This window comes from Pseudomonas sp. 02C 26 (assembly GCF_002843585.1).
GTDB lineage: Bacteria > Pseudomonadota > Gammaproteobacteria > Pseudomonadales > Pseudomonadaceae > Aquipseudomonas > Aquipseudomonas shirazensis.
In genome coordinates, this window is sequence record NZ_CP025262.1 from 1136309 (window position 1) to 1192181 (window position 55873).

General features: G+C 63.0%; 52 protein-coding genes (2 of these 52 cut by a window edge). 32 read left to right on the forward strand and 20 right to left on the reverse strand.

All coding sequences use genetic code 11. The features are described 5' to 3' along the window. The 11 genes from CXQ80_RS05160 to CXQ80_RS05210 form a co-directional block, all read left to right on the forward strand. A protein-coding gene (locus CXQ80_RS05160; protein ID WP_101317142.1) for a chemotaxis protein CheW crosses the window boundary here: on the forward strand, positions 1-358 show its 3' portion. The gene continues 308 nt to the left of window position 1, outside the view; only the last 358 of its 666 coding nucleotides appear in the window; its start codon lies beyond the left edge, outside the window; it ends in the stop codon at positions 356-358. Beyond that, on the forward strand, positions 355-2652 hold the full coding sequence (locus tag CXQ80_RS05165; protein ID WP_101317144.1) for a hybrid sensor histidine kinase/response regulator: 2298 nt from the start codon (positions 355-357) through the stop codon (positions 2650-2652). Before CXQ80_RS05160 ends, CXQ80_RS05165 begins: the two co-directional genes overlap by 4 nt. Next, positions 2649-3662: a chemotaxis response regulator protein-glutamate methylesterase gene (locus CXQ80_RS05170; protein WP_101317146.1), complete on the forward strand. Its 1014-nt coding sequence runs from the start codon at positions 2649-2651 to the stop codon at positions 3660-3662. Before CXQ80_RS05165 ends, CXQ80_RS05170 begins: the two co-directional genes overlap by 4 nt. Before the next feature lie 51 nt (positions 3663-3713). Further along, the gene (locus CXQ80_RS05175) at positions 3714-4718 is read left to right on the forward strand and encodes a PleD family two-component system response regulator (protein WP_101317149.1); all 1005 of its coding nucleotides are present in this window, start codon (positions 3714-3716) and stop codon (positions 4716-4718) included. 96 nt (positions 4719-4814) lie between these two features. Continuing rightward, positions 4815-5910, forward strand: a protein-coding gene (prfB, locus tag CXQ80_RS05180) for a peptide chain release factor 2 (RefSeq protein ID WP_101317151.1) whose coding sequence is annotated in 2 segments (ribosomal slippage) — positions 4815-4886 and positions 4888-5910 — 1095 coding nt in all. Because the reading frame shifts where the segments join, the coding sequence is not laid out codon by codon here. A gap of 74 nt (positions 5911-5984) precedes the next feature. Then, positions 5985-7487: a lysine--tRNA ligase gene (gene lysS, locus CXQ80_RS05185; protein ID WP_101317154.1), complete on the forward strand. Its 1503-nt coding sequence runs from the start codon at positions 5985-5987 to the stop codon at positions 7485-7487. A gap of 123 nt (positions 7488-7610) precedes the next feature. After that, entirely contained in the window at positions 7611-8315 is a 705-nt protein-coding gene (locus tag CXQ80_RS05190; RefSeq protein ID WP_101322957.1) for a TetR/AcrR family transcriptional regulator, read from the forward strand. Positions 8316-8360: 45 nt separating this feature from the next. After that, on the forward strand, positions 8361-8912 hold the full coding sequence (locus CXQ80_RS05195) for a hypothetical protein (protein ID WP_101317156.1): 552 nt from the start codon (positions 8361-8363) through the stop codon (positions 8910-8912). Between the two features lie 22 nt (positions 8913-8934). Next, positions 8935-10212: a flavohemoglobin expression-modulating QEGLA motif protein gene (locus tag CXQ80_RS05200; protein WP_101317158.1), complete on the forward strand. Its 1278-nt coding sequence runs from the start codon at positions 8935-8937 to the stop codon at positions 10210-10212. Further along, positions 10184-11095 carry an alpha/beta hydrolase gene (locus CXQ80_RS05205; protein WP_101317161.1) on the forward strand — a complete coding sequence of 304 codons (912 nt, stop codon included), beginning with the start codon at positions 10184-10186 and terminating at the stop codon, positions 11093-11095. Before CXQ80_RS05200 ends, CXQ80_RS05205 begins: the two co-directional genes overlap by 29 nt. Further along, entirely contained in the window at positions 11092-11418 is a 327-nt protein-coding gene (locus tag CXQ80_RS05210; protein ID WP_101317164.1) for a hypothetical protein, read from the forward strand. Before CXQ80_RS05205 ends, CXQ80_RS05210 begins: the two co-directional genes overlap by 4 nt. Before the next feature lie 140 nt (positions 11419-11558). Here the strand turns inward: CXQ80_RS05210 and CXQ80_RS05215 are convergent, their stop codons facing one another. The 3 genes from CXQ80_RS05215 to CXQ80_RS05225 form a co-directional block, all read right to left on the reverse strand. Continuing rightward, positions 11559-12344: an OmpA family protein gene (locus CXQ80_RS05215; protein ID WP_101317166.1), complete on the reverse strand. Its 786-nt coding sequence runs from the start codon at positions 12342-12344 to the stop codon at positions 11559-11561. A gap of 48 nt (positions 12345-12392) precedes the next feature. Next, positions 12393-12806, reverse strand: coding sequence for a DUF4398 domain-containing protein (locus tag CXQ80_RS05220; RefSeq protein WP_101317168.1), 414 nt, complete (start codon positions 12804-12806; stop codon positions 12393-12395). Positions 12807-13088: 282 nt separating this feature from the next. Continuing rightward, positions 13089-13433 carry a pilin assembly protein gene (locus tag CXQ80_RS05225; RefSeq protein WP_101317170.1) on the reverse strand — a complete coding sequence of 115 codons (345 nt, stop codon included), beginning with the start codon at positions 13431-13433 and terminating at the stop codon, positions 13089-13091. 177 nt (positions 13434-13610) lie between these two features. Here CXQ80_RS05225 and ppc point away from each other — a divergent pair, with 177 nt between their 5' ends. The 7 genes from ppc to CXQ80_RS05260 all read left to right on the forward strand — a co-directional run bounded on the left by ppc (position 13611) and on the right by CXQ80_RS05260 (position 20755). Continuing rightward, entirely contained in the window at positions 13611-16238 is a 2628-nt protein-coding gene (gene ppc, locus CXQ80_RS05230; protein ID WP_101317173.1) for a phosphoenolpyruvate carboxylase, read from the forward strand. A gap of 258 nt (positions 16239-16496) precedes the next feature. Continuing rightward, positions 16497-17144 (forward strand): adenylate kinase, encoded by a 648-nt coding sequence (adk, locus tag CXQ80_RS05235; RefSeq protein ID WP_101317175.1) that lies wholly within the window; start codon positions 16497-16499, stop codon positions 17142-17144. An 87-nt stretch (positions 17145-17231) separates the two neighbouring features. Beyond that, positions 17232-17906 carry a tRNA (adenosine(37)-N6)-threonylcarbamoyltransferase complex dimerization subunit type 1 TsaB gene (tsaB, locus tag CXQ80_RS05240; RefSeq protein WP_101317177.1) on the forward strand — a complete coding sequence of 225 codons (675 nt, stop codon included), beginning with the start codon at positions 17232-17234 and terminating at the stop codon, positions 17904-17906. Positions 17907-18037: 131 nt separating this feature from the next. Beyond that, the gene (locus CXQ80_RS05245) at positions 18038-18325 is read left to right on the forward strand and encodes a hypothetical protein (RefSeq protein WP_101317179.1); all 288 of its coding nucleotides are present in this window, start codon (positions 18038-18040) and stop codon (positions 18323-18325) included. Positions 18326-18328: 3 nt separating this feature from the next. Next, complete coding sequence (locus CXQ80_RS05250; protein ID WP_101317181.1) at positions 18329-19198, forward strand: DUF72 domain-containing protein; 870 nt, start codon at positions 18329-18331, stop codon at positions 19196-19198. A gap of 30 nt (positions 19199-19228) precedes the next feature. Further along, the gene (locus CXQ80_RS05255; protein ID WP_101317183.1) at positions 19229-20059 is read left to right on the forward strand and encodes an oxaloacetate decarboxylase; all 831 of its coding nucleotides are present in this window, start codon (positions 19229-19231) and stop codon (positions 20057-20059) included. Positions 20060-20065: 6 nt separating this feature from the next. Continuing rightward, entirely contained in the window at positions 20066-20755 is a 690-nt protein-coding gene (locus CXQ80_RS05260; RefSeq protein ID WP_101317186.1) for an extensin family protein, read from the forward strand. Here CXQ80_RS05260 and CXQ80_RS05265 read toward each other — a convergent pair. Further along, positions 20752-21372, reverse strand: a complete 621-nt coding sequence (locus CXQ80_RS05265) for an energy transducer TonB (RefSeq protein ID WP_101317188.1) — start codon at positions 21370-21372, stop codon at positions 20752-20754. The genes CXQ80_RS05260 and CXQ80_RS05265 overlap by 4 nt on opposite strands. A 94-nt stretch (positions 21373-21466) precedes the next feature. Between CXQ80_RS05265 and CXQ80_RS05270 the strand changes: the two genes are divergently transcribed. Next, a complete protein-coding gene (locus tag CXQ80_RS05270) occupies positions 21467-22249 on the forward strand; it encodes a class I SAM-dependent methyltransferase (protein ID WP_101317191.1) in 783 nt (260 codons plus the stop codon). On the opposite strand, the gene CXQ80_RS05275 is transcribed toward CXQ80_RS05270, so the two are convergent. Further along, positions 22246-22887: a TetR/AcrR family transcriptional regulator gene (locus CXQ80_RS05275; protein WP_101317193.1), complete on the reverse strand. Its 642-nt coding sequence runs from the start codon at positions 22885-22887 to the stop codon at positions 22246-22248. The genes CXQ80_RS05270 and CXQ80_RS05275 overlap by 4 nt on opposite strands. 360 nt (positions 22888-23247) lie before the next feature. On the opposite strand from CXQ80_RS05275, the gene CXQ80_RS05280 reads away from it, so the two are divergent. Continuing rightward, complete coding sequence (locus CXQ80_RS05280; protein WP_101317195.1) at positions 23248-24348, forward strand: efflux RND transporter periplasmic adaptor subunit; 1101 nt, start codon at positions 23248-23250, stop codon at positions 24346-24348. Between the two features lie 6 nt (positions 24349-24354). Further along, positions 24355-27408 (forward strand): efflux RND transporter permease subunit, encoded by a 3054-nt coding sequence (locus CXQ80_RS05285; protein WP_101317197.1) that lies wholly within the window; start codon positions 24355-24357, stop codon positions 27406-27408. 54 nt (positions 27409-27462) lie between these two features. On the opposite strand, the gene CXQ80_RS05290 is transcribed toward CXQ80_RS05285, so the two are convergent. The 3 genes from CXQ80_RS05290 to plsB all read right to left on the reverse strand — a co-directional run bounded on the left by CXQ80_RS05290 (position 27463) and on the right by plsB (position 31174). Next, on the reverse strand, positions 27463-28152 hold the full coding sequence (locus CXQ80_RS05290) for a DUF4197 domain-containing protein (RefSeq protein WP_101317199.1): 690 nt from the start codon (positions 28150-28152) through the stop codon (positions 27463-27465). 35 nt (positions 28153-28187) lie between these two features. Then, positions 28188-28586, reverse strand: a complete 399-nt coding sequence (locus tag CXQ80_RS05295) for a YbaY family lipoprotein (protein ID WP_101317201.1) — start codon at positions 28584-28586, stop codon at positions 28188-28190. A 98-nt stretch (positions 28587-28684) separates the two neighbouring features. After that, on the reverse strand, positions 28685-31174 hold the full coding sequence (gene plsB, locus CXQ80_RS05300; RefSeq protein WP_101317203.1) for a glycerol-3-phosphate 1-O-acyltransferase PlsB: 2490 nt from the start codon (positions 31172-31174) through the stop codon (positions 28685-28687). Positions 31175-31405: 231 nt separating this feature from the next. Between plsB and CXQ80_RS05305 the strand changes: the two genes are divergently transcribed. Further along, positions 31406-31615, forward strand: a complete 210-nt coding sequence (locus CXQ80_RS05305) for a cold-shock protein (protein WP_101317205.1) — start codon at positions 31406-31408, stop codon at positions 31613-31615. 86 nt (positions 31616-31701) lie between these two features. Here the strand turns inward: CXQ80_RS05305 and CXQ80_RS05310 are convergent, their stop codons facing one another. From CXQ80_RS05310 to CXQ80_RS05325, 4 genes are all read right to left on the reverse strand, one after another. Then, positions 31702-32079, reverse strand: coding sequence for a hypothetical protein (locus CXQ80_RS05310; protein WP_101317207.1), 378 nt, complete (start codon positions 32077-32079; stop codon positions 31702-31704). A gap of 17 nt (positions 32080-32096) precedes the next feature. Beyond that, positions 32097-32909, reverse strand: coding sequence for a putative RNA methyltransferase (locus CXQ80_RS05315; RefSeq protein ID WP_101317209.1), 813 nt, complete (start codon positions 32907-32909; stop codon positions 32097-32099). Continuing rightward, a complete protein-coding gene (dapE, locus tag CXQ80_RS05320; RefSeq protein ID WP_101317211.1) occupies positions 32909-34060 on the reverse strand; it encodes a succinyl-diaminopimelate desuccinylase in 1152 nt (383 codons plus the stop codon). Before dapE ends, CXQ80_RS05315 begins: the two co-directional genes overlap by 1 nt. 103 nt (positions 34061-34163) lie before the next feature. After that, positions 34164-36755 carry a glycosyltransferase gene (locus CXQ80_RS05325; RefSeq protein WP_101317213.1) on the reverse strand — a complete coding sequence of 864 codons (2592 nt, stop codon included), beginning with the start codon at positions 36753-36755 and terminating at the stop codon, positions 34164-34166. 255 nt (positions 36756-37010) lie between these two features. Here CXQ80_RS05325 and tcdA point away from each other — a divergent pair, with 255 nt between their 5' ends. Continuing rightward, positions 37011-37832 (forward strand): tRNA cyclic N6-threonylcarbamoyladenosine(37) synthase TcdA, encoded by an 822-nt coding sequence (gene tcdA / locus CXQ80_RS05330; RefSeq protein WP_101317215.1) that lies wholly within the window; start codon positions 37011-37013, stop codon positions 37830-37832. Positions 37833-37847: 15 nt separating this feature from the next. On the opposite strand, the gene CXQ80_RS05335 is transcribed toward tcdA, so the two are convergent. From CXQ80_RS05335 to CXQ80_RS05350, 4 genes are all read right to left on the reverse strand, one after another. Further along, positions 37848-38258, reverse strand: coding sequence for a SufE family protein (locus tag CXQ80_RS05335; protein ID WP_101317217.1), 411 nt, complete (start codon positions 38256-38258; stop codon positions 37848-37850). Continuing rightward, positions 38255-39460, reverse strand: coding sequence for a cysteine desulfurase (locus tag CXQ80_RS05340; RefSeq protein WP_101317219.1), 1206 nt, complete (start codon positions 39458-39460; stop codon positions 38255-38257). Before CXQ80_RS05340 ends, CXQ80_RS05335 begins: the two co-directional genes overlap by 4 nt. A 76-nt stretch (positions 39461-39536) precedes the next feature. Further along, the gene (gene dapD, locus CXQ80_RS05345; protein WP_101317221.1) at positions 39537-40571 is read right to left on the reverse strand and encodes a 2,3,4,5-tetrahydropyridine-2,6-dicarboxylate N-succinyltransferase; all 1035 of its coding nucleotides are present in this window, start codon (positions 40569-40571) and stop codon (positions 39537-39539) included. A gap of 43 nt (positions 40572-40614) precedes the next feature. Continuing rightward, on the reverse strand, positions 40615-40962 hold the full coding sequence (locus CXQ80_RS05350) for an ArsC family reductase (protein WP_101317223.1): 348 nt from the start codon (positions 40960-40962) through the stop codon (positions 40615-40617). A gap of 270 nt (positions 40963-41232) precedes the next feature. Here CXQ80_RS05350 and CXQ80_RS05355 point away from each other — a divergent pair, with 270 nt between their 5' ends. Further along, on the forward strand, positions 41233-42879 hold the full coding sequence (locus tag CXQ80_RS05355; protein ID WP_101317225.1) for a Na+/H+ antiporter: 1647 nt from the start codon (positions 41233-41235) through the stop codon (positions 42877-42879). Between the two features lie 28 nt (positions 42880-42907). On the opposite strand, the gene CXQ80_RS05360 is transcribed toward CXQ80_RS05355, so the two are convergent. The 4 genes from CXQ80_RS05360 to map form a co-directional block, all read right to left on the reverse strand. Next, positions 42908-43258 (reverse strand): hypothetical protein, encoded by a 351-nt coding sequence (locus tag CXQ80_RS05360; RefSeq protein WP_157831731.1) that lies wholly within the window; start codon positions 43256-43258, stop codon positions 42908-42910. Between the two features lie 263 nt (positions 43259-43521). After that, a complete protein-coding gene (dapC, locus tag CXQ80_RS05365; protein ID WP_101317229.1) occupies positions 43522-44718 on the reverse strand; it encodes a succinyldiaminopimelate transaminase in 1197 nt (398 codons plus the stop codon). A 23-nt stretch (positions 44719-44741) separates the two neighbouring features. Next, positions 44742-47444: a [protein-PII] uridylyltransferase gene (locus tag CXQ80_RS05370; RefSeq protein ID WP_101317232.1), complete on the reverse strand. Its 2703-nt coding sequence runs from the start codon at positions 47442-47444 to the stop codon at positions 44742-44744. Positions 47445-47465: 21 nt separating this feature from the next. Continuing rightward, a complete protein-coding gene (gene map / locus CXQ80_RS05375) occupies positions 47466-48248 on the reverse strand; it encodes a type I methionyl aminopeptidase (RefSeq protein WP_101317234.1) in 783 nt (260 codons plus the stop codon). Between the two features lie 347 nt (positions 48249-48595). On the opposite strand from map, the gene rpsB reads away from it, so the two are divergent. From rpsB to rseP, 8 genes are all read left to right on the forward strand, one after another. Beyond that, on the forward strand, positions 48596-49333 hold the full coding sequence (gene rpsB / locus CXQ80_RS05380; protein WP_101317236.1) for a 30S ribosomal protein S2: 738 nt from the start codon (positions 48596-48598) through the stop codon (positions 49331-49333). Between the two features lie 187 nt (positions 49334-49520). Then, on the forward strand, positions 49521-50384 hold the full coding sequence (gene tsf, locus CXQ80_RS05385) for a translation elongation factor Ts (protein WP_101317239.1): 864 nt from the start codon (positions 49521-49523) through the stop codon (positions 50382-50384). Positions 50385-50564: 180 nt separating this feature from the next. Then, positions 50565-51308, forward strand: coding sequence for a UMP kinase (gene pyrH / locus CXQ80_RS05390; RefSeq protein ID WP_101317241.1), 744 nt, complete (start codon positions 50565-50567; stop codon positions 51306-51308). Then, positions 51305-51862, forward strand: coding sequence for a ribosome recycling factor (gene frr, locus CXQ80_RS05395; protein ID WP_101317243.1), 558 nt, complete (start codon positions 51305-51307; stop codon positions 51860-51862). Before pyrH ends, frr begins: the two co-directional genes overlap by 4 nt. A 16-nt stretch (positions 51863-51878) precedes the next feature. Beyond that, positions 51879-52634, forward strand: a complete 756-nt coding sequence (gene uppS, locus CXQ80_RS05400; RefSeq protein ID WP_101317245.1) for a polyprenyl diphosphate synthase — start codon at positions 51879-51881, stop codon at positions 52632-52634. Then, entirely contained in the window at positions 52634-53449 is an 816-nt protein-coding gene (locus tag CXQ80_RS05405; protein WP_101317247.1) for a phosphatidate cytidylyltransferase, read from the forward strand. Before uppS ends, CXQ80_RS05405 begins: the two co-directional genes overlap by 1 nt. Then, on the forward strand, positions 53446-54636 hold the full coding sequence (gene ispC, locus CXQ80_RS05410) for a 1-deoxy-D-xylulose-5-phosphate reductoisomerase (protein WP_101317249.1): 1191 nt from the start codon (positions 53446-53448) through the stop codon (positions 54634-54636). Before CXQ80_RS05405 ends, ispC begins: the two co-directional genes overlap by 4 nt. Before the next feature lie 46 nt (positions 54637-54682). Further along, positions 54683-55873 carry the 5' portion of a sigma E protease regulator RseP gene (gene rseP, locus CXQ80_RS05415; protein WP_101317250.1) on the forward strand. 162 nt of this gene lie beyond the right edge of the window, so 1191 of the gene's 1353 nt are visible here — the first part of the coding sequence; it begins with the start codon at positions 54683-54685; its stop codon lies off the right edge, out of view.

The window sequence follows — 55873 nt, forward strand, 5'->3', positions numbered from 1 at the left end:
GCAATCCGTGCATTCCCTGCCGCATCAGCGCTCGCGGGTACTGCAAGGTGTGGCCAATGTGCGCGGCGCCCTGGTGCCGTGCCTGTCACTGGCCGCGCTGCTGGGGGCCGACAGCCCGCCGTCCAGCCCCATCAATGGTCGGGTAATGCCACGCATGCTGATTCTGGCCGCTGAAGGCGGGCCGGTAGTTGCTCCAGTGGATGAAGTCGATGGCATCCATCGGCTTGATATCGATGCCTGTGAAGACGGCCAGGACACTGCGCGCTTCACTGCCGCCGTGCTGCAGTGGCGCGGGCGCAGCGTGCGCGTACTGGATTCGACCCACTTGCTGTCGGCTGTCAAGCGGAGCCTGTCATGACCCCTGAGCAAATGCGTGATGCGTCTTTGCTGGAGCTGTTCAGCCTGGAGGCCGAAGCCCAGACCCAGGTGCTCAACACTGGCCTGATCGCGCTCGAGCGCAACCCGACCCAGGCCGATCAGCTCGAAGCCTGCATGCGTGCCGCGCACTCGCTCAAAGGCGCGGCGCGGATCGTCGGCGTCGACGCCGGGGTGAGCGTCGCCCACGTCATGGAAGACTGCCTGGTCGCGGCCCAGGAAGGTCGGCTACGTTTGCGTGGCGAACACATCGATGCCTTGCTGCAAGGCACCGACCTGCTGATGCGCATCGCTACGCCGGGCGATGCCGCCGGTGAGCTGGCAGTGCCGGGCTTTGTCGCGCAGATGACGGCGTTGCTCGACCCCGCTGCTGCTTTCAGCGCGGCGCCGCAGGTGGTTACCCGCGCAGTGAGTGAACCGTTGCTGGCCGCGCCGTCGGTGGCCAGCGCCGAAGTACCCGCGCTGGCCGCCCAGGCGCAAGCCGATGTCGAGCCTGCACCGCGGTCGGGCAAACGCAGCAGCCAGACCGGCGAGCGAGTATTGCGGGTGACGGCGGATCGCTTGAACAGCCTGCTCGACCTGTCCAGCAAGTCGCTGGTGGAAACCCAGCGGCTCAAGCCCTACCTGGCCAGCCTGCAGCGGCTCAAGCGCATGCACGGGCAGGGCATGCGTGCCCTCGACGGGCTGAAGAGCCAGCTTGAGAGCAGCGGCCAGAGCCCTGAAGTACTCGATGCGCTGGCCCAGACCCAACGCCTGCTCGGCGAAACCCAGGCCATCCTGCAACAGCAAGCAGCCGAGCTCGACGAGTTCGGCTGGCAAGCCAGCCAGCGCGCGCAAAACTTGTATGACACGGCGCTGGCCTGCCGCATGCGGCCATTCGCCGACGTGCTTACCGGGCAGAGCCGGATGGTCCGCGATCTGGGCCGCTCGTTGGGCAAACAGGTGCAGTTGCAGATCGAGGGCGAGAAAACCCAGGTCGATCGCGATGTCCTGGAAAAACTCGAAGCCCCGCTGATTCACCTGCTGCGCAACGCCGTCGACCATGGCATCGAACTGCCCGAACGACGCCTGTTGGCGGGCAAGCCCAGCGATGGCGTGATCCGCCTGCGTGCATCCCACCAGGCTGGGATGCTGATTGTCGAGCTGAGTGACGATGGCGCCGGCATCGACCTTGAGCAGCTGCGCTGCAGCATTGCCGAACGGGCCTTGTCACCGGCCGAGACCGTGGCGCAGATGAGCGAAGCCGAGCTGCTGACGTTCCTGTTCCTGCCCGGTTTCAGCATGCGCGATCGGGTCACCGAGGTATCCGGTCGCGGGGTGGGGTTGGACGCAGTGCAGCATATGGTGCGCGAGCTGCGCGGCTCGATCGAGCTGACCCAGGTTGCTGGCCAAGGCTGTTGCTTCCATCTGCAGGTGCCGCTGACCTTGTCGGTGGTGCGCAGCCTGGTGGTTGAGGTCGGCGGCGAGGCGTATGCCTTTCCGCTGGCGCATATCGAGCGCACCCTTGACGTGCCCGCCGAGGCCATCGTCCAGATCGAAGGGCGTCAACACTTCTGGCACGAGCAGCGCCATATCGGCCTGGTCTCGGCCAATCAGTTGCTCAATCGCCCGCAAGGGCAGGGCGATGAGCGCAGCCTGCGGGTTGTGGTCATTCGCGAGCGCGAGCAGCTCTACGGGATTGCCGTCGAGCGCCTGATCGGCGAGCGCGTGCTGGTGGTCATGCCGCTCGATGCGCGCCTGGGCAAGGTTCAGGATATTTCTGCCGGAGCGTTGCTCGACGATGGCTCGGTGGTACTGATCGTCGACGTCGAAGACCTGCTGCGCTCGGTGGAAAAGCTGCTGACTACCGGCCGCCTGGAGCGCATCGAACGCAACGGCGCCAGTGCCAAGGGCGTCAGCCGCAAGCGCGTGCTGGTGGTGGACGACTCGCTGACGGTGCGTGAGCTGCAACGCAAGCTGCTGAGCAATCGCGGCTACGACGTGGCCGTGGCGGTGGACGGTATGGACGGCTGGAACGCCCTGCGCGGCGATGACTTCGACCTGCTGATCACCGACATCGACATGCCGCGCATGGACGGCATCGAGCTGGTCACCCTGGTGCGCCGCGACCAGCGCCTGCAAGGCTTGCCGGTGATGGTGGTGTCGTACAAGGACCGTGAAGAAGACCGCCGGCGTGGCCTGGATGCCGGCGCCGACTACTATTTGGCAAAGGCCAGCTTCCACGATGACGCGTTGCTGGATGCAGTGGTCGAGTTGATCGGAGGTGCACAAGGATGAAAATTGCCATCGTCAACGACATGCCCCTGGCCGTCGAGGCGCTGCGCCGGGCGCTTGCGCTGGAGCCGGCGCATGAGCTGATCTGGGTCGCCGGCAATGGCCAGGAGGCGGTCGAGCGCTGCGCCGCACAGATCCCGGACCTGATCCTCATGGACCTGATCATGCCGGTGATGGACGGCGTCGAGGCAACCCGGCGAATCATGGCGGTAACGCCCTGCGCTATCGTCATCGTCACGGTCGACCGCAAGCAGAACGTGCACCGCGTGTTCGAGGCCATGGGCCACGGCGCGCTGGACGTGGTCGATACGCCGGCGCTGGGCGCGGGTGATCCGCGCGAAGCGGCCGCGCCATTGTTGCGCAAGATCCTCAATATCGGCTGGCTGATCGGTCAGCAGCGCACTTCGGCGCCAAGCAGCGTGCCCACCGCTGTGCGCGAAGTCTCGCAGCGTACCGGCCTGGTGGCGATCGGTTCGTCTGCTGGCGGCCCGGCCGCGCTTGAAGTTTTGCTCAAGGGCCTGCCCAAGCAGTTTCCGGCGGCCATCGTGCTGGTGCAGCATGTTGACCAAGTGTTTGCCGCAGGTATGGCCGACTGGCTCAGCAGTACCTGCGGCCAGGTCGTACGGCTTGCCCGCGAAGGCGAGCCGCCGCAGGCCGGGCAGGTATTGCTGGCAGGCACCAACCACCATATCCGCTTGCTGAAAAACGGCCAGCTCGCCTACACCGCCGAGCCGGTCAATGAAATCTACCGACCCTCGATCGATGTGTTTTTCGAGAGCGTGGCACGCCATTGGAATGCGCCCGGCGTGGGCGTTCTGCTCACCGGGATGGGCCGCGATGGCGCCCAGGGTTTGAAGATGATGCGCCAGCAGGGCTTTTTGACCCTTGCCCAGGACCAGCAGAGCAGTGCTGTATATGGCATGCCCAAGGCCGCTGCGGCGATTGATGCAGCGATGGAGATCCGCCCGCTCGAGCGCATTGCCGGGCGATTGACGGAGTTTTTTACCAAATGACATCAGCAATTGAGTCACACCGCCTGGACGGTCGTGATCAGGTGAACAGGCATGATTGATCTACCAAGCGCAGGTCTTGTGACCGCCAACGAAAACTCGGCGATGGTGCTGCTGGTGGACGATCAGGCAATGATCGGCGAAGCGGTGCGGCGTGGGCTGGCCCATGAAGAGAATATCGACTTCCACTTCTGTGCCGATCCGCATCAGGCCATCGCCCAGGCCATGCGCATCAAGCCGACGGTGATCCTCCAGGACCTGATCATGCCGGGCCTGGATGGCCTCACCTTGGTGCGCGAATACCGCAACCACCCGGCCACCCAGGACATCCCGATCATCGTCCTGTCGACCAAGGAAGACCCGTTGGTCAAGAGCGCCGCGTTTGCCGCCGGGGCCAATGATTACCTGGTCAAGCTGCCGGACACCATCGAACTGGTGGCGCGAATTCGCTACCACTCGCGCTCCTATATGACCCTGTTGCAGCGCGATGAAGCGTATCGCGCACTGCGCGTCAGCCAGCAGCAACTGCTCGACACCAATTTGATGCTGCAGAGCCTGATGAACTCCGATGGCTTGACCGGCTTGTCCAACCGCCGCCACTTCGACGAGTATCTGGAACTGGAGTGGCGCCGGGCCATGCGTGAGCAGCAGCAGCTGTCGCTGTTGATGATCGACGTCGACTACTTCAAGGCCTTCAACGACAGCTTCGGCCACCTGGCCGGTGACGAGGCGCTGCGCCAGGTGGCTGCAGCGATTCGCAATTCATGCTCACGGCCAAGCGACCTGCCGGCGCGCTACGGCGGCGAAGAGTTCGCCCTGGTGCTGCCTAACACCTCGCCGGGCGGCGCCCGCCTGATTGCCGAAAAACTGCGCCAGTCGGTCTACGGCCTGGGCATCGCCCACACCGCACCCGAGGCCGATGCGCGGCTGACCGTGAGCCTGGGCATCGCTACCTTGACCCCGGCCATCGGTAGCCATTGCCGGCAACTGATCTCGGCCGCCGACAAGGGCCTGTACCTGGCCAAGAATAATGGGCGCAATCAGGCCGGTATTGCCTGATAAGCGCCTTGCGCCTGCCCGGCGGGTCTGCCGCCGTGGCTCGGACTGGTTTATACTCACCGGCTTTTCACCGAATTCGCGCGAGTAGCCTGCCCAATGGAAATCCAACCGATCCTCAACACCATCAAAGACCTCACCGAACGTTCCGAATCGATTCGGGGGTATCTTTGACTACGATCTGAAAGCTGAGCGCCTGATCGAAGTCAACCGCGAGCTGGAAGACCCGGCCGTGTGGAACAAACCCGAGTACGCCCAGGAGCTGGGCCGCGAGCGCGCCATGCTGGCGCAGATCGTCGGCACCCTGGACGAGATGTCCAGTGGCCTGGCCGATTCGCGCGAGCTGCTCGACATGGCCGTCGAAGAAAACGACGAGGCGGCGGTCAACGACGTTGTCGAAGTGCTCGAAGGTCTCGAAGAGTCCCTGGCCAAGCTGGAATTCCGTCGCATGTTCAGCGGCGAGATGGACATGAACAACGCCTACCTGGATATCCAGGCCGGTTCCGGCGGTACCGAAGCACAGGACTGGGCCAACATCCTCCTGCGCATGTACCTGCGCTGGGCCTCCAAGCGTGGCTTCGACGCCACCATCATGGAGCTGTCCGAAGGTGAAGTCGCCGGCATCAAAGGCGCCACCGTGCACATCAAGGGCGAGTACGCGTTCGGCTGGTTGCGTACCGAGATTGGCGTTCATCGCCTGGTGCGCAAGAGCCCGTTCGATTCCGGCGCGCGTCGTCATACCTCGTTCTCGGCAGTGTTCGTCTCGCCCGAGATCGACGACAAGGTCGAGATCGACATCAACCCGTCCGACCTGCGTATCGACACCTACCGCTCCTCGGGTGCCGGTGGTCAGCACGTCAACACCACCGACTCGGCGGTCCGGATCACTCACGTGCCGACCAACACCGTGGTCAGCTGCCAGAACGAACGTTCTCAGCACGCCAACAAGGACACCGCCATGAAAATGCTGCGGGCCAAGTTGTACGAGCTGGAAATGCAAAAGCGCAGCGCAGCCTCGCAGGCTCTGGAAGACAGCAAGTCGGACATCGGCTGGGGTCACCAGATTCGCTCGTACGTGCTCGACGCGTCGCGAATCAAAGACCTGCGCACCAACATCGAACGCAGCGACTGTGACAAGGTGCTGGACGGCGATATCGACGAATACCTCGAAGCGAGCCTCAAGCAAGGCCTGTAACTTCTCGGCTGCTGAGCTGCAAGACCCTCGCCTGCGGGCGAGGGCAATGAATCCTTGATGGAAAATCTGACGACATGAGCGATCTCAAACTCGACCCGCAAGACCTGCAACAGGAAGAAAACACCCTGATCGCGCTGCGCAAGGAAAAGCTTGCCGCCGAGCGTGCCAAGGGCCAGGCCTTCCCCAACGACTTCCGTCGCGACAGCTACTGCAGCGATCTGCAGAAGCAGTATGTCGACAAGACCAAGGAAGAGCTGGAAGCTGCAGCGATCCCGGTCAAGGTTGCCGGTCGTATCATGCTCAACCGTGGCTCGTTCATGGTTATCCAGGACATGACCGGGCGCATCCAGGTCTACGTCAACCGCAAGACCCTGCCGGAAGAGACCCTGGCTGCGGTCAAGACCTGGGACCTGGGCGACATCATTGCCGCCGAAGGCACCCTGGCGCGTTCCGGCAAGGGCGACCTGTACGTCGAGATGACCAGCGTGCGTCTGCTGACCAAATCGCTGCGTCCGTTGCCGGACAAGCACCACGGCCTGACCGACACCGAGCAGCGCTATCGCCAGCGCTACGTTGACCTGATGGTCAACGAAGAGACCCGCCACACCTTCCGTGTGCGTTCGCAGGTGATCTCGCACATTCGCAGCTTCCTTGCCAAGCGCGACTTCCTCGAAGTGGAAACGCCGATGCTGCAGACCATCCCAGGCGGCGCGGCGGCCAAGCCCTTCGAAACCCACCACAACGCGCTGGACATGCAGATGTTCCTGCGGATCGCGCCTGAGCTGTACCTCAAGCGTCTGGTCGTGGGTGGCTTCGAGAAGGTCTTCGAGATCAACCGCAACTTCCGTAACGAAGGTGTTTCGACCCGGCACAACCCCGAGTTCACCATGCTCGAGTTCTACCAGGCCTACGCCGACTACGAAGACAACATGGACCTCACCGAAGAGCTGTTCCGCGAGCTGGCGCAGCTGGTGCTAGGCAGCACCGACGTGCCTTACGGCGACAAGGTGTTCCACTTCGGCGAGCCGTTCGTGCGCCTGTCGGTGTTCGACTCGATCCTCAAGTACAACCCCGAGCTGACCGCCGCCGACCTGCAGGACGTCGACAAGGCCCGCGCGATTGCCAAGCAGGCAGGTGCCAAGGTGCTCGGCCACGAAGGCCTGGGCAAGCTGCAGGTGATGATTTTCGAAGAGCTGGTCGAGCACAAGCTGGAGCAGCCGCACTTCATTACCGAGTACCCGTTCGAAGTGTCGCCGCTGGCCCGCCGCAACGACGCCAACCCGAACGTCACCGACCGCTTCGAGCTGTTCATCGGTGGCCGCGAGATCGCCAACGCCTACTCCGAGCTCAATGATGCCGAAGACCAGGCCGAGCGCTTCCTGGCCCAAGTGGCGGAGAAGGACGCCGGTGATGACGAAGCCATGCACTACGACGCCGACTTCGTCCGTGCGCTGGAATACGGCATGCCGCCGACTGCCGGTGAAGGCATCGGTATCGACCGCCTGGTGATGTTGCTGACCAACTCGCCGTCGATCCGTGATGTGATCCTGTTCCCGCATATGCGCCCACAGGCCTGAGTGCTGTGAACAAGCCGCCTTTCGAGGCGGCTTTTTCTTGGCTGTCATCCGCGGCTCGGCCGCTGGGTGACAGCAGTGCTGTACGACGATCAATTCCACGAGGTATTCAGCGTGAACCCAGCAATCGCCGAACAAGGCGCAGCCGGCGTAGCCAGCGCCGTTGCTGAAAGCGTGCAGTACCAAGGGCGCAAGACCAGCCGCCAGGGCAGTGAACAACGCCGCCAGCTGATTCTCGACGCAGCGATGCGCATCGTCGTCCGCGATGGCGTGCGCGGCGTGCGCCACCGCGCCGTAGCCGCCGAGGCCGGTGTGCCGCTGTCGGCCACCACCTACTACTTCAAGGACATCGAAGACCTGCTCACCGATACCTTTGCCCAGTACGTCGAGCGCAGCGCCGACTACATGGCCAAGCTGTGGGCGACCAGTGAAGGGGTGTTGCGCCAGTTGCTCGCGCAGGACGATGGCAGCGCCGCATCACGGACGCGGCTGGTCGATGAAATCGCGCGGATGACCGCCGACTACGTCAGCCGGCAACTGAGCAATCGGCGTGACTTTCTCATGGCCGAGCAGGCCTTCCGCCAGGAGGCCTTGCTCTGCCCGCGGTTGGCCGAGCTGGTGCGCGCGCACGAACGGATCCTCGCGCAAGGCGCGCGGCAGATGCTCCAGGTAATCGGCTCGCATCATCCCGAGCAGGACGCACAGATGTTGACGGCGATTATCGAGCAGATGGAATATCAAGGCCTGCTTGAACAAACGAACGGGCAGGCCGATGGGCAGATGCTCGCTATTCTTACCCGCTACCTGCACCTGGTGCTGGCATCGGTCTGAGCTGCGAGCGGTTTGCGCTGTCACCGATCTATCTAGGAGAGCCTGATGAAAGCCTGGCGTATGGTGTTGTTGACGTTGTCATTCCTGATGCTGGGCGGTTGTCTGGTGACCTTTGGCGACCCGCTGCCGGCCAACCAGACCGCACCCAAGGCGTTGCTGGGCAAGTGGAGCAGCAAGGATGCCTGGGGCGAGCCGCTCAAGCTGAGCATCAGCCGCGCGGCTGGCAACAGCTACAAGGCGCTGGCCACAGCCAAAGGCAAGCCGGCTGAAGACTACGTGTTTACCGTGGCCCGTCATGGCAGCCGCTGGTACCTGTCGGCCGGGGTGCCCAAGCGCCTGGGCGGCAACTTCCTGATTGGCGGCTTCGAGGTCAGCGCCGACGGCAAGGAACTGGTGGTGTACAACCTGGACGTCGATCAGGTGCACGAGGCGCTCACGCGCAAGGAACTCAGCGGGCGCAGTATCGAGGTGCCGGAAGACAACGGTCCGGGCGTGTTGATCGACAGCCCGACCGAGCGAGTGCTGGCCTACTTGGATGACCCGGCCAACTCTGACCTGTTCGTCGAAGTGGCGCGCTTCCAGCGCGTCGGCAAGTAATAGCCGCTACAAGGAATTAGCCGTGGACGAGTATCAGCAGACCATTCGCGCGTTGTCCGACCGCATTGTCGTGGCGCAGACGCCGATCCGCGTGCTCGATGCGGTGAAGTGGGACGACAACATCCGCCAGGCCTTCATCAACGGTAAGGGCAAAGAGCCGCCTGCCGTGGACCGAGCCTATTACCAGTCGCGCCCCCTGGGCTTCGATTCGAGTGCATTGAAGGCCGAGTTTCAGAGCATCGAGCGCGACATCACTCGCCAGCTGGGCCAGTTCAACCCGGTCGGGCAGATCATGCGGCGCATGTGCCGCGAGTACCGCATGGTGGTGCGCATGCTGGAAGCGCGCGGCACCGAGGACTTCGGCCTGATTTCGCAGGAGCTGTATGGTGCAGCTTCCGATGCGTTTCATGCCGGCGACCCGACCCTGGCCGACCTTGGCCTGATGCTTTCTGATTACCTGAACAACATCGATGGCCGCGGCGATCTCAAGGACGAGCCAAAGAACCTCACGGCCAAGCAAGCGGTGGATATCCTCCAGCGCCGGCTGAATACGGTGTTCGGCGAGGCCGAAGGCACCATCCGCGTGTTCGAGTCCGACGGTATCGTCGCCGATGCAGCGGCGGGCGCCGACTACATCAAGGTGCGCGCCGATGCCATGTTCAACAGCCGTGATGTGCGTGCGCTGGAGGTTCATGAAGGGCTGGTGCATGTTGGTACCACGCTCAACGGGCTTAACCAGCCGATCTGCACCTTCCTCGCCAAGGGGCCGCCGTCGTCGACTGTGACCCAGGAAGGCCTGGCCATCCTTATGGAAGTGATCGCCTTTGCCTCGTACCCGAGTCGCCTGCGCAAGCTGACCAACCGCACGCGGGCCATTCACATGGTCGAGCAGGGCGCCGATTTCATGCAGGTGTATGAGTTCTTCCGTGGCCAGGGCTTCGAGATCGGCCAGAGCTACAGCAACGCCAGCCGAGTGTTCCGCGGCTCGGTGCCGAACGGTCTGCCATTCACCAAGGACTTGTCCTACCTCAAGGGCTTCATCATGGTTTACAACTACATTCAGTTGGCCGTGAAGAAGGGCAAACTTGAGCAGATCCCGTTGTTGTTCTGCGGCAAGACCACTCTGGAGGACATGCGCACCCTGCGTCAGTTGGTCGAAGAAGGCCTGGTCGAACCGCCCAAGTACCTGCCCGAGCAGTTTCGCGACCTGAATGCGCTGTCCGCCTGGATGTGCTTCTCCAACTTCCTCAATCACCTGAGCCTTGATCGCATTGAAGCCGATTACGCGAACATTCTGTAAAGGCCTGGCGCTGACTCTGGCGCTGACCCTCGGCGGCTGCAGCAGCTTGCTGTTCTATCCCGAGCCGGGCCAGGCATTCACCCCCGAGCGGGCCAAGCTGGCCTATCGCGATGTGACCCTGACCACCAGTGATGGCGTGCGCTTGCACGGCTGGTGGCTGCCGGCCAAGGATGGCGTCGAGGTCAAGGGTACCGTGCTGCACCTGCACGGCAACGGCGGCAACCTGCCTGGGCACCTCGGCGGCAGCTACTGGCTGCCGGAGCAGGGCTACCAGGTGTTGATGATCGACTATCGCGGTTATGGCCTGTCTGAAGGCAAGCCAAGCCTGCCTGAGGTGTACGAAGACATAGCTGCGGCCATGAGCTGGCTTGAACGGGCGCCTGAGGTGCAGGGCAAACCACTGGTGCTGCTGGGGCAGAGCCTGGGCGGAGCGATGGCGATTCATTACCTGGCGGGCCACCCTGAGCAGCGTCAACGCTTCAGTGCGCTGGTGTTCGATGGCGTGCCGGCCAGTTATCGCTCGGTCGGGCGATACGCGCTGGGTACCGGCTGGCTGACCTGGCCGCTGCAGGTGCCGCTGTCATGGCTGGTGCCCGACGGCGACAGCGCGATCCGCTCGATCGAGCGCCTGGACAGCCCGCCGAAGTTGTTTTTCCACAGCATCGACGATGCCCTGGTGCCGCTGGAAAACGGTCTGGACTTGTACCGTCATGCGCCACCACCACGGGTGTTGCAACTGACCCGCGGCGGCCACGTGCAGACCTTTGCCGACCCGACCTGGCGCCAGGTGATGATCCGCTTCCTGGATGATCCGACTCATTTCAACGGCCTGCGGCGCTTGGCCGAAGTGCCTAATTTCCCTGATGAGAAGAACAAGCAATGAGTGAAGAACGCAACGCCATCCCGCTGATTCTGACCGGCGTCGGTAGCATCATCGTGACGGTAGGGGCCCTCTGGTATTACGGCTACCTGCATTTTGCCAAGCCTGAGGATGCCCTGTTGCTGCAGGACTTCACCATGCTCAAGACGGTGCCGGGCGAGGATTACAAGGTCTCGCTGGAGCCTGCGGCGCAGGTGGCGCAGTGCATGGATGGGGTGTTGGTATTGATCGATATGCAGCAGAAGGGCCTGACCGGTGTGCTGGTCGACAATCGTAAGCGTGCGGTGCGCTGTGTTGGCGAGGAGACGCCGCGGCAAGTGCAGTGAATCGCATCGGGGCCGCTGCTCGGCCCCAGCAATTCTGAAACTCCCGCCAAAGCAGAACACAAAAAACCGCGTGAGCCCAAAGGCTTCACGCGGTTTTTGTTTGCCGCGACGGGGCTGCCAGGCAGCCCCGCTGGCAACCCTTACTGGTTGGCAGCAGTACGCGGTGCAACCGGCTGGTTGTCGTTGGAAATGGTTACTTCCACACGACGGTTCTGGGCACGGCCGGAGTTGCTGGTGTTGTCAGCAACCGGGTATTCCTTGCCATAGCCCTGCGAGACGATACGCGCTGGATCTACACCGGCACGTACCAGGGCCATGCGCACAGCGCCAGCACGACGCTCGGACAGGCTCTGGTTGTAGCTGGCCGAACCGACGCTGTCGGTGTAGCCCTCGACAATCACTTTACGCTCTGGGTTTTCAGCCAGGAACTGCGCCAGCTTGGTCACGTTGGGCAGGGCGCTGCTCTTCAGTTCAGCCTTGTTGAAGTCAAACAGCACGTCGCCGAAGGTCACCAGGGTGCCACGGTCGGTCTGTTTGGCGTTCAGGCTGTCCTGCAGCTTCTTGATCTGGGCGTCACGGGCATCCAGGCGAGCCTGGGCACGTTGGGCCGAAGCGTTCTTCAGCTCGCCTTCAGCAGCGCGCAGGGCGATGGTCTGCTTGGCGACTTCAACGCGCTGGCTGGTCAGGTAGGCCAGCTGGTCGACTTTCTTGGTGTCTTCGCGATCCATGTAGGCCTTGTCGGCCTTGTTCAGCCAATCCTGCGCGTCCTTGGTCTCAAGGGCGGCCAGTTTGGTCGACTGTGGATCGCTCTGCAGCGCCGAGAAGCTGGTGCGAGCAGACTCGAGGTTGGCGTTTGGATCATGCGAGCAAGCAGCAAGGCCAACACTCAGGGCCAGCAGAGCGGGGATCATGACGTAGTTGCGCATAGTGTTCTTCCTTTAATCAGTAACGAAGGCTGGGGGAGGCGGGCAGGCTTATTCAGCGCTGCGCAGGCCTTCCTCACGCAGTTCCTGGACGCCTTGGCGGGAGTCCTGCACGGCTTTTTGCGCTTTGGCAGCCTGTGCCTTGCGCTCTGCTACGCGGGCGTCCCACTCAGCCTGCTCGGCGAGCACCTTGGCTTCTTCGTACTTTTTGTCGTGCATGGCAATTTCAGCTTTCTTGAACTTGTCCTGCGCCGCTTTCATTTCCACTGCAGCGAACTCGGTACCACCGGAGCTCACCGCCGCGTTGACCGCAGATTGGGTCACGGCGTACTGCTCGGTTGGCGGCTTGCCGGCGCAACCAGCGAGGACAAACGTGCTGCCCAGGGCCAGCGCGGCCAGTTTCAGGCCATGCATGCGGGTGGATGATGTTGGCATAGTGCGGCTCTTCATGTTGGTCAGCTCCATTGGATCACTCCTGATGACAATGTCCGTGGCAGTCCATCGCTCGTTCCCTGACAGTGCGCGCTTCAGCTGAACTGTGCACTACCACTGTGTGCAGGGTTTTAGCGTGATGGCTATTGGCTCGGACTGGAGCGTTTTTCGAATAGTTCCGAAAAAAATAGCAAGCCGTTACAAGTATTTTCTGACTGAACGGTCAGCGAGAAACTGCGGAACTTTCAGCTCGCGCAGGGGTAGGGCAGGGTAACTGCGGCGGGGCGCACGGGCCCCCCCGCGGTCGTCAGCACGTTATTTGGCAGGGTCTTGATCGGTGCTTGTGAACGTCTGCAGATGCTGCCGCGACAGCGCCAGAAAGCGCGGCGTAGAGCCTACGTCTTCATACATGGGGTCGCCTTGCTCATCGGTGGCAATCACCTGCCGGCCCTGCACATAGGGGAAGCTCGCTTCCAGCTCTTCGAGGGCCGAGGCGACCAGTTCGCCGAGCAGTTCTTCGGCGGTGCGTTTGGGGAACATATCGATCAGCGCGGCCAAGCGCGCCTCCGATTCCAGGTCCAGATGCAGGATGTGGCTGGTCGGGCTCAGGCTGCCTGCGGCGTTCTGTTCCCAGTGTTGGGCGAGTTCGCGGATTTTCATGATGACCTCTGTGCAGCTTGGATAGGGCGTGATGCCATGCACTGATTGGGAGTGGCTCTGCTCAACTTTAGTTGCTTTGGCGGTGTCAGGCTTGCCTTGAGCGCGCTGCTGTGGGCACTCTTGGGGCTGCTGGTTCCTGAATGGATGCGCGGACGAGCCGCGCTGGAGAAAGGCCTGATGACCGATATCGATGTACGCTTGCGTGAGGATGTCCATCTGTTGGGGGAACTGCTGGGTGAAACCATTCGCCAGCAGCATGGCGATGCGTTTTTGCAGAAGATCGAAGCCATCCGCCACAGCGCCAAGGCCGACCGCCGCGGCGCGGCCGAGCAGCTCAGCTCGACCCTCGACGACCTCGCCGATGACGAGCTGTTGCCGGTGGCGCGGGCATTCAACCAGTTTCTCAACCTGGCCAACATCGCCGAGCAGTATCAGCTCATCCACCGCCGCGCTGCCGACCAGCCCGAGCCGTTCGAGAGCCGGGTTTTGCCCGAGCTGCTGGCCCGCCTGAAGCAGGAAGGGCACAGCGACGATGCCCTCGCTCGGCAGTTGGCCAAGCTCGATATCCAACTGGTGCTGACCGCGCATCCAACCGAGGTCGCGCGGCGCACCCTGATCCAGAAATACGACGCCATCGCCGCGCAATTGGCCGTGCAGGATCACCGCGACCTGACCCCCGCCGAGCGCGAGCAGGTGCGCGACAAGCTGCGCCGATTGATCGCCGAGGCCTGGCACACCGAGGAAATCCGCCGCACCCGGCCGACCCCGGTGGACGAAGCCAAATGGGGCTTCGCAGTCATTGAGCATTCACTGTGGCAGGCCGTGCCCAGCCATCTGCGCAAAGTCGACAAGGCGCTGTTCGAGGCAACCGGCCTGCGCCTGCCGCTAGAGTCGGCGCCGGTCCGTTTCGCCTCGTGGATGGGCGGTGATCGTGATGGCAACCCCAACGTCACCGCCGCCGTGACCCGCGAGGTGCTGCTGCTGGCGCGCTGGATGGCCGCGGACCTGTTCCTGCGTGATATCGATAGCCTGGCCGCCGAACTGTCGATGCAGCAGGCCAGTGCTGAACTGCTCGAACAGGCAGGCGAGGGCGCCGAACCCTATCGCAGTGTGCTCAAGCAGCTGCGCGAGCGCCTGCGTGCGACTCGCAGCTGGGCCCAGGCCGCACTGACCAGCAACCAACCGCCTGGTGCCCAGGTACTCAGCGACAACCGTCAACTGCTCGACCCGCTGGAGCTGTGCTACCGCTCGCTGCACGAGTGCGGCATGGGGGTGATCGCCGATGGCCCGCTGCTCGACTGCCTGCGCCGCGCCGTCACCTTTGGCTTGTTCCTGGTGCGCCTGGACGTGCGCCAGGACGCCGCTCGCCATCGCGATGCGATGAGCGAGATCACCGACTACCTCGGCCTTGGCCGTTATGCCGACTGGGATGAAGAGCAGCGCATCGAATTCCTCCAGGCTGAACTGAAAAATCGCCGGCCGTTGCTCCCGGCCCATTTCAAACCGCAGGCCGAGACCGCCGAGGTCCTCGATACCTGCCGCGAGGTGGCCGCCGCGCCGGCGGCGTCACTTGGCTCATACGTCATCTCCATGGCCGGCGCGGCATCGGATGTGCTGGCCGTGCAACTGCTGCTCAAGGAAGCCGGCCTGACCCGGCCAATGCGCGTGGTGCCGTTGTTCGAGACCCTGGCCGACCTGGACAACGCCGGCCCGGTCATGCAACGGCTGCTCGGCCTGCCGGGGTACCGCAGCGGCCTGCGCGGCCCGCAGGAAGTGATGATCGGTTACTCCGACTCGGCCAAGGACGCCGGCACCACGGCGGCGGCCTGGGCGCAGTATCGCGCCCAGGAAACCCTGGTGCAGATCTGCCGCGAGCATCAGGTCGAACTGCTGCTGTTCCACGGCCGTGGCGGCACCGTCGGCCGCGGCGGTGGCCCGGCCCATGCGGCGATCCTGTCGCAGCCACCCGGCTCGGTCGCTGGGCGCTTCCGTACCACCGAGCAGGGCGAGATGATCCGCTTCAAGTTCGGCTTGCCGGGCATCGCCGAGCAGAACCTCAACCTGTATCTGGCCGCCGTGCTCGAAGCCACCCTGCTGCCGCCACCGCCGCCTGAGCCGGCCTGGCGCGAGGTGATGGACCAACTCGCCGCCGATGGCGTCAAGGCCTATCGCGGGGTGGTGCGCGAGAACCCTGACTTCGTCGAGTACTTCCGCCAGTCGACTCCCGAGCAGGAGCTGGGCCGCCTGCCGTTGGGCAGTCGCCCGGCCAAGCGCCGCGCGGGCGGTATCGAAAGTCTACGGGCAATTCCATGGATCTTCGGCTGGACGCAGACACGGCTGATGCTGCCGGCCTGGCTTGGTTGGGAAAGCGCCCTGAACAATGCCTTGGCGCGCGGCCAGGGTGAGCTGTTGGCGCAGATGCGCGAGCAGTGGCCGTTCTTCCGCACCCGCATCGACATGCTCGAGATGGTCCTGGCCAAGGCCGATGCGCAAATTGCCGAGGCCTACGACCAACGTCTAGTGCAACCCGAGCTGCTGCCATTGGGTGCGCACCTGCGCGACCTATTGTCGCAGTCATGCCAGGTGGTATTGGGCCTGACCGGGCAGCCGGTGCTACTCGCACACAGCCCTGAGACCCTCGAATTCATTAGCCTGCGCAACACCTATCTGGACCCGCTACATCGCCTTCAGGCCGAGCTGCTGGCGCGCTCGCGCAGCCGTGAAGCCGCTCTGGACAGCCCGCTGGAGCAGGCGCTGCTGGTCACTGTGGCAGGGATTGCCGCCGGCCTGCGTAACACCGGCTAGGGTGCCTCCAAAGGAGGCTCAGGTGGGCGGGGGCGGGCTACGATAGTGCACGGCAGAACAGGGTTGCACCGAGGGCAACCCTTGCCACGGCAGGTCGCAAGTGGCGGTTTATCGCAACTTTGGGACGCTTGTCTGGTCGCCGGGCGCTGTGTATCTTGATCAGCCTTTTGACCGATTTTCTGGTCGACACCTGATTTTCCGGACTTGGCCCTGACGCCGACTCCGTTGATTTGCATAAAAAAATATGAGGAGCACAAGATGCGCGTAATTCTGCTGGGAGCTCCCGGGGCCGGTAAAGGTACTCAGGCAAAATTCATCACCGAAAAGTTCTCGATCCCACAGATCTCCACCGGCGACATGTTGCGTGCCGCAGTGAAGGCTGGCACCCCTCTGGGCATCGAAGCCAAGGCGATCATGGACGCTGGCAAGCTGGTCTCCGACGAGCTGATCATCAACCTGGTCAAGGACCGTATCGCCCAGCCAGACTGCGCCAACGGTTTCCTCTTCGACGGCTTCCCGCGCACCATCCCGCAGGCTGAAGCGCTGGTCACTGCCGGCGTCGAGCTGGACGCTGTGGTCGAGATCGCCGTGGAAGACGAAGAGATCGTTCAGCGCATTGCTGGCCGTCGCGTCCACGAAGGCTCGGGTCGCGTCTACCACGTGGTCTACAACCCGCCGAAGGTTGCCGGCAAAGACGACGTGACTGGCGAAGATCTGGTCCAGCGTAAAGACGACACCGAAGAAACCGTGCGTCATCGCCTGTCGGTCTATCACGACCAGACCAAGCCATTGGTCAACTTCTACCAGAAGCTTGGCGCTGCCAACGGCAAGCCGAAATACAGCCACATCGAAGGTGTCGGCTCGGTTGAAGCAATCACTGCCAAGGTCCTCGCAGCCCTGAGCTGATCGTTACCTTGCATACGACAACGGCCCGCTTGCGGGCCGTTGTCGTTTATACTGGCGCTCTTTTTCTTGCGTCTGGAAACCCGTTCGATGACCACCTTGCTGGCCCTGGATACCGCCACCGAAGCCTGTTCCGTTGCATTGCTGCATGACGGCAAGGTCACCAGCCACTATGAGGTCATCCCGCGTCTGCACGCGCAAAAGCTGCTGCCGATGATCAAGCAGTTGCTGGCCGACGCGGGCGTGGCGCTGAGCGCTGTCGACGCCATCGCCTTCGGTCGCGGCCCTGGCGCCTTCACCGGCGTGCGCATTGCCATTGGCGTGGTCCAGGGCCTGGCCTTCGCCCTGGAGCGGCCGGTACTACCGGTTTCCAATCTCGCCGCGCTGGCCCAAGGCGTGTTGCGTGAGCGTGGCATCGCTCAGGTTGCCGCAGCCATCGATGCGCGCATGGATGAAGTCTACTGGGGCTGCTATCAGGCCTCTGCTGGCGAGATGCGCCTGGTTGGCCGCGAAGCGGTGCTGCCGCCGGAGCGGGTAGCGCTGCCGGATGGTAGCAGCGGCGACTGGTTCGGCGCCGGCACTGGCTGGGTTTACCACGAGCGCCTGGCGGTACCTGTCAGCGCCATGGACACCGGCTTGCTGCCCAGCGCGCTCGATGTGCTGAGCCTGGCCGGGTTTGCCTGGGCCCGCGGTGAAGCGGTCGCCGCCGACCAGGCGCAACCGGTTTATCTGCGCGATAACGTGGCCACGCCCAAGGCGGTTTAAGCGGCTGTTCGTCGGCTGCTTACTTTTGCGCTAAACCTTTGGTGAGAACTGTGGTCCAGTTATCACAACGGCATTAGCGATGGATCTCTGATGCTGCTAAATTGCCATCATTGATCCTGAGTGTTCATTTCATGCGTATCGACGGCTTTTCACCGCAGTCCTATCCGATCAAGCGCGCACCGCGCAAGGCACCGGTGCGTGACGAAGCAGTCGAAGATGCCGAGCTGATCGAAGAGTCCGAGGTCGCGCAGGAAACCCGCACTCGCCGCAGCGCGGGAGGCTTGCCCGCCCGCCAGCAGGACATGGTTTTTCCCCGCGCCCGCGACCGGCGCACTGCAACCGCTCTGGCCAGCTACATGGCGACTGCAGGATTCACCGATTGGGATATGGAAGTGTTGGGGCTTGATCTGTACATTTGATGGATGAAGCCATCGCCCCTGCCATACTTTCTCGGTTGCCCGTCCTGGAGCGAAAGCGCCTGGCGCGACTATCTCTACCCCGCCGATGCCCGCGTCACTGACTACCTCGCGCTGTACAGCCAGGTCTTCAACGCCGTCGAAGGCAATACCACCTTTTATGCCAGCCCGGCACCGTCCACGGTAGAACGCTGGGCGCAGATCATGCCGCCCGGCTTTCGCTTCACCGCCAAATTCCCGCGTGAAGTCAGCCATGGCGGTGATCTACGTGAGCAACTTGAGGCAGGGTTGGCCTTTACCCGGCTGATGGCGCCGCTGGGTGGGCGGGTCGCGCCGTACTGGCTGCAGTTGCCGGCCACCTTTGGCCCTTCGCGGTTGCCCGAGCTTGCGTACTTTCTTCAAGAGATCGGCGTGCCGGTTGCAGTCGAGGTGCGTAACGACGCTTTTTTCGCTCGCGGCGAAGAAGAGCGGTCGCTCAATCGTCTGCTGCATGGCATGGGTGTCGAGCGCATCTGTCTGGACTCGCGTGCGTTGTTCAGCTGCACCTCACGCGAGCCTGCCGTGTTGCATGCGCAGAGCAAGAAGCCTCGCGTACCGGCGCGTCCGGCTGCTTTCAGCCAGCACCCACAGGTGCGCTTCATCGGCCAGCCTGAAGTGATTGGCAACGAGCCGTTCCTGACGCCCTGGGTGAGCAAGGTCGCCGAGTGGATCGAAGCCGGCCTGAACCCTTATGTGTTTCTGCATACTTCCGATAACCAGCAGGCGGCGGCCCTGGCTCAGCACTTTCACCAGCGCTTGAGCGAGCGTCTGCCGGGGTTGCCAGCACTGGCGGAATTGCCACGAGCGCCTGAGGTCGAACAGCTGGGTCTACTCTGACCACTCGTCAATCTGCCGGAGCCAGTGATCATGGATGTACAAACCCTGCGAGCTGAGGCCTTCAAGGCGCTGCATGAGCGTGACGGTGCCTTTGTCATGGCCAATCCCTGGGACGCCGGCTCGGCCAAACTCCTGGCCAGCATGGGCTTCGAAGCGCTGGCGACCACCAGTGCCGGCCTTGCATTCAGCCTCGGCCGCGCCGATGCCGAGGGTGCGCTGAGCCTGGACGATACTTTGGACAACGCCCGCGCCATCGTCGATGCGAGCGCCTTGCCAGTCGCCGCCGACCTGGAAAACGGCTTTGGCGACTTGCCTGAAGACTGCGCCCAGGCGATCCTGCGCGCGGCCGAGGCGGGCCTGGTGGGCGGCTCGATCGAGGACGCCACTACCCGCAGCGATGCCCCCATCTATGACATGGGCCTGGCCGTGGAGCGGATCCGTGCCGCCGCCCAGGCCGCGCGTAGCCTGCCGTTCACCTTCACCCTGTGCGCCCGCGCGGAAAACCTGTTGCATGAGCGGATGGACCTCGACGACACCATCCTGCGCTTGCAGGCCTACGCCGAAGCGGGGGCCGATGTGCTCTACGCACCAGGCCTGCGCAGCGCCGACGAAGTGCGCGCGGTGGTGCAGGCGCTGGCACCCAAGCCGGTCAACGTGCTGATGGGCCTGGCTGGCGTGCCATTGAACGTCAACCAGCTGCAGGACCTTGGCGTGCGCCGCATCAGCGTCGGCTCGTCACTGGCCCGCGCTGCCTTTGGCGCGCTGCAGCGGGCAGCGCTGGAAATCCGCGAGCAGGGCACCTTCAGTTACGCCGAGCAGAGCATGCCGTTTGCTCAGCTCAACGATCTGTTCCGTCGCTAAGCCCAGATGCGCTGGCTCGGTTGGCTGCTGTTCATCCTCTCTCTGGCGGCGGCGCAAGCCTGGTACCTGGGCTGGCGCCCGCCTGCCGCCTGGAACCCATGGGCAGCGCTCGACGTACGCCAGCCGCCTAACTGGTTGACCGCGTACAAGCTGTCGCGGCTGCGCCAGGATCCAGCCCTGTGCGAACAAGCCCTGCAAAGCTCCGGCCTGCGTTATCGCGCCCAGGCCGACAGCCCGGCCAGCGCGCGCTGTCCTTTGAGCAATGTGTGGCGGGTCGAGGCAGGCCAGGCCAGCCTGAGTAGCAGTTTCCTCGCCAGCTGCCCGCTGGCGGTGGCCTATGCCTTGTTCGAGACCCATGGCTTGCAGCCGGCCGCGCAGCGCGTGTTTGGCCAGCCGGTGACAAGGGTCGAGCACCTTGGCAGCTTTGCCTGTCGCAATGTGTACAACCGCAAGGAAGGGCGCCTGAGCCAGCATGCGACGGCCAACGCCCTCGATATCAGCGCTTTTCGGCTCAAGGATGGCCAGCGCATCGTGCTGGCGCAGGACTGGCAGGTTGGCGGGCAAAAGGCTGAGTTTCTGCGCGAGGTGCGCAAGGCTGCATGTGCCAGCTTCAGTACGGTGCTAGGCCCGGACTACAACGCTGCTCATCACAATCATTTTCACCTGGACATGGGCGTCTGGCAGGTCTGCCGTTAGGCATGTACGCGCACGTTGTTCAGCACCACCGGGCGCGCCCAGTGCATGTCGAACTCAAGGTCGTGCTGCTGCAGCGTCAGGGTCGGCTGATCGAACGGCTCCGGCGCCGGGTCGAGCAAGTCCATGTCGAATTCGGCAATCGGCAGGTACAGCGGGCGCGGCGCGGGGGCGGCGCCAGGTGTTGGCAGCGGCTGGCCCTGGTGCATGACGACCGGGCGTAACCAGCTGTTGTTAAGGTCCAGATCGCGCTGCTGCTCGATCATCTCGGCGGCGCTGAACGGCTCGGGTGCAGGTTCGAGCAGTGCGGCTTCAAGCTCCGCCTTGGGCAGAAACAGCGGCTCGGGTGGCTTGACCTCGGTGTCGCTGACCTGACAGCTACGCTGTAGGTCGATCAATGCCAGGGCGCGGGCGCCGCCGGTGGGCTCACCACTGACCTGGTCATGCTGCTGCAGCGCCTGGCTGACCGGGTCCACTTCGACAGCACTTTGGTCGGCCATCGCTCGGGCGAAGAAATCCTGCCACAGATGGCTGACGCCACCGAGTGCCTGGGTATTCTGCCGACCGTAGTTGCCGACAGGCGACAGGTAGGTCAAGCCGATGGGAAGAGTGTCTGTCATGGCAGTCGCGGCGGTTCAGCTCTGGCACAATAGCGGATACTGCGTGTATCGGCCGTGGCCGGGGTTTCATTAATTTTTTCGGGTGCAGGATCGGATGGTAGAGCAAGAGCAGGGCACGGGCATCACAGTCGAGGCGTTGGCGCCCGAGTACCAGGCCCAGGCGCAGCAGTGGGCTGTGCAACTGGGTTTGCCGCTGAACGACGACAGCGCCGCCGTGGCGCTGCAGATCGGCGCCGAAGGCCTGCAACTGCAGCAGCTCGGAGCGCAGGCGCCAGGGCCGGTGCGGGTCGACTTCGTTGAAGGTCAAGCCGCGCACCGGCGCCTGTTTGGCGGCGGCAGCGGGCAGATGATCGCCAAGGCGGTCGGCGTGGCTCAGGGTGTGCGCCCGCAGGTACTGGATGCCACTGCCGGCCTGGGCAAGGACGCCTTCGTGCTGGCCAGCCTCGGTTGCCAGATGACCCTGATCGAGCGCCAGCCGCTGGTTGCCGCGTTGCTCGCCGACGGCCTGCAGCGCGCGCGTGACGACCATGAAGTCGGGCCCATCGTCGAGCGCATGCGCTTGCTGGTCGGCAACGCCATCGACACCATGCACGCCTGGCAAGGGGAGCCACCCCAGGTGATCTACCTCGACCCGATGTTCCCCCATCGAGAGAAGACCGCGCTGGTGAAAAAAGAGATGCGTGTGTTCCGCCCGCTGGTGGGCGACGACCTCGATGCTCCGGCGTTATTGGCTGCCGCGCTGGCACTGGCCAGCCATCGCGTAGTGGTCAAGCGCCCGCGCAAGGCGCCGATCATTGACGGGCCCAAGCCCAGCCACAGCCTGGAAGGCAAATCGAGTCGCTACGACATCTACGCGAAAAAAGCCCTCAAGGCCTAAGGCGCGTACGCCCGCACAAACAGCTCGACTACCTCGCACACATGCGCCTCGGCCTCTGCGCCTACCAACGGCGGCGCGCAGCCGAGCAGCAAGCGGTAATCCGGCGCGCCCTTGATCAGGCAGAAGAAGTGTTCGGCCGCTCGCCACGGGCTGTCGACGCGCAACAAGCCACGGTCAGCGGCATTGCGTAGCAGTGCTTCCATTTCGGCAAGAATCCGTTTGGGCCCGGCCTCATAGAAATACCGGCCAAAACTTGGGTCATGGCTGCCTTGGGCCATGATCAGCCGGCTCAGCTTGACCGACTCGTCGCTGCTGATCAGCGCGTGGAAGTTTCGCGCGATGTTCAGCAGCACCTGGTCAATCGGCACACCGTCGGGCAGCTCGAATATCAGCTCCGGCAATTGGCTTTGGCAGGTCGCCATCACCGCCGAGCCGAACAGGGTCTGCTTGTCGGTGAAATGGCTGTAGACCGTCAGTTTTGAAACACCTGCCGCCGTGGCGACCGCATCCATGCTGGTGTTGGCGTAGCCAAGGCTCAGGAATAGCGCTTTGGCAGCTTCAAGGATGGCCTCGCGTTTGGCTAGGTCCTTCGGCCGGCCAGGGCCGATGGGTGCGTCGTTTGGCATCAGGGTCTGCATCTTGGTGAACAGGAAGCCATCTTACCGGTTTCTGCCTGAGGAGCGTGGGCATCGTCGTTTCCCGGCATGCTTCATTGTGGCCGTAGCTGTAGCAGCGCCCGCAGATCAGCTGTAGATCCTGTGCTACTAGTGAGACATCCGTAGCGCAGCGAAGGGGCCGGAGCCATCACTAATGAATCGGCTAAGTCCACCCTCTCATAGCCGCAATCCGGCCCCGCGCAGCCAGATGCCCAGCATCCACATACACTAACCACCACCCAATAATTTCTACCTTTCACCGACTTCCCGCCACCGCACAGCTGATTTAATATACTCGCCAGTATAAATATTAGAAGCGCCTTACACGGACGGTCCCCCATCATGTTGCGTCATGCCTGGTCAATCGCTTTGCCCGCCGCTGCAGCCTTGCTGCTGGCCGCCTGTGGTCAGGAGACCGCGCCGCCCGCCGCGCCGCGTCCGGCCCTGGTGGTGCAGCCGCAGCCGGCCAGCGCCGCCGCCGACAGCTACCCCGGCGAAGTGCGCGCCCGCTTCGAGCCTGAGCTGGCCTTCCGCATTGGCGGCAAAGTCAGCAAGCGCCTGGTGGAAGAGGGCCAGCGGGTCAAGGCCGATCAGCCACTGGCCGAGCTCGACCCACAGGATGTACGCCTGCAATTGCAAGCCAACCGTGCCCAGCTTGCCGCCGCGCAGGCCAACCTGGCGCTGGTGCAGACCGAACGTGAGCGTTATCAGAAATTGCTCGACCGGCAGATGGTCAGCCGCTCGCAGTTCGACAACGCCGAAAACCTCTACCGCGCAGGCCTCGCCCGCCTCAAGCAAGCTCAGGCCGAAGCTGATGTGGCCGGTAACCAGGCCGACTATGCAGTGCTGCGTGCGCCGCAGGCGGGGGTGATTTCCAAGCGTCAGGTCGAGGTCGGCCAGGTCGTCGCAGCAGGGCAGACGGTGTTTACCCTGGCCGCAGATGGCGAACGTGAAGTGGTCATCGGCCTGCCTGAGCAGCAGTTCGCGCGCTTTGCCGTCGGCCAGCCCGTCAGTGTCGAGCTGTGGTCGCAGCCCAATCAGCGTTACCCCGCGCGCATCCGCGAACTGTCCCCGGCAGCCGACCCGCGCTCGCGGACCTTTGCCGCACGCATCGCTTTTGACTCGAGCAAGGCCCCGGCTGAGCTGGGCCAAAGCGCCCGAGTGTTCGTCGCCCATGAAGGCCAGCCGGCATTGGCGCTGCCGTTGTCGGCGGTGACCGCTGAGCAGGGCCAGGCCTACGTGTGGCGAGTTGACAAGGACAAACGCCTGCAGCGCGTTGCGGTGCGCCTGGGTGCCTATGGCGCCGACAGCGTGCCGGTGCTGGACGGGCTGGCGCCGGGCGACTGGATCGTCGCTGCCGGTGGTCATGTATTGCGCGAGGGCCAGCAGGTGCGGCCGGTCGACCGCAGTAATCGTGATGTGGATCTGGCGGCCAAGGAGTAAGTCCCGATGGGTTTCAACCTTTCCGCCTGGGCGCTGCGCAATCGCCAGATCGTACTGTTCCTGATGATCCTGCTGGCCGCGATTGGTGCGATGTCCTACACCAAGCTGGGGCAGAGCGAGGATCCGCCGTTTACCTTCAAGGCCATGGTCATCCGTACCATCTGGCCAGGTGCGAGCGCCGAAGAGGTGTCGCGCCAGGTTACCGAGCGCATCGAAAAGAAGCTGATGGAAACCGGCGAGTACGAAAAGATCGTTTCGTTCTCGCGCCCAGGCGAGTCGCAGGTCACCTTCATGGCGCGCGACTCGTTGCACTCCAAGGACATCCCCGAGCTGTGGTACCAGATCCGCAAGAAGGTCGCGGATATCCGCCATACCTTGCCGCCGGAGATCCAGGGGCCGTTCTTCAATGACGAGTTCGGCACCACCTTCGGCAATATCTATGCGTTGTCTGGCGAAGGCTTTGACTACGCCGTGCTCAAGGATTACGCCGACCGCATCCAGATCCAGCTGCAACGGGTCAAGGATGTGGGCAAGGTCGAGCTGATCGGCCTACAGGATGAAAAGATCTGGATCGAGCTGTCCAATCTCAAGCTGGCTACCCTTGGCGTGCCGCTGGCCGCCGTGCAGCAGGCGCTGCAAGAGCAGAATGCGGTGAGCAGCGCGGGCTTCTTCGAGACCCCGAGCGAGCGCCTGCAACTGCGCGTCAGTGGCCGCTTCGACAGTGTCGAGCAGATCCGCCAATTCCCGATCCGGGTCGGCGAGCGCACCTTCCGTATCGGCGATGTCGCCGAGGTGCACCGTGGCTTCAATGACCCACCGGCGCCGCGCATGCGCTTCATGGGTGAAGACGCCATCGGCCTGGCCGTGGCGATGAAGGATGGCGGCGATATCCTGGTGCTGGGCAAGGCGCTGGAGGTCGAGTTCGCTCGGCTGGCGCACAACCTGCCGGCCGGTATGGAGCTGCGCAAGGTGTCCGACCAGCCGGCGGCGGTCAAGGCCGGGGTCGGCGAGTTCGTGCAAGTGCTGGCCGAAGCGTTGGTGATCGTGCTGCTGGTGAGCTTCTTCTCGCTCGGGCTGCGTACCGGGCTGGTGGTGGCGCTGGCGATTCCGCTGGTGCTGGCGATGACCTTTGCCGCCATGCACTACTTCGGCATCGGCTTGCACAAGATTTCCCTCGGTGCGCTGGTATTGGCCCTGGGTCTGTTGGTCGACGACGCGATCATTGCCGTGGAGATGATGGCGATCAAGATGGAGCAGGGCTACGACCGGCTCAAGGCGGCCAGTTACGCCTGGACCAGCACGGCGTTCCCGATGCTCACCGGCACCCTGATTACCGCGGCGGGCTTTTTGCCAATCGCCACCGCGGCCTCCAGTACCGGCGAATACACTCGCTCGATTTTCCAGGTGGTGACCATCGCCCTGCTGACCTCCTGGGTAGCGGCGGTGCTGTTCGTGCCGTACCTGGGCGAGCGTTTGCTGCCGGATCTGGCCAAGCTGCATGCCGCTCGCGGCCACACTGACCCCTATGCGACGCCGTTTTACCAACGTGTGCGGCGAGTGGTGGAATGGTGCGTGCGCCGGCGCAAGACGGTGATCCTGCTGACCATCGCCGCGTTCGTCGGCAGCATCCTGCTGTTCCGTTTCGTGCCGCAGCAGTTTTTCCCAGCCTCGGGTCGGCCGGAGCTGATGATTGACCTCAAGCTGGCCGAAGGCGCCTCGCTGAGTAATTCCGCCGAACAGGTCAAGCGCCTCGAAGGCCTGCTCAATAACCAGGACGGCATCGACAACTATGTGGCCTACATCGGCACTGGCTCGCCGCGCTTCTACCTGCCGCTGGACCAGCAGTTGCCGGCGGCCAGTTTTGCCCAGTTCGTGGTGCTGGCCAAATCCCTGGAAGATCGCGAGGCGCTGCGTAGCTGGTTGATCGCGACCCTGAATGAGCAGTTCCCGCAATTGCGCTCCCGCGTCACGCGCCTGGAAAACGGCCCGCCGGTAGGTTACCCGGTGCAGTTCCGGGTCACCGGCGAGCACATCGAGAAGGTCCGCGCGCTGGCCCGGGAAGTGGCGAGCAAAGTGCTGGAGAACCCGCACGTAGTCAACGTGCACCTGGACTGGGAAGAGCCGAGCAAGGCGGTGTTCCTGCAAATCGACCAGGAGCGTGCGCGCGCGCTGGGGGTGAGTACTGCCCAGCTGGCGAGCTTCCTGCGCAGCTCGTTGACCGGCAGCTCGGTCAGCCAGTTCCGCGAAGACAACGAGCTGATCGAGATTCTGGTGCGCGGCACGGCCGAGGCGCGTGGCGACCTGGGTAACCTGGCAAGCCTCGCAGTGCCGACCGATAACGGCCAGAGCGTGGCGCTGTCGCAGGTGGCGACTCTTGAGTACGGCTTCGAGGAAGGCATTATCTGGCATCGCAATCGCTTGCCAACGGTGACCGTGCGCGCCGATATCTATGACAAGCAGCAGCCGGCGACGCTGGTCAAGCAGATCGAGCCATCGTTGCAGCAGGTGCGTGCCAGCTTGCCGGACGGCTATCTGCTTGAGGTCGGCGGCACTGTCGAGGACTCCGAGCGCGGGCAGAAGTCGGTCAATGCCGGCATGCCGCTGTTCATCGTGGTGGTGTTGAGCCTGTTGATGATCCAGCTGCGCAGCTTCTCGCGCACGGTGATGGTGTTCCTCACCGCACCGCTGGGGTTGATCGGGGTGACCCTGTTCCTGCTGATCTTCCGCCAGCCGTTCGGCTTCGTGGCCATGCTCGGCACCATTGCCCTGGCCGGGATGATCATGCGCAATTCGGTGATCCTGATCGATCAGATCGAGCAGGACATCGCCGCGGGCATGCAGCGCTGGCAAGCCATCATCGAAGCCACGGTGCGGCGCTTCCGGCCAATCGTGCTGACTGCACTGGCCGCCGTGCTGGCGATGATTCCGCTGTCACGCAGCGTGTTCTACGGGCCGATGGCGGTGGCGATCATGGGCGGCCTGATCGTCGCCACGGTGCTGACGCTGCTGTTCCTGCCGGCGCTGTATGCGGCATGGTTCAAGGTCAGGAAGGAAGCGTAAGAGGCGCTGGGCGGACCTGCTGCCAATCTGCAGCAGGCGCGCCAGCGAAGGGCCTCAGAGGGCGCCGAAGACTTTCTTGGCCAGGCTGGTAGCGGCCTGCGCCGGGTTCTGGCGAATGCTCTGCTCTTGCTTGGCAATCATTTCGAACAGGCCATCGAGGGCCTTCTCGGTGACGTAGCTTTCGACGTTGGCGCTCTTGCTGCTGCCAAGGCCCAGGGCCGAGGCTTGACCGGCGAAGCTGTTGTACTGCTGGACGACGCCGACCTTGTCGGTGGCGGCCTTGACGATCGGCAGGAACTTGGCGCGGATCTGCTCGCGGCTGCTCTTGTTCAGGTACTGCGTCGCGGAGTCTTCACCGCCGCTGAGGATGCCCTTGGCATCGGTCACGGTCATCTTCTTCACCGCATCGACGAGGATCGCCTGGGCCTGCGGCACGGCGGCTTCGGCGGCCTTGTTCATGCTGTCTTCCAGCGCTTGCACCTGGTCGCCCTTGCCAAACATCTTCATCGCCTTGGCGGCTTTGCCGAGGTTGCCTGGCAGCTCGATGCGCACGTCGGGATTGTTACTGAAGCCACCGGGGGTGCCGAGTTGCTTGATCGCCACTTGGGCGCCTTGGGTGAGGGCGTCTTTCAGGCCGCCGGTAGCGTCCTGCTGGCTGAGGTCGCCGAGCGACAGCGCCAGCGCACTGGCGGACAACAGCAGGCCAGCGCAGAGGCCGCCGAAGCGCAGGGAGGAGCGAATCATGGATTATTCCTTATGACAGTGAATAGGTGCAGGGCTCAGCGAGCCGGGTCGACTTTGATCCGCAGCGGCTGCTGGTCGCTGCCGTCGAGCGCGACGCTGTGCTGTTCGGTGCTGATGAACAATAGTTGGCCTTGATACTCGATGCGGGCACTGACTGCGTAGCGGTGTCCCGGTTTGACCTGAGCAGGGTCATAGCTCAGGTGGAACGGCAGCGGCACGTTGCCTTGGATCGGGCCGGCCTGGCTGGCCAGGGTCACGGCTGGGGCATCCATCAGCGATACATCCTGCAAGCTGACGCTGAGGGTAGCGGCTGGCGGCAGGGCAATGCGCTGCAGGTAGAACACTTCGCCATCAAGGCTGGCCTGTGGTGCCGGGCTGTTGCTGGAGCAGGCTGCAAGCAGAGAGGCGCAGCACAGCATAAAGAGCTTTTTCATGGATTCTCCGTAGTCCTGGGGTCGGCTTGTGACCAACCCCGGGGACTGTAGCGGATTTTCCTGCCAAGGTCGCGGCAGTCGCGGCCGAGGGTTTGCACTCAGGTGGGGATTTGCTCCACACCTTCTATTTCGCGGTGCAGCGCCACCTGGCGAATCGACAGGCGCAGCTCGGCCGACAGCACGCGCTTGGCCACACCTTCGGCCAGCTCGCCGAGCTTGTCGTGATGGCTGAGCTTGCCGTTGCCGGCGGGCCGCAGCACGCCTTGCTGGAGCAAGGTCTGGATGAAGTGGCGGAACAGGCTCTTGTCGAAGAACTCCGGTGCATTCAGGCCATGCAGGATCGACAGCCGTTGGGCCATCATCACGCAGAGGTCTTCCAGTTCCTCGGCGGTCAGGGTCTGCTGGCCGTTGTTGACCAACAGTGAGGTCGCCATGTAATAGCGCTGCAGGGCCTGGGTGATGGTCCGCGAGAGCAGCGTCAGCAATACGAACGCACGCGAACTCGGTGCCGGGCGCAGGTAGACGCCGTTTTCCACCCGCAGCAGGCCTTGGGCAACCAGCGCGTCGAGCCAGTGATCGATGGTTTCGTCGAGTTGCTCGGGCGTCCAGCGCAGGAACAGCTCGGCTTGCAGGTACGGATACAGCGCCTTGACGTACTGGCCGATCAGCTCGCGGCTGATCCGTGAGCTGCTCTGGAAGAAGCTCGCCAGCAGCGCCGGCAGGGCAAAGATGTGCAGTACGTTGTTGCGGTAATAGGTCATCAGCACCGCGTTGGCTTCATCCAGATAGAGGATGCGGCCCATGGCATCGTTCTGCTCGGACAGCAGGTTCATGCCTTTGACGTGGCTGATCAAGGCCATGCCATCGCCCTCAGGCAGGGTGGTATGCGCCGAATAGGGCACTTCACGCAGCAAGCTCAGGTATAGGTCGAGCACCCGCACCAGGGCGCTTTCGTCGAGCGCGTGACGGCTGGTCGAGAGCAATGCCAGTGCGACCAGGTTGACCGGATTGACCGCCGCGGCTTCGTTGAGGTGGCGGGCCACGGTTTCGCCCAAGCGGTGGGTGGTGTCGTTCAACCAGGCCGGACGAAACTGCTCGCCGTGATCCTCTTCGCGCCAGCCTGGGCGCTGCTCATCGAGGAAGCTGGCCAGGCGGATCGGCTCGCCGAAGTTGACCGACACCTGGCCGTAGCGCTGCTTGAGCGCGCCGATGACCTTGAAGATGTCGAAGATGGATTCTTTTTTCTTGCTCGCCCCACGCAGCTCGCCCAGGTAGGTGCGGCCTTCGAGCACCCGCTCATAGCCGATGTACACCGGCACGAACACGATCGGTGTGCGCGACGAGCGCAGGAAACTGCGCAGGGTAATCGCCAGCATGCCGGTGCGTGGCTGCAGCATGCGCCCGGTGCGCGAGCGGCCGCCTTCGACGAAGTATTCGACCGGGAAGCCCTTGGTGAACAGCGTGTGCAAGTATTCGTTGAACACCGCGGTGTACAGCGGGTTGCCCTTGAACGTACGGCGCATGAAGAACGCCCCGCCACGGCGCAGCAGGCTGCCGATGACCGGCATGTTGAGGTTGATGCCCGCGGCTACGTGCGGTGGCGTCAGGCCGTTGCGAAACAGCAGGTAGGACAGCAGCAGGTAGTCGATGTGGCTGCGGTGGCAGGGCACATAGATCACCTCGTGACCGGGAGCGATGCCTTGCACCTGCTCGATGTTGTTGACCTTGATGCCGTCGTAGATCTTGTTCCAGAACCAGCTCAGCACCACTTCAAGAAAGCGGATCGCGGTGTAGGTGTAGTCCGAGGCAATTTCGTTGCCGTAGCGCAGCGCTCGCGCCTCGGCTTTCGCCAGCGGAATCTGCTCGCGTTCTGCCTCCTCGGCGATGGCCTGACGCACCTGCTGGTCGTGGATCAGGCCTTTGACCAGGTTGCGCCGGTGCGAAATGTCCGGGCCGATGACCGCGCTCTTGAGGTTGCGAAAGTGCACGCGCATCAGGCGCTGGGCCATACGCACGGTACGCGCATGGCCCTTGTTGTGCTCGACCAGCTCGCGCAGGTGGATCGGCGCCGAGAACTGCACGCGGGTCTTGCGCCCGAGCATGATGATGGTGAGCAAGCGACGCAGGCGTCCGGTTACCGCCCAGCTGTCGGCAAACAGCAGCTTCCATGGGCTCGATTCACTGGCCGGGGTCTGCCCCCAGAACACGCTGACCGGGATGATCTGTGCGTCTTCTTCGGCATGCTGGCTGACTGCTTCGACCAGCCGCTCCAGGGTCGGCGGCGCGCCGCGTTTGTCGTGGCGGCCGAGCCAGTCCGGCTCCGGGGTCAGATAGAAAAACGCCGCAGGCTCGTGCAGCGGGCCAACCACAACGGGCAACACTGGCCGCGGCAGCCCCGCTTTGGTGCACTCGCGGTCGAGCACCGCCAGGTCGGTCAGCGACGGCGAGGGCAGGGCATAGAACACCGGGCGGCTGCGGTCGAGCTTTAGGGTCAGCGATGACTGATTGATGGTCTCGGAGCGTACCCACAGGTAAAGCACGCGGCGCAGGGCGCCGAAGATCAAGCGGCGCAGGGGGGAACGGGTCATGTGATGTGTGGGCCCTGGGAAGAATTTCGGATCGATTTGCAGTCAGTGAGTCTGCCGTATCTGCGCAAGTTCAGCAAAAAACTGCATTGAACAGGCCTGTCATGAATTTTCTTTGTTCTCTGTCATATACTCGGTCCGCCCCTTGCAGGATATTTCAGCAAGCGGCGTCGGCACGGGGAAACCCAGTGCCTGCAAGGCGATCTTCACAATAAAAAAACTGGAGTAGTTCAGATGTCGTCTCGTGAGACTGGGAATGTAAAGTGGTTCAACGATGCCAAGGGTTATGGCTTCATTCAGCGCGAAGATGGGGCCGATGTATTCGTCCACTATCGGGCGATTCGTGGTGAAGGGCATCGCTCGCTGGTTGAAGGGCAGCAGGTTGAATACAACCTCACCCAAGGCCAGAAAGGTCTCCAGGCCGAGGATGTAGTGGGCCTGTAAGCGCTGGTTGGCAAGCCTCAAGCTGCAAGTTGTCCGTGGAACTTGCAGCCTGATGCGATTGCTCGTGTTACATCCCTCTCGCAGTATTACTGCGTGCGCCAGGTGATTTCCTCTTCACCGTCGGCGCTGATGCGGACCCAACGGTCGGCATCCTCTTCCCCGTGTTCTTCGCTCCAGCTGCCCGGTGCACAACGCACTTCGACGTTGAGTGCGGCAAAGGCTGCGCGTGCGCAGGCAATGTCGTCTTCCCACGGGGTCTGGTCGCTTTCCAGGTAGAGGCTGTTCCATTTCCCTACAGCCTTCGGTAACCAGGTCACCGGGATGTTACCGGCCTGGCATTTCCAGGTCAGGCCTTTCTGGGTCCATTCGGTGCACGGGCCCAAGGCCTCGACCAACCACTGGGCAATCTGCTTGTGGTCGACGTCGGTGTCCTTCAGGTAAATCTCGATATCAGGTTGACGCATAAAGGGCTCCGGTGTGCTCAGGATTGGCGCAGGAAATAGTCATAACGCATGGAAACGGTTACCTCGAACGGCGCGGCCTGGTCGATCACCAGCGCGCGCTTTTCAGCGCTTGCTCGCCAGCCGTGCGGGGTCATCGCCAGCAGGTCGGCGCGAGCCTTGGGTGCGGCCAGGCTGAGGCGAAACTCGAGGGTTTCGCTGTGAGCATGGACCATTCCCGCTGGCACCAGTGCCAGGTGCTTGTCGTCAGCATACGGACGCACTTCATCGTAAAGCACCTCGCGCAGCTCCATCAGGTGACCGCTGGTCGGGCCGACCCGCATCAGGCCGCCGCCGGGGCTGAGCAGGCGCAAGGCCTCCTGCCAGTCGAGCGGGCTGAAAACGCTGGCGATGAACTGGCAGCTGGCATCGGCCAGGGGCACGCGGGCCATGCTGGCGACCATCCAGGTCACCTGCGGCGCGCGCTTGCAGGCGCGTTTAACCGCTTCACGGGAAATATCCAGGGCGTAACCCTGGGCCGCCGGCAGGGCATTGGCGAGCTGCGCGGTGTAATAGCCTTCGCCGCAGCCGATATCCAGCCAGGCGCCGGGCTGGCGCTCGGCAGCCAGCTGCGCCAGGCGCTCGGCGACCGGGGCATAGTGGCCACCGTCGAGAAAGTCACGGCGGGCCTCGACCATCGCCTGATTGTCACCTGGATCACGGCTGTTCTTGTGCTGCACCGGCAACAGGTTCAGATAACCCTGGCGAGCACGGTCGAAGCGATGGCCGGCGCTGCATGCGACACCGTTGTCCAGCGCTGCCAAGGCCGCCTGGCAAAGAGGGCAGATGAGCATCAGGCGAGCAACCGCACCAGGGTCTGGTAGTAGATCTCGGTCAGCAGGTCGAGATCGCTGGCCAGGATGCGCTCGTCGACCTGGTGGATAGTGGCGTTGACCGGGCCGAGCTCGACCACCTGAGTACCCATGGTGGCGATGAAGCGGCCGTCGGAGGTGCCGCCGCTGGTCGATGGCTGGGTATCGCGGTCGGTGACGGCCTTGATGCTGGCCGCTACCGCGTCGAGCAGTTCACCTGGCTCGGTGAGGAACGGCAGGCCCGACAGCGCCCAATCGATCGACCAGTCCAGCTGATGCTTGTCGAGAGTCGCCGCCACCCGCGCCTGCAGGCCCTCGACGGTCGACTCGGTAGAGAAGCGGAAGTTGAACAGCGCAGTCAGGTCGCCAGGCACGACGTTGGTCGCGCCGGTACCGGAATTGAGGTTGGAGATCTGGAAGCTGGTCGGCGGGAAGAACGCATTGCCTTCGTCCCAATGCTCTGCTGCCAGTTCGGCCAGCGCTGGCGCGGCCAGGTGGATCGGGTTGCGCGCCAGGTGCGGATAGGCAACGTGGCCCTGCTTGCCGCGTACGGTCAGCTTGGCACCGAGCGAACCGCGGCGGCCGTTCTTGACCACGTCACCGAGCAAATTGGTGCTCGATGGCTCGCCGACGATGCACCAGTCGAGGCGCTCGTTGCGTGCGACCAGGCGCTCGACGACGGCTTTGGTGCCGTGATGGGCGGGGCCTTCTTCGTCGCTGGTGATGAGGAAGGCGACCTTGCCGCGGTGGTTGGGGTAGTCGTGCACAAAGCGCTCGCTGGCCACCACCATCGATGCCAGGCTGCCCTTCATGTCGGCAGCGCCGCGGCCGCAGAGCATGCCGTCGGCATCGATCAGTGCCTGGAACGGCTCATGTTGCCACTGCTGCACCGGGCCGGTCGGGACCACGTCGGTGTGGCCGGCAAAGCACAACACCGGGCCGTCCTTACTGCCATGGGTGGCCCAGAAGTTGTCGACGTCTTCGATGCGCATCGGTTCAAGCTGGAAGCCGACAGCGCCCAGGCGGTTCATCATCTGGGTCTGGCAGTCGGCATCGACCGGGGTCACCGAGGGACGACGGATCAGGTCGCAGGCCAGTTGAAGGGTAGGCGAGAGCTCGGCGGGGGCCGTCATGGGGAACTCCGGGGGCAAGGCAAGGACGAAAAAACAGGCGCGTTATCTTATATCAAATGCGCCCGCCGGGCACCTTCAGGGTGCCAGCGGGTGGCCTTTATGGTCAGGCAGTCGAGGCTTGTGCTGCATCGCTTGCCGGTTTGGGCAGCGACGACAGGAAGGCCATGATCAGCGCGGCCAGGTACGGCAGCGATTGCACCAGCAGCATGGCTACCCAGAAGCGCATGTCCGAACTCGGCAAGCCCTGCACCAGGTAGATGCCACCGGCAGCGCCCCACAGCAAGAGCATGATGAACAGCTCTTCGCGCGCTTCGGAAATCGCCACCAGCAAACCATGGCTGTCGGCGTTCTTCGGCGTGCGGAAGAACGGCATGCTGCTGGTGAAGAAACCGTACAGCACGGCCTTGGCAATCGTATGCGACAGCGCCAGCCCGGCCAGGGCGGCAGCGAAGGCGTCCTTGAGGTTGACGCCGACCGCACGACGGTAGAGGAACAGGATCTTGCCGACCTTGAAGAAGAACAGCGCCAACGGCGGGATGGCAAAGATCATCAGCGGTGGATCGACCCGGTGCGGGACGATGATCATCGCCGCCGACCACAGCAGCGCACCGACGGTGAAGAAGATGTTCATGCCATCGGCGACCCACGGCAACCAGCCGGCGAGGAAGTGATAGCGCTGGCCGCGGGTCAGTTCACTGCCCTTGCCCTGCAGCAGGGCGCGGGCGTGGTGCTTGATGATCTGGATCGCGCCGTAGGCCCAGCGGAAGCGCTGCTTCTTGAAGTCGATGAAGGTGTCGGGCATCAGGCCCTTGCCGTAGCTGTTGTGCGCGTAGGCGGCAGACAAGCCTTTTTCGAACACGCGCAAGCCCAGCTCGGCGTCTTCGCAGATGCACCAGTCGGCCCAGCCGAGTTCTTCCAGCACCGAGCGCCGGGTCATGGTCATGGTGCCGTGCTGGATGATCGCGTCACGGTCGTTGCGGGTGACCATGCCGATGTGGAAGAAGCCTTTGTATTCGCTGTAGCAGAGCTTCTTGAAGGCGCTTTCGTGCTGGTCGCGGTAGTCCTGCGGCGACTGCACCACAGCGATCTTCGGGTCGGCGAAGTGCGGCACCATGTGCTTGAGCCAGTTGCGGTCGACGCAGTAGTCCGAGTCGATCACGGCGATCACTTCGGCGTCCTTTGCCGTGTGCGGCAACAGGTAGTTGAGTGCGCCACCCTTGAAGCCGGCCAGCGGCGCAACGTGGAAGAACTTGAAGCGCTCACCGAGCAGTTCGCAGTGGGCCTTGAGCGGCTCCCACACGGCCGGGTCCTTGGTGTTGTTGTCGATCACCAGCACTTCATAGTCGGGGTAGTCGAGCGCGGCGAGGGCGTCGAGGGTCTGTTTGACCATCTCCGGTGGCTCGTTGTAGCAGGGCACGTGCACCGACACTTTCGGCCGGTAGGCGCTGTCGCCCTGCACCGGCAGGAATTCGCGACGGCGCTTGGCCGTCCACACCGTTTCGGCTAGTTCATGGGCTTCGGTCATCAACACGATGAACACACCAATCGCTCCCAGCGCCAGCAGGAAACCGACGATCAGGCTGAACCAGGTGCTGTATTGCTGGCTATAGTCGTAGGCGATCCACACCAGCACCGAGCCACAGAGGAAGGTAATGAAGGTGAGGAAGGTGCGCCCGCGTTGGCGTAGCGCCGAGCCATCGATCAGCAGGATGGTCAGGGCAAGCATCGCCAGCACCACCGAAGCGACCGCAAGGGCGCGCCACTGCGGAATCGCCACCACCGGCCCTTCGAAGTTGAATTTCTGTTGGCGCTCGGCGTTGAACACGCCCCAGTAGGCGCCCACTGAACCTTCGTCGCTGGCCTTCCACGGTTGGTCGTAGGCCTCGATGACGAAGTAGTTGTAGCCGCGTCGGTTCAGCGTATTGACCAGCGTGCGCAGGTAGATGGCCTGGTCGGCCTGGGTGGCATCGGCGCCGCCGCGCATGCGGCCGTTGCTCGGCCAGCCAACCTCCGACAGCAGCAGCGGTTTGCGCGGGAACTGCTGCTTGAGCTCACGGGCGCGATCAAGCACGAACTCGACCGAATCCTGCATCGGCACAAACTCCCAGTACGGCAAGATGTGCGCGGCGATCAGGTCGACGTGGGGTGCAAGCTCCGGGTTTTCTTTCCAGATATGCCACTGTTCACTGGTGGTCACCGGCACCTTGACCGCCGCGCGGACCCGATCCAGGTACTGGATCAGCGCCTCGGGGGTGACCTCCTTGCGGAACAACGCCTCGTTGCCAACCACCACCCGCACCACGCTGCGCGAGCTGTTGGCCAGCTCGATGGCCTTGCTGATCTCGCGCTCGTTGCGCTCAAGGTCCGGGCTGATCCAGATACCCAGGGTGACGCGCAGGCCGAATTCCTCAGCCAGCCGCGGGACTTCGGCCTGGGTGCCTTCGACGGTATAGATACGGATACTGTCGGTCAGTTTGCTCAACTGCTCGAGGTCCTGGCGCATCTCCTCCTCGCTCGGATACTGGCCCTTTTGCGGGCTTTCACCCAGGCGAAACGGCGAGTAGGAGAAGCCGGAAATCTGCTCCGGCCAGGCCGGCGCGGACACCGGGCGGTTGATCAGCGCCCAGAACCCGGTGAACAGCGCGGCGATGACCAGCACCACTACCAGGTTGAGGCCGAATTTGCGTGATGACATAAGCGATTGTAGGTTCCGAAGAGGGGAGTGGGCGGGTGCCAGCTGGGGCTGCGTTCTACGCTTGGACAAGAAAGCAGCAGTGCCATTCGGCGCAGACGGTGAAGCTCTGCTCCCACTCAGTTGTCGTCCAAGTCTGACTCTCTGATCGGATATTAAAGCAGGATTGGTAGGTTTTTTACCAACTAACAGCGCCGTGCGGCCCGGCAACCCGCCAGCTGGCATATAATGCGCGCCGGTTTTTTGCGGATAGCGAGCATGAGCACAGAAGATCCACGCTTCGCCGGCGTTGCCCGTTTGTACGGCGACCAAGGCCTGCAACGCCTGCACGACGCCCATGTGGCGGTGGTCGGCATCGGCGGGGTCGGCTCATGGGTGGCCGAGGCGCTGGCGCGCAGCGGTGTTGGCGAAATCAGCCTGTTTGACCTTGATGATGTCTGCGTGAGCAACACCAACCGCCAGGCGCATGCGCTGGAAGGCCAGGTAGGGCGGGCTAAAGTCGAGGTCATGGCCGAGCGTCTGCTGGCAATCAACCCGGCCTGCACAGTCCATGCAGTGGCAGACTTCGTCACCCGTGACAGCATGGCCGAGCACATCACCGAGCAGATGGACTGCGTCATCGATTGCATCGACAGCGTGATGGCCAAGGCGGCGTTGATTGCCTGGTGCCGGCGGCGCAAGATCGCCGTGGTCACCACCGGTGGCGCCGGCGGCCAGATCGACCCCACGCAGATCCAGATCGGCGACCTGAACAAGACCTTCAACGACCCGTTGGCCTCACGCGTGCGCTCGACCCTGCGCCGCGACTACAACTTCTCGCGCAACACCTCGCGCAATTACGGCGTGCCGTGCGTGTTCTCCAGCGAGCAGCTGCGTTATCCCAAGGGTGACGGCAGCGTTTGCCTGCAAAAGAGCTTTGTCGGTGAGGGCGTGCGCCTGGATTGCTCCGGCGGCTTTGGCGCGGTGATGATGGTCACCGCCACGTTCGGCATGGTGGCGGCGAGCAAAGCCATCGAAAAACTGGTGGCCGGTGCGCGCCGGCCGTCGGAACGGGTGGTCGCGCCGGCGGCTGATCTGTAAGCAGCGGTCAGCGCTTCAGGCTTCGCTGGCGAGCTGCGCCATACGCTGCAGTACCGCATGCAGGCCGTTGCTGCGCGACGGCGACAATTGGCGTTCAAGCCCCAGCTCGCTGAACCAGCCGCGCAGGTCGAGCTGGGCCAGCTCGGCGCTGGCCAGCCCTTGTACCCGCGCCAGCAACAGCGCCAGCAAACCGCGTAACAGACGCGCATCGCTGGTGGCCTTGAAACGCCATTGGCCATCATCGACTCCGGCCACCAACCAGACCAGGCTTTCACAGCCGTGGACACGGTTGCTTTCGGTTTTCTCGGTGTCATCCAGTGGCGCCAGGCGCTCGCCCCACTGCATCAGCAAGCGTGCGCGCTGCTCCCAGCCACGGGCTTCGGTGAAGCACGCCAATGCCTCGCGAGCTTGTTCGGGCAGGCTCATCGCAGCAGCTCCAGGCCTTGATCCAGCGCTTCGAAAAGGCGCGCCAGATCGTCACTGTCGTTATACAGCCCCAGCGACACGCGGATCGCGCCCTCAAGGCCGAGACCTTTGAGCAGGGGCATTGCACAGTGATGACCGGCGCGCACGGCGATGCCTTGCTCGGTCAGTACATAGGCGATGTCGGCGTTGTGTACGCCGTCGACGACAAAGCTGACCAGCGCGGTCTGTGGTGCGCCCAGTACGCGAACGCCCTCGCGATCAGCCAGACCGCGCAGCAGGTGCTGGTGCAGGCTTGCTTCGTGGCGCTCGACCGCGTTGGCATCAAGGCTGGCCAGATAGTCCAGCGTGGCGCCCAGGCCAATCACGCCGGCAATCGGTGGCGTGCCGGCTTCGAAGCCGAGCGGCGCAGGACGAAAACTGGCGCTGTGGTAATCCGCCAGTTGGACCATCTCGCCGCCAAACTGCCAATGGCGCAACTGCTGCAGCGCGCGATGGCGGCCGTAGAGCACGCCGACGCCTTCCGGGCCGTACAGTTTGTGGCTGGAGAACACGTAGAAGTCGCAGCCCAGTTGTTGCACGTCGTGGCGTCCATGCACCACGCCCTGAGCGCCATCGACAACGGTCAACGCGCCTTGGGCGCGGGCATGGGCGAGCAGGGCTGGCAGCGGTTGCCAGGTGCCGAGCACATTCGACAGCTGGCTGACCGCCAGCAAGCGTGTACGTGGGCCGATCAGCTGCAGTGCCTGGTCAAGATCAATCTGGCCTTGCGAGTTCACCGGCAATATCACCAGGCGCAGATTGCGCCGCTGCGCCAGTTGCTGCCAGGGCAACAGGTTGGCGTGGTGCTCCAGCGCACTGATGGCGATCTCGTCGCCGGCATTGAAGCCGTGCTCAAGGCCATAGGCGAGCAGGTTCAGCGCTGAGGTCGCGCCGTGGGTGAAGATGATCTGTTGCGCATCAGCGGCATTCAGCCAGGCAGCCACTTTGTCGCGGCTGGCCTCGAACGCTTGAGTGGCCAGTGCTCCCGGCAGGTGTTGCGCGCGGTGCACATTGGCGGCGCCATGGCTGTAGTAATGGCTCAGTGCATCCAGCAGGGCCTGTGGCTTCTGGGTAGTGGCGGCGCTGTCCAGGTAGGTCTGGTGCTGGCGTTGCAACGCGGCGATCGCGGGGAAGTCGGCGCGCCAGGGGGAGGGCTGAAACATGTTTGCGGGACCTGCAATGAAAATCGGGCCTGGCTTTACGCCAGACCCGATCTTATCACTTCGAACCTGATGGTTCTCAGTTGTGCGCGTGCAGCGCCTCGTTCAGCTCGATTGCCGACTTGTGCGTCTTGCACTCGACTGCGCCGTTGAGCGAGTTGCGACGGAACAGCAGGTCGGTCTGGCCGGCCAGATCACGGGCCTTGACCACCTTGACCAGTTCGTTGTTCTCGTCGAGCAGGTTCACCTTGGTGCCGGCCGTGATGTACAGGCCAGCTTCAACGGTGTTGCGGTCGCCCAGCGGGATACCGATACCGGCGTTGGCGCCGATCAGGCAGCCTTCGCCGACCTTGATGACGATGTTGCCGCCACCGGACAAGGTGCCCATGGTCGAACAACCGCCGCCCAGGTCCGAACCCTTGCCGACGAAGACGCCCGCCGAGACGCGGCCTTCGATCATGCCTGGGCCTTCGGTGCCGGCGTTAAAGTTGACGAAGCCTTCGTGCATGATGGTGGTGCTTTCGCCAACATAGGCGCCCAGACGCACGCGCGCCGCATCGGCGATACGCACGCCGGCCGGGACCACGTAGTCGGTCATTTTCGGGAACTTGTCGACCGAGAAGACTTCCAGCAGCTCGCCCTTCAGACGTGCTTCCAGTTGCAGTTCGGCAAGCTCAGCCAGGTCGACCGCGCCACGGTTGGTCCAGGCTACGTTCGGTAGCAGCGGGAAAATGCCGGCCAGGCTCAGGCCGTGCGGCTTGACCAGGCGGTGCGAGAGCAGGTGCAGCTTGAGGTAGGCCTCAGGCGTCGAGGTCAGTGCGCTGTCTTCGGCCAGCAGGGTGGCGACCAGCGGCTTGTGGCTTTCTGCCAGGCGGGTCAGCAGCGCGTACTGGGTAGCGTCGACCGACTTGACCGCATCGGCCAGCTGGCCGGCCTGGGCATTGCTGAACGCGATGGCCTGGTTGCCGCCTTCATAGCCCAGCACCGGGGCGATGGCAGCGATCAGTTCGGCGCTCGGGTTGAGCAGTGGTTGTGCGTAGAACACTTCCAGCCAAGTGCCCTGACGGTTTTGGGTGCCGACACCGAAGGCCAGGCTGAACAGAGTAGTGGACATGCGATTACCTCTTGCGAATAGGGGGGTGGCAGCGCTGTTGGGCTCAGCCCAGCGCAGCGGCGTACAGATCCGGCTTGAAGCCGACCAGAGTGCGTTCGCCAAGGTCGAGCACCGGGCGCTTGATCATCGACGGCTGGGCCAGCATCAATTCGACGGCCTTGGCCTGGTCAATGTCGGCTTTGCTGGCATCGTCGAGTTTGCGGAACGTGGTGCCGGCGCGGTTGAGCACAACCTGCCAGCCGTGCTCGTTGCACCAGCGAATCAGGCTGTCACGGTCGATGCCTTGGCTTTTATAGTCGTGAAAGGCGTAGTCGATGGCGTGTTCTTCAAGCCAGCTACGCGCCTTTTTCATGGTGTCGCAGGCCTTGATGCCGTAGAGAGTGTAAGCCATTGAATTCAAAGGGTCCGGCGGGTTCACCCAAAACCTCCCCAATATCTCCCGTTGTTTAGTCGGCGGATTATGCGACATCGCTGGGGCTGGCGCCACGGCTGGCTGCCGAATGCCCGCGGTTAAGCGCGTTGAGTAGCACGCTGTTACACATTCTGCGGCAGCCTGCGACTATCGTGCAGCGGCAGATACCCTTAACTCCCCGCTAACATATTGTTTCAATTGCGGTCCTAGCGCTGTGAGCGCTTCTCCAATTTGACAGGATTTTTACCGATGCAGTCAGCCTATACCGTCCTCATCCTGCTGACGCTGGTAAGCGTATCCAAGCTGGTCGGGCGCTTGATCCCGCTGCCGTTGCCGTTGGTACAGATCGCGGCAGGCGCACTATTGGCGTGGCCCAGCCTTGGCTTGCATGTGGCATTGGAGCCGGAGCTGTTCCTGTTTCTGTTCCTGCCACCGCTGCTGTTCGCCGATGGCTGGCGTATCCCCAAGCGGGAGCTGTGGCGCATGCGCGGCCCGGTCATCGCCCTGGCCGTTGGGCTGGTGCTGTTTACCGTGGTCGGCGCGGGTTACTTCATTCATTGGCTGCTGCCGAGCATTCCGCTGCCGGTGGCGTTTGCCCTGGCCGCCGTGCTGTCGCCGACCGATGCAGTGGCCGTCTCGGCCATTGCCCAGGACCGACTGCCGACGCCGTTGATGCACATGCTTCAGGGCGAAGCCTTGCTCAATGATGCCTCGGGCCTGGTGACCTTCAAGTTCGCCCTGGCTGCGGCGATTACCGGGGTGTTTTCGCTCACCGACGCGAGCTTGTCGTTCGTACTGGTGGCCTTGGGAGGGCTGGCCGTCGGCGTGGCGTTGAGCTGGCTGGTCGGGCGGCTACGCGCGTGGATGATCACCCGCGGCTGGGATGATCCGGCCACCCATGTGGTGTTCATGCTGTTGCTGCCGTTCGCGGCCTATGTGCTGGCCGAGCGTCTTGGTGTGTCGGGCATCCTTTCGGCGGTAGCCGCAGGCATGATGCAGAGCTGGCTGGATCTGCTGCCGCGCCAGACCAGCACCCGGCTACTCAATCGCAGCGTCTGGTCGTTGCTTGAGTTCGCCTTCAACGGTTTGATTTTCTTGCTGCTGGGCCTGCAGTTGCCGGACATCATCAAGGCAGTGGTCAGCCACGAAACCTCGCTGTGGCCGGCGCTCGCCTACCGCTGCCTGGAGGTGCTGGCGATCTTTGCGGCGCTGATCGTGCTCCGGTTCATCTGGGTGCAGAGCATCTGGCGGGCGATTGGCGTGGTACGCCGCTGGCGCGGCAAGCCTGAACTGGTGTTGGTGCCGACCGCACGTTCCTGCTGGCTGTTGACCCTGGGCGGCGTGCGCGGGGCGGTGACCTTGGCGGGCGTGATGTCGGTGCCGTTGTTGATCAGTGCCGGGGAGGCGTTCCCGCAACGCGACTTGCTGATCTTTATTGCCGCCGGGGTGATTCTGTTGTCGTTGATCAGTGCATGCATTGCCTTGCCGCTGCTCTTGCGCGGCATTACCCAGAGCCCGGACGAGCGCTTGCAGCAGGAAGTGCGGGAGGCGTGGCGGCTGACCGCAGAGGCAGCGATCCATGCCCTCGAAGCCGAGGAAGTGGTCGATGCCAACGCTGCTCAGGATGCGGCTCAGGCAACCTTGGCGGTCGAGCTCAAGGCGCGGCTGATGGCCGAGTATCGCGATGAACTGGCCAGCTACAACGACAGCGCCGAAGCCCGTGAGCTGGCGCACCAGATGGACTTGCTCGAGCGCCGCCTGCGTTTGCGTGCGCTGCGTGCCCAGCGCCTGGAGCTGTATAGCCTGCATCGCCAGCACCTGGTAGGTGATGAGGTCGTGCGCCAGGTGCTGGGCGATCTGGACATGAGCGAGGCCAACCTTGGAGAGGTTCGCTAGGTTCAGTCGTGCGGGTAGGCCAGGCGCATCAGCGGAGCGTGGCGATAAGCGCTTGTTCGTTCCACGGGATATTGGCATCAGGGTGGGTGTGTTCGTGCTGTAGTCCGAGGGCGTGGCCGAACTCATGCAGCACTGGACATTCAAACCACTCTTCGCCGGGAGCGACGTTCAGGCACATGGTCTCATCGGTATAGGCCAGCGCATCGGTGCCGAGGTCTGATTGATTGTGCAGGACATCCTTGCCGGTCAGAACCCTGATCTGGGCCTTGGCATCGTTGTCTTCGGCCAGATCCAATTCCAGATCCGCCTCGGACAAGTCAGTCCACTGGCTCGCCAGTTCGAAAATTGCCATTTTCAGGCTTCGATCAGGTGAGCCCATGAACTAGATCCACAGCGTGCGACCCGGCTCCCACAAGTGCGTGTGTTTGACGAGGCCGCGTTTGTGTCGCCGCCACTACTTACGCCTCTGTTGCGTGGGTTTTCGGCGATCGCCAGGTCGTAGGAGAGCTGCTCTGGGATGCGCTTGCGGCAACAAGGCCGGGAATCGATGATCATCGGAAAAGCTCCTGGTCAATTGATGGACCACGAGCTTCGCCGATCGGCTATGCAGCTGTGCCTTACATATATCAGCTTGTAACTGGCTCAGCGGCGTTCAAGGAAGCGCTGGATACGCGACGCCGCCTCGATGCACTCCTCCAATGGTGCGACCAGGGCCATGCGCACACGGCCTGCGCCTGGGTTGACGCCGTCGACTTCGCGGGACAGGTATGAACCCGGCACGACGGTGACATGCTCAGCTTCGAACAGATCGCGGGTGAAGTCAGCATCGCAACCCGGCACCTTGGCCCACAGGTAGAAGCTGCCATCGGGCCGCTGCACGTCCATAACCGGCTGGAGAATCTCCAGCACGGCGTCGTACTTGGCCCGGTACTGGTCGCGGTTGGCCCGTACGTGGGTTTCGTCCTGCCAGGCGGCCACGCTGGCCAGCTGGGTTTGCACGGGCATGGCGCAGCCGTGATAGGTGCGGTACAGCAAAAACGGCTTGATGATCTGCGCATCGCCCGCGACAAAGCCTGAGCGCAGGCCGGGCAGGTTGGAGCGCTTGGACAGGCTGTGGAACACCACGCAGCGCTTGAAGTCGCTGCGACCCAGCTCGGCGCACGCGGTGAGCAGGCCCGGCGGCGGGTTTTCTTCGTCGAAGTAAAGCTCGCTGTAGCATTCGTCGGAGGCAATCACGAAGTCGTGCTCGTCGGCCAGGGCGATCAGCTTTTTCAGCGTGTCCAGCGGCACCAGCGCGCCGGTCGGGTTGCCTGGCGAACACAGGAACAGGATCTGGCAGCGTTGCCAGGTCTCGGCCGACACTGCCTCGAAGTCAGGGTTGAAACCGTTGTCTTCCAGGCACGGCAGGTAGTGCGGGGTGGCACCGGCCAGCAGCGCTGCACCTTCGTAGATCTGGTAGAACGGGTTGGGGCTGATCACCAGGCCATCGTCGGCGCGGTTGACCACCGCCTGGGTGAATGCAAACAGGGCCTCGCGGGTACCGTTGACCGGCAGGATGTGACGGTCAGCGTCAAGCCAGCCGCCGGGCACATTGAAGCGGCGCTCGCACCACTGGCCAATCGCCTGACGCAGGGCCGGCAAGCCCAGCGTGCTGGGATACACCGCCAGCTTGTCGAGGTTGTCTGCCAGGGCCTTGGCTACAAAGGCCGGCGACTCGTGCTTGGGTTCGCCGATCGACAGGGCAATGGCACGTTTGTCAGCGGCGGGCTGCACGCTGCCGAGCAGGGCGCGCAGCTTCTCGAACGGGTAGGGCTGCAGCTGGGTCATGGCTTGGTTCATCGGCACGAGGTCTCGTCAATCATCTAGATAGTCAGGCGGGCAGGGCTGTTGTCGCTGCCTTGGCTGGGCTGCAACTGCTGGACCAGCGCTTCTTGCAGGCGGCTGCACAGTTGCGGGTCGGACAGCGGCTGGTTGTTGGCGTCGGTAATGAAGAACACGTCTTCGACCCGCTCGCCGAGAGTGGCGATCTTGGCGTTTTGCAGCGACAGGTCGAACTCGAGGAAGATCCGCCCGATCCGTGCCAGCAGGCCAGGCCGGTCGGGAGCCGTGATCTCGAGAATGGTCACCGCGCGCTGGGCATCATTGAGGATGGTCACCTGCGGCGCAAAGGTGAAGTGCTTGAGCTGACGCGGGACTCGCCGCTGGATGATGGTCGGGTAGTCTTCCGGGTTGCGCAAGGCTTCGGTCAAACCGTCGCGAATCTGCTTGACCCGCTGCGGATTGTCGCCGATCGAGCCGCCGTCGTTGTCCAGCACGATGTAGGTGTCGAGGGTGAACTGGCTGCTCGAAGTGATGATGCGTGCGTCGTGGATGTTCAGGTTCAGCTGCGACATCGCCGCCACCGTCACGGCAAAGAAGTCGTGCTGGTCGGGCGCATAGATGAAGATCTGCGTGCCACCTTCGAACTCGCGCTGGGTGGTTTCCTTGATCAGCACCAGCGGGCCGCCGTCAGCCGGCTGCTGCAGGATTGCATCGCTGTGCCAGGCGACGTCGGCGGCGGTGTGCTTGAGGAAGTAGTCGTCACCCAGTTGCGACCAGAGCTGCTCGACGTCGTCCGGGTCGGTGCCTTCGCGGATCAGGATGTCCAGCGCAGCGCTTTGTGTCTGGCGGATCTGCTCTTCGCGGTCGAGCGGGTTTTCCAGGCCGCGGCGCAGGGCACGCTTGGTCTCGCTGTAAAGCTGGCGCAGCAGGCTGGCGCGCCAGGAGTTCCACAGCGTCGGGTTGGTCGCGTTGATGTCGGCAACGGTCAGTACGTAGAGATAGTCGAGGCGCGTTTCATCGCCGACGTGCAGGGCAAAATCATTGATCACCTGCGGGTCGGAGAGGTCCTTGCGCTGGGCCGTGGTCGACATCATCAGGTGGTTGCGCACCAGCCAGACGATCAGCCGAGTGTCCCAGGTCGGCAGCTGGTGGCGTTCGCCGAACGCCTGCGCATCGACTGCGCCGAGCTCGGAGTGGTCGCCCTGACGGCCCTTGCCGATGTCGTGATAGAGCCCGGCCAGGTAGATCAGCTCGGGTTTGGGCAGACGGCCCATGAGCTTGCTGGCCAGCGGGAATTTCTCTGAAACCGGGGTGTACTGCAATTTGCGCAGGTGCTTGATCAGGTTGAGCGTATGCGCATCGACCGTATAGATATGGAACAGGTCATGCTGCATCTGCCCGACGATCAGGCCGAACTCGGGCAGGTAACGGCCAAGAATGCCGTAGCGGTTCATCCGGCGCAGGTTGCGGTGGATGCCGATCTCGCACTTGAACAGCTCGATGAACAGGCTGGTGTTGCGGATATCGTTGCGAAAGTCATCGTCGATCAAGTGTCGATGGGCGCGCAGCAGGCGCACGGTGTCGGCGCGCACGCCCTTGATTTCGGGGTGCTGGGCCATCAGCACGAACATCTCGAGCATGGCAAACGGGGTGCGCTTGAACACGTTCTGATGGGCGGCCTCGATGTAGCCATCATGCAGCCGGAAGCGGGCGTTGAGCGGCTGGGTGGTGCCGCTGTCTTCGTCCGCCAGAATCACTTCTTCGAAATGCTGGATGATCAGGTCGCAGAGCTGGCTGATGCTCATCACCACCCGATAGTACTGCTGCATGAACTGTTCGATGGCACGCTTGGGGTTTTCGTCGCTGAAGCCGAGCAAGGCGGCGATGCTGCGCTGGTGATCGAACAGCAGGCGGTCTTCGGCGCGGCCGGCGAGCATGTGCAGGGCATAGCGCACCCGCCAGACAAACGCCTGGGACGATGCCAGCAGTTCGTTTTCGCTTTCCAACAGGAAGCCTTCGCCGGCCAGGGCGTGCAGGTTCAAGGTGCCGTACTGGCGGCGCGCGACCCAAAGCACGGTCTGGATATCACGCAGGCCGCCGGGTGAGCCCTTGACGTTGGGTTCGAGGTTGTATTCGGTGTCGTTGTACTTGTGGTGGCGGGCCTTGAGTTCGGCGCGCTTGGCCAGGAAGAACTCCTTGCTCGGCCACAGGTGCGAGGTACTGGTGGCCTCGAGCATGCGCTGGCGCAGGGCTTCGGGGCCGCAAATGGTGCGGCTTTCCATCAGGTTGGTGATCACCGTCAGGTCGGCGCGGGCCTGCTCGACGCACTCGTCGACACTGCGCACGCTCTGGCCGACTTCAAGGCCGATGTCCCAGAGCAGGGTCAGTAGCTGTTCGATGGCGTCGCGATACTGCTCGTGCTGGGCGCCGTCGAGCAGAATCAGCAGGTCGATGTCCGAGTAGGGGTGCAGTTCGCCGCGGCCATAGCCGCCCACGGCGATCAGGGCGATCGCTTCGGGTGGTTGCCAGTCGAACTGGCTCCAGGCCTGTTGCAGGATGTTGTCGACGAACCAGGCGCGATCTTCGATCAGCCGGCGGATGTCACGGCCTTCGCGAAAGCGCCGATCGAGCACCTCGCGGGCCAGGCGGATAGCCTTCTTGAAGGCAGCGATGGGGCTTGCCTTGAGCGCCAGTTCCGCCTGGAACTGGCCGCGGTCGAACAGCTCGGGATCCACCTGGGGCATCGAGTCGCTTTCCTGAAAGTGTTAGGCCGACGTGCGGGGGATGGTGTCGTCTTTGCGCAGGGTGAAGATCTCGTAACCGGTCGCGGTAACCACCAGGGTGTGCTCCCACTGCGCCGACAGCTTGCGGTCCTTGGTGATGGCCGTCCAGCCGTCGCCCAGTACTTTGGTGTCGGCCTTGCCCTGATTAATCATCGGCTCGATGGTGAAGGTCATGCCTTCCTTGAGTTCCATGCCAGTGCCGGCACGGCCGTAGTGCAGGATCTGCGGTTCTTCATGGAAAACCTTGCCAATGCCGTGACCGCAGAACTCGCGCACCACCGAAAAACCGTTCTTCTCGGCGTGCTTCTGGATCACTTCGCCGATGTCGCCCAGACGGCAGCCCGGCTTGACCAGCTCGATCGCCTTGTACATGCATTCCTGGGTGACCTGGGACAGGCGCTCGGCCCACACCGGCACGGTGCCGACATGGAACATGCGGCTGGTATCGCCGTGGTAGCCGTCCTTGATCACGGTCACGTCGATGTTCAGCGTGTCGCCATCCTTCAACGGCTTGTCGTTGGGGATGCCATGGCAGACCACGTGATTGATCGAGGTGCAGATCGACTTCGGGTAGCCTTTGTAGTTGAGCGGGGCCGGGATGGCCTGCTGAATGTTGACGATGTAGTCGTGGCACAGGCGGTCGAGCGCTTCGGTGGTAACGCCGGGCTTGACGTGTGGCTCGATCATCTCCAGCACTTCAGCGGCCAGGCGGCCGGCGATGCGCATCTTTTCGATGTCTTCTGCAGTCTTGATGGTAACGGTCATTGACAGGCTCTCTACGGCGCCGTGCAGGGCGCGAACAAACGGGAAAGGCCAGATTCTACCAGAGCGAGGCGCCCATCTGTCGGCAGAAAGGCCCGCTGGCGGCTCTCTATATGAGGCATTTTGGCGCGATTGCGGGCCCGCTGCAAAAAGCACTGACGGACGCGACAGGATTGCAGTTCCGTCAGCGCCGAGTCTGTGGTATAAAGTGCGCCGCTTTCGGGGACGACCTCGACTGCCTTAACCCACACACGTGTCGACACGATGACCTGGGTGCCCCGACCGCTTCGGCGACGTGGGTTGGTCATTGGGATACGTGGAGGCCCAACCCGACTTATCAAGGAACAATCATGTCCCAAGTCAATATGCGCGATATGCTGAAGGCCGGTGTGCACTTCGGTCACCAGACCCGTTACTGGAACCCGAAAATGGGTAAATACATTTTCGGCGCGCGTAACAAGATTCACATCATCAACCTGGAAAAAACCCTGCCGATGTTCAACGACGCTCTGTCGTTCGTCGAGCGCCTGGCCCAGGGCAAAAACAAGATCCTGTTCGTCGGCACCAAGCGTTCCGCCGGCAAACTGGTCGCCGAGCACGCTGCTCGCAGTGGTTCGCCATACGTCGACCACCGCTGGTTGGGCGGCATGCTGACCAACTACAAGACCATCCGCGCTTCGATCAAGCGTCTGCGTGATCTTGAAGTCCAGGCTGAAGACGGTACCTTCGCCAAGCTGACCAAGAAAGAAGCTCTGATGCGTTCGCGCGATCTGGAGAAACTGGACCGCAGCCTGGGTGGTATCAAGGACATGGGCGGTCTGCCTGACGCACTGTTCGTCATCGACGTTGATCACGAGCGCATCGCGATCACCGAAGCCAACAAGCTGGGCATCCCGGTTATCGGCGTTGTCGATACCAACAGCAGCCCGGAAGGTGTTGATTACATCATCCCAGGCAACGATGACGCCATCCGCGCAATCGAGCTGTACATGGCTTCGATGGCTGACGCCATCATCCGCGGCCGCAACCATGTTGCTGGCGGCACCGAAGTCTATGTTGAAGAAGCAGCGGCACCAGCTGCTGAGTAATTGACGCCTGGCGTCTACTTGGCACGCGAAAAGGGGGCTTGGCCCCCTTTTTGCCACCTGAAATCCTCCTGTCAGCAATACCGCCGCATGATGACCTCCTGCTGGCAACAAGACAGTGGATTAGCAGAATTGAACGCCCGTGACGAGCGGGTGGAATGGTTGAAAAACTTTCCAAGAGGATTTTGAAATGGCAGCAATTACTGCAGCGCTGGTCAAAGAACTGCGCGAGCGTACCGGCGAAGGCATGATGGATTGCAAGAAAGCCCTGGAAAAGGCTGACGGCGATATCGAAAAAGCCATTGACGACATGCGTGCCTCTGGCGCCATCAAGGCCGCCAAAAAGGCTGGCAACGTTGCCGCTGAAGGTGCTATCGCCATCAAGGCCGACGACAAGTCCGCCGTCCTGCTGGAAGTGAACTCGCAGACCGACTTCCTGGCTCTGCAAGACGACTTCAAAAACTTCGTTGCTGAAAGCGTGGAACAGGCTTTCAACGACAAGCTGACCGACGCTGCCCCGCTGATCGCTGCGCGCGAATCGGCGCGTGAAGCACTGGTCGCCAAGGTTGGTGAGAACGTCAACATCCGTCGCCTGGTGCGCGTTGAGGGTGACGTTGTTGGTGCCTACCTGCACGGCAACAAGATCGGTGTTGCGGTTGTTCTGAAGGGCGGCGATGTTCAGCTGGCCAAAGAAATCGCCATGCACGTTGCTGCGTCGAACCCTGAGTTCCTCGATTCGTCGGAAATCTCCGCCGAGGCCATCGAGCGCGAGAAGGCTGTGTTCCTGCAGCTGAACGCTGACAAGATCGCCGGCAAGCCGGAAAACATCGTTGAGAACATGATCAACGGTCGTATCACCAAGTTCAAAGCCGAAGCCTCGCTGAAAGAGCAAGCTTTCGTCATGAACCCGGAGATCAAAGTCGGCGAACTGGCGAAGAAAGCCGGTGCTGAAATCGTTTCCTTCACCTACTTCAAAGTAGGCGAAGGCATCGAGAAGCCGGTCGACAACTTCGCTGAAGAAGTTGCCGCCCAGCTGGCTGCTGCCAAGCAGTAAGACAGCCTCGCCTGTCGCCCCAAAGAGGCTGCCCGCTCACGCGCGCAGCCTCTTTGTCAAACCGGCACCAGGTTTATCCGGCCTGGTACCGCTGGCGCTGAAGCAGCGCCACGCTACAGTTAGCTGGCTGTAACCCAGCCCGCGCAGAATTTTCTTAAAACGCCGCAGGAGAGACTCGCAATGGCTCAGCAGGTGAGTGGTCGCCAACCTCGCTATAAACGCATTTTGCTCAAACTTAGCGGCGAGGCCCTGATGGGCTCGGAAGAGTTCGGGATCGACCCGAAAGTGTTGGACCGCATGGCCCTCGAAGTAGGGCAGTTGGTCGGCATCGGTGTCCAGGTAGGCCTGGTCATCGGCGGCGGCAACCTGTTCCGCGGTGCAGCGCTCAGCGCCGCCGGCATGGATCGGGTTACCGGCGACCACATGGGCATGCTCGCCACGGTGATGAATGGTCTGGCCATGCGCGACGCCCTTGAGCGTTCGAACATCCCGGCACTGGTCATGTCGGCCATCTCCATGGTCGGCGTCACCGACCATTACGATCGTCGCAAAGCTATTCGCCACCTCAACTCCGGGGATGTGGTAATTTTCTCCGCCGGTACCGGCAACCCGTTCTTCACCACCGACTCCGCAGCCTGCCTGCGCGGCATCGAAATCGATGCAGATGTGGTGCTGAAGGCGACCAAGGTCGACGGTGTGTACACTGCCGATCCATTCAAGGACCCGCACGCCGAGAAGTTCGATCGCCTCACCTATGATGAGGTTCTGGATCGCAAGCTGGGTGTGATGGACCTGACCGCAATCTGTCTGTGCCGCGACCACAAGATGCCATTGCGTGTATTCAACATGAACAAGCCTGGCGCCCTGCTGAATATCGTGGTGGGTGGCGCTGAAGGTACTTTGATCGAGGAAGGCCAAGCATGATCAACGAAATCAAGAAAGATGCTCAGGAACGTATGACCAAGTCGCTGGAATCGCTCCAGCATGCGTTCAGCCGCATCCGCACCGGTGTTGCTCACCCAAGCATTCTCGAAGGCGTGATGGTGCCGTACTACGGTGCGGATACGCCGATCAAGCAAGTGGCCAGCATCACCGTCAAGGATTCGCGCACCCTGCAGGTCGTTGCTTTCGAGCGCAACATGCTCAGCGCGGTCGACAAGGCTATCGGTAGCGCAGGCCTCAACCTGAACCCGACCAACCTGGGCGAGCTGCTGCTGATCACCATGCCAGCGCTTACCGAAGAAACCCGCAAGGGCTTCACCAAGCAGGCCCGTGAAGCTGCTGAAGATGGCCGTGTCGCCGTGCGCAACATCCGTCGTGATGCGCTCAGCCAGCTCAAGGACCTGGTCAAGGAAAAGGAAATCAGCGAAGACGAAGAGCGTCGTGCGGCTGATGACATCCAGAAGCTGACCGACAAGTTCGTCGCGGATATCGAGACTGCCGTGAAGGCGAAGGAAAAGGACCTGATGGCCGTCTGAGGCCAGGGTTCTCTTCATGGAAAAGACCAAGCAAGCGGCGCCGTCAGGGGTGCCGCGTCACGTCGCGATCATCATGGACGGCAACAATCGCTGGGCGAAGAAGCGTCTGCTGCCCGGTGTTGCCGGGCATAAAGCTGGCGTGGATGCTGTGCGCGCGGTGATTGAAGTATGTGCCGAGGCGGGTGTCGAAGTCCTGACCCTGTTCGCCTTCTCCAGTGAAAACTGGCAACGCCCGGCCGATGAAGTCGGCGCATTGATGGAGTTGTTTTTCACGGCCTTGCGCCGCGAAGCCCGGCGCCTCAATGACAACAACATCAGCCTGCGCATCATCGGTGATCGCAGCCGCTTTCATCCGGAGCTGCAGGCCGCCATGCGCGAGGCCGAAGCGGCAACCGCCGGCAGCAATCGCTTCATCCTGCAGGTCGCTGCCAATTATGGTGGTCAGTGGGATATCGCCCAGGCAGCGCAACGGCTGGCCCGTGAGGTGCAGGCTGGGCATCTGCGCCCGGACGACATCACTCCGGGGTTGTTGCAGGCCTGTCTGTCGACCGGCGACCTGCCGCTGCCTGACTTGTGTATTCGTACCGGCGGCGAGCATCGCATCAGTAACTTCCTGTTGTGGCAGCTGGCCTACGCCGAGCTGTATTTCTCCGACCTGTTCTGGCCGGACTTCAAACACGAGGCCATGCGTATCGCGCTGGCCGATTTCGCTTCGCGCCAACGCCGCTTCGGGAAAACCAGCGAGCAGGTCGAGGCTGGAGCTCGTGCTTAATGCTTAAACAACGCATCATTACTGCGCTGATCCTGCTGCCGATTGCACTGGCTGGATTCTTTCTTCTGCAGGGCGGCGACTTCGCCCTGTTCATCGGCTGTGTAGTCACCTTGGGCGCCTGGGAATGGGCGCGTCTGGCCGGCTTGATGGCTCAACCAATGCGCATCGCTTATGCCGCTGTGGTGGCTGCGGCGTTGATGCTGCTGTACCTGTTGCCCGAACTGGCGCCTTGGGTGCTCGGCGCAGCGGTGATCTGGTGGGGGTTGGCGACCTGGCTGGTGCTGACCTACCCGCGCAGCAGCGAACTGTGGTCGAGTGCCGCCTGCCGCCTGCTGATCGGCTTGCTGGTGCTGCTGCCGGCCTGGCAAGGCCTGGTGTTGCTCAAGCACTGGCCGCTGGGCAACTTCCTGATTCTCTCGGTGATGGTGCTGGTGTGGTCTGCCGACATCGGTGCGTACTTTTCCGGTCGCGCGTTCGGCAAGCGCAAGCTGGCCCCTCACGTCAGCCCCGGCAAGAGCTGGGAAGGCGTGTATGGCGGCCTTGCCGTCAGCCTGCTGATCGCCTTGGGCGTAGGCCTGGTGCGTGACTGGAGCATCGGCCAGCTGCTGTTGGGGCTGCTGGGTGCGGTAGTGGTGGTGATGGCTTCGGTGGTGGGTGATCTCACTGAAAGCATGTTCAAGCGCCGCGAAGGCATCAAGGACAGCAGCAACCTGCTGCCGGGCCATGGTGGTGTGCTTGACCGCATTGACAGCCTGACCGCTGCCATCCCGATGTTCGCCGTGCTGCTGTGGGCCGCTGAATGGGGTGTCATGTGAGCCGTAGGCAACGGATCACGGTGCTTGGCGCTACCGGTTCGATTGGTCTGAGCACGCTTGACGTGATTGGCCGTCACCCAGAGCGCTACCAGGTATTTGCGCTCAGCGGCTATTCCCAGGTCGAGCAGCTGCTGGCGCTGTGTTTGCGCCATAGCCCAGCGTTTGCTGTGGTACCAAGCGCCGACGCTGCGCTGCGCCTGCGTGCGGATCTGGCGGCGGCGGGCAGTGCTACCGAGGTGCTCGAAGGCGAGGCCGGCCTGTGTCAGGTGGCTGCAGCCAGCGAAGTCGACGCGGTAATGGCTGCGATCGTCGGTGCTGCTGGCTTGCGTCCAACCCTGGCGGCGGTTGAGGCCGGCAAGAAGGTTCTGCTCGCCAACAAGGAAGCGCTGGTTATGTCCGGCGCATTGTTCATGGACGCAGTGCGGCGCAGTGGCGCGGTGTTGCTGCCGATCGACAGCGAGCACAATGCTATTTTCCAATGCTTGCCCGGCGATTATGCGCGTGGTCTGGGTGCAGTTGGCGTGCGCCGCATCTTGCTGACGGCCTCCGGCGGGCCGTTCCGCGAAACGCCATCGGCGCAGCTTGAAGCAGTCACGCCCGAGCAGGCCTGTGCCCATCCCAACTGGTCGATGGGGCGCAAGATTTCGGTCGACTCGGCGAGCATGATGAACAAGGGCCTCGAGCTGATCGAGGCGTGCTGGCTGTTCGATGCTGCGCCAGCTCAGGTCGAAGTCGTGGTGCATCCGCAAAGCGTGATCCACTCATTGGTGGATTACGTCGATGGTTCGGTGCTCGCCCAATTGGGTAATCCCGACATGCGCACGCCGATTGCCAATGCGCTGGCCTGGCCAGAGCGGATCGACTCCGGCGTAGCCCCGCTTGACCTGTTTGCCATTGCCCGGCTGGATTTCCAGGCGCCCGATCCGCAACGCTTCCCCTGCCTGCGCCTGGCGCGTCAGGCGGCAGAAGCCGGCGACAGTGCACCTGCGGTACTCAATGCGGCCAATGAAGTGGCAGTTGAGGCATTTTTGCAGCGGCGTATCCGCTTCCCGGAGATCGCGGGTATGATCGAGCAGGTGCTCGAACAGGAGCCAGTTGTGCCACTGACGTCGCTGGATGCGGTGTTTGCTGCCGACCAGCGCGCGCGGGAGCTGTCCCGGGAATGGCTGCGGCGGAACGGCCGCTGATGCGTGCTCGCTCCAGGGTTGTCCTGAACGTCTTTCGGAGATGGATATGACTGCGCTCTACATGATCATCGGTACCCTGGTTGCTTTGGGCGTGCTGGTCACCTTCCATGAATTTGGTCATTTCTGGGTTGCGCGCCGTTGCGGGGTCAAGGTGCTGCGTTTCTCGGTAGGCTTCGGCACCCCGCTGCTGCGCTGGCACGACCGGCATGGCACGGAATTCGTGGTTGCGGCCATTCCGCTGGGCGGTTACGTGAAGATGCTCGACGAGCGCGAGGGCGAAGTGCCGCCGGCGCTGATCGAGCAGTCGTTCAATCGCAAGCCGGTCGGCCAGCGCATCGCCATTGTCGCCGCTGGGCCGATCGCCAACTTCCTCCTGGCAATCGTGTTCTTCTGGCTGCTGGCCATGCTTGGCACCCAGCAGGTACGGCCGGTCATCGGTGCGGTCGAGGCGGGTAGCCTGGCCGCCAGTGCCGGCCTCGCTGCTGGCCAGGAAATCGTTTCGGTGGACGGCAAGGCGACCAATGGCTGGTCTGCGGTCAACCTGCAACTGGTGCGCCGCCTTGGCGAGAGCGGCACCCTGCGCGTGGGTGTGCTGGACGAGGGCAGCACTGCCGAGAAGCAACACGAGATCAACTTGAACCAGTGGCTGCGCGGGGCGGATGAACCCGATCCGATCCAGTCGCTGGGTCTGCGCCCGTGGCGCCCGGTGATTGCCCCGGTACTGGCCGAAATCGACCCGAACGGGCCGGCGGCGGCAGCGGGGCTGAAAACCGGTGACAAGCTGCTGAGCCTGGATGGCATTGCCCTCAACGACTGGCAACAAGTGGTCGACAGTGTGCGTGCCCGCCCAGAGGCCAAGGTGCAGCTGCGGATCGAGCGCGATGCTGCGGTGCTGGATGTCGCGGTAACCCTGGCGCGCAAAGGCGAAGGCCAGGCTTCCGGTGGTTACCTCGGCGCAGGGGTCAAAGGTGGCGAATGGCCGGCGACGATGCTGCGCGAAGTCAGCTATGGGCCGCTGGCCGCGATGGGCGAAGGCCTGACGCGGACCTGGAACATGAGCATTCTGACCCTTGAGTCGTTGAAGAAAATGCTGTTCGGCGAGCTCTCGGTAAAAAACTTGAGCGGACCGATAACCATTGCTAAAGTGGCGGGCGCTTCAGCCCAGTCGGGCGTTGGGGATTTCCTGAATTTCCTGGCCTACCTGAGCATAAGCCTGGGGGTTCTGAACCTGCTGCCC

Bases quoted from the DNA above. Each gene is read 5' to 3' on its own strand.
- CXQ80_RS05165 (WP_101317144.1), top strand. From the start codon at position 355: ATGACCCCTGAGCAAATGCGTGATGCGTCTTTGCTGGAGCTGTTCAGC.
- CXQ80_RS05170 (WP_101317146.1), top strand. From the start codon at position 2,649: ATGAAAATTGCCATCGTCAACGACATGCCCCTGGCCGTCGAGGCGCTG.
- CXQ80_RS05175 (WP_101317149.1), top strand. From the start codon at position 3,714: ATGATTGATCTACCAAGCGCAGGTCTTGTGACCGCCAACGAAAACTCG.
- lysS (WP_101317154.1), top strand. From the start codon at position 5,985: ATGAGCGATCTCAAACTCGACCCGCAAGACCTGCAACAGGAAGAAAAC.
- CXQ80_RS05195 (WP_101317156.1), top strand. From the start codon at position 8,361: ATGAAAGCCTGGCGTATGGTGTTGTTGACGTTGTCATTCCTGATGCTG.
- CXQ80_RS05210 (WP_101317164.1), top strand. From the start codon at position 11,092: ATGAGTGAAGAACGCAACGCCATCCCGCTGATTCTGACCGGCGTCGGT.
- CXQ80_RS05215 (WP_101317166.1), bottom strand. From the start codon at position 12,344: ATGCGCAACTACGTCATGATCCCCGCTCTGCTGGCCCTGAGTGTTGGC.
- CXQ80_RS05220 (WP_101317168.1), bottom strand. From the start codon at position 12,806: ATGGAGCTGACCAACATGAAGAGCCGCACTATGCCAACATCATCCACC.
- CXQ80_RS05225 (WP_101317170.1), bottom strand. From the start codon at position 13,433: ATGAAAATCCGCGAACTCGCCCAACACTGGGAACAGAACGCCGCAGGC.
- ppc (WP_101317173.1), top strand. From the start codon at position 13,611: ATGACCGATATCGATGTACGCTTGCGTGAGGATGTCCATCTGTTGGGG.
- adk (WP_101317175.1), top strand. From the start codon at position 16,497: ATGCGCGTAATTCTGCTGGGAGCTCCCGGGGCCGGTAAAGGTACTCAG.
- tsaB (WP_101317177.1), top strand. From the start codon at position 17,232: ATGACCACCTTGCTGGCCCTGGATACCGCCACCGAAGCCTGTTCCGTT.
- CXQ80_RS05245 (WP_101317179.1), top strand. From the start codon at position 18,038: ATGCGTATCGACGGCTTTTCACCGCAGTCCTATCCGATCAAGCGCGCA.
- CXQ80_RS05250 (WP_101317181.1), top strand. From the start codon at position 18,329: ATGAAGCCATCGCCCCTGCCATACTTTCTCGGTTGCCCGTCCTGGAGC.
- CXQ80_RS05255 (WP_101317183.1), top strand. From the start codon at position 19,229: ATGGATGTACAAACCCTGCGAGCTGAGGCCTTCAAGGCGCTGCATGAG.
- CXQ80_RS05260 (WP_101317186.1), top strand. From the start codon at position 20,066: ATGCGCTGGCTCGGTTGGCTGCTGTTCATCCTCTCTCTGGCGGCGGCG.
- CXQ80_RS05265 (WP_101317188.1), bottom strand. From the start codon at position 21,372: ATGACAGACACTCTTCCCATCGGCTTGACCTACCTGTCGCCTGTCGGC.
- CXQ80_RS05270 (WP_101317191.1), top strand. From the start codon at position 21,467: ATGGTAGAGCAAGAGCAGGGCACGGGCATCACAGTCGAGGCGTTGGCG.
- CXQ80_RS05275 (WP_101317193.1), bottom strand. From the start codon at position 22,887: ATGCAGACCCTGATGCCAAACGACGCACCCATCGGCCCTGGCCGGCCG.
- CXQ80_RS05280 (WP_101317195.1), top strand. From the start codon at position 23,248: ATGTTGCGTCATGCCTGGTCAATCGCTTTGCCCGCCGCTGCAGCCTTG.
- CXQ80_RS05285 (WP_101317197.1), top strand. From the start codon at position 24,355: ATGGGTTTCAACCTTTCCGCCTGGGCGCTGCGCAATCGCCAGATCGTA.
- CXQ80_RS05290 (WP_101317199.1), bottom strand. From the start codon at position 28,152: ATGATTCGCTCCTCCCTGCGCTTCGGCGGCCTCTGCGCTGGCCTGCTG.
- CXQ80_RS05295 (WP_101317201.1), bottom strand. From the start codon at position 28,586: ATGAAAAAGCTCTTTATGCTGTGCTGCGCCTCTCTGCTTGCAGCCTGC.
- plsB (WP_101317203.1), bottom strand. From the start codon at position 31,174: ATGACCCGTTCCCCCCTGCGCCGCTTGATCTTCGGCGCCCTGCGCCGC.
- CXQ80_RS05305 (WP_101317205.1), top strand. From the start codon at position 31,406: ATGTCGTCTCGTGAGACTGGGAATGTAAAGTGGTTCAACGATGCCAAG.
- CXQ80_RS05310 (WP_101317207.1), bottom strand. From the start codon at position 32,079: ATGCGTCAACCTGATATCGAGATTTACCTGAAGGACACCGACGTCGAC.
- CXQ80_RS05315 (WP_101317209.1), bottom strand. From the start codon at position 32,909: ATGCTCATCTGCCCTCTTTGCCAGGCGGCCTTGGCAGCGCTGGACAAC.
- dapE (WP_101317211.1), bottom strand. From the start codon at position 34,060: ATGACGGCCCCCGCCGAGCTCTCGCCTACCCTTCAACTGGCCTGCGAC.
- CXQ80_RS05325 (WP_101317213.1), bottom strand. From the start codon at position 36,755: ATGTCATCACGCAAATTCGGCCTCAACCTGGTAGTGGTGCTGGTCATC.
- tcdA (WP_101317215.1), top strand. From the start codon at position 37,011: ATGAGCACAGAAGATCCACGCTTCGCCGGCGTTGCCCGTTTGTACGGC.
- CXQ80_RS05335 (WP_101317217.1), bottom strand. From the start codon at position 38,258: ATGAGCCTGCCCGAACAAGCTCGCGAGGCATTGGCGTGCTTCACCGAA.
- CXQ80_RS05340 (WP_101317219.1), bottom strand. From the start codon at position 39,460: ATGTTTCAGCCCTCCCCCTGGCGCGCCGACTTCCCCGCGATCGCCGCG.
- dapD (WP_101317221.1), bottom strand. From the start codon at position 40,571: ATGTCCACTACTCTGTTCAGCCTGGCCTTCGGTGTCGGCACCCAAAAC.
- CXQ80_RS05350 (WP_101317223.1), bottom strand. From the start codon at position 40,962: ATGGCTTACACTCTCTACGGCATCAAGGCCTGCGACACCATGAAAAAG.
- CXQ80_RS05355 (WP_101317225.1), top strand. From the start codon at position 41,233: ATGCAGTCAGCCTATACCGTCCTCATCCTGCTGACGCTGGTAAGCGTA.
- CXQ80_RS05360 (WP_157831731.1), bottom strand. From the start codon at position 43,258: ATGGGCTCACCTGATCGAAGCCTGAAAATGGCAATTTTCGAACTGGCG.
- dapC (WP_101317229.1), bottom strand. From the start codon at position 44,718: ATGAACCAAGCCATGACCCAGCTGCAGCCCTACCCGTTCGAGAAGCTG.
- CXQ80_RS05370 (WP_101317232.1), bottom strand. From the start codon at position 47,444: ATGCCCCAGGTGGATCCCGAGCTGTTCGACCGCGGCCAGTTCCAGGCG.
- map (WP_101317234.1), bottom strand. From the start codon at position 48,248: ATGACCGTTACCATCAAGACTGCAGAAGACATCGAAAAGATGCGCATC.
- rpsB (WP_101317236.1), top strand. From the start codon at position 48,596: ATGTCCCAAGTCAATATGCGCGATATGCTGAAGGCCGGTGTGCACTTC.
- tsf (WP_101317239.1), top strand. From the start codon at position 49,521: ATGGCAGCAATTACTGCAGCGCTGGTCAAAGAACTGCGCGAGCGTACC.
- pyrH (WP_101317241.1), top strand. From the start codon at position 50,565: ATGGCTCAGCAGGTGAGTGGTCGCCAACCTCGCTATAAACGCATTTTG.
- frr (WP_101317243.1), top strand. From the start codon at position 51,305: ATGATCAACGAAATCAAGAAAGATGCTCAGGAACGTATGACCAAGTCG.
- uppS (WP_101317245.1), top strand. From the start codon at position 51,879: ATGGAAAAGACCAAGCAAGCGGCGCCGTCAGGGGTGCCGCGTCACGTC.
- CXQ80_RS05405 (WP_101317247.1), top strand. From the start codon at position 52,634: ATGCTTAAACAACGCATCATTACTGCGCTGATCCTGCTGCCGATTGCA.